The 41,962-nt window shown below is 63.9% G+C and carries 38 protein-coding genes, 2 pseudogenes and 2 riboswitches; of the genes and pseudogenes, 28 read left to right on the top strand and 12 right to left on the bottom strand.

All coding sequences use genetic code 11. From position 1 onward, the window contains the following. Positions 1-686 precede the first annotated feature (686 nt). Positions 687-2,456 (bottom strand): thiamine pyrophosphate-binding protein, encoded by a 1,770-nt coding sequence (locus N181_RS23370; RefSeq protein WP_037399880.1) that lies wholly within the window; start codon positions 2,454-2,456, stop codon positions 687-689. Between the two features lie 86 nt (positions 2,457-2,542). Beyond that, positions 2,543-3,586 carry a Bug family tripartite tricarboxylate transporter substrate binding protein gene (locus N181_RS23365; RefSeq protein ID WP_037399877.1) on the bottom strand — a complete coding sequence of 348 codons (1,044 nt, stop codon included), beginning with the start codon at positions 3,584-3,586 and terminating at the stop codon, positions 2,543-2,545. A gap of 232 nt (positions 3,587-3,818) precedes the next feature. Here N181_RS23365 and N181_RS23360 point away from each other — a divergent pair, with 232 nt between their 5' ends. Then, the gene (locus tag N181_RS23360; protein ID WP_037399874.1) at positions 3,819-4,322 is read left to right on the top strand and encodes a TIGR02444 family protein; all 504 of its coding nucleotides are present in this window, start codon (positions 3,819-3,821) and stop codon (positions 4,320-4,322) included. Between the two features lie 57 nt (positions 4,323-4,379). Here the strand turns inward: N181_RS23360 and N181_RS23355 are convergent, their stop codons facing one another. The 5 genes from N181_RS23355 to N181_RS35260 form a co-directional block, all read right to left on the bottom strand. Further along, the gene (locus N181_RS23355) at positions 4,380-4,964 is read right to left on the bottom strand and encodes a UbiX family flavin prenyltransferase (RefSeq protein ID WP_037399871.1); all 585 of its coding nucleotides are present in this window, start codon (positions 4,962-4,964) and stop codon (positions 4,380-4,382) included. 15 nt (positions 4,965-4,979) lie between these two features. Then, a complete protein-coding gene (locus N181_RS23350) occupies positions 4,980-5,666 on the bottom strand; it encodes a GntR family transcriptional regulator (RefSeq protein WP_037399868.1) in 687 nt (228 codons plus the stop codon). 111 nt (positions 5,667-5,777) lie between these two features. Further along, positions 5,778-8,066, bottom strand: a complete 2,289-nt coding sequence (locus N181_RS23345) for a xanthine dehydrogenase family protein molybdopterin-binding subunit (protein WP_060563911.1) — start codon at positions 8,064-8,066, stop codon at positions 5,778-5,780. Between the two features lie 112 nt (positions 8,067-8,178). After that, positions 8,179-9,204 (bottom strand): UbiD family decarboxylase, encoded by a 1,026-nt coding sequence (locus N181_RS35265; protein WP_280938366.1) that lies wholly within the window; start codon positions 9,202-9,204, stop codon positions 8,179-8,181. Continuing rightward, complete coding sequence (locus N181_RS35260; protein WP_280938365.1) at positions 9,201-9,809, bottom strand: UbiD family decarboxylase; 609 nt, start codon at positions 9,807-9,809, stop codon at positions 9,201-9,203. Before N181_RS35260 ends, N181_RS35265 begins: the two co-directional genes overlap by 4 nt. Before the next feature lie 251 nt (positions 9,810-10,060). Here N181_RS35260 and N181_RS23335 point away from each other — a divergent pair, with 251 nt between their 5' ends. The 7 genes from N181_RS23335 to N181_RS23305 all read left to right on the top strand — a co-directional run bounded on the left by N181_RS23335 (position 10,061) and on the right by N181_RS23305 (position 17,909). Then, a complete protein-coding gene (locus N181_RS23335; protein ID WP_037399860.1) occupies positions 10,061-12,493 on the top strand; it encodes a xanthine dehydrogenase family protein molybdopterin-binding subunit in 2,433 nt (810 codons plus the stop codon). Positions 12,494-12,503: 10 nt separating this feature from the next. Continuing rightward, a complete protein-coding gene (locus tag N181_RS23330) occupies positions 12,504-13,439 on the top strand; it encodes an ABC transporter substrate-binding protein (RefSeq protein WP_037399857.1) in 936 nt (311 codons plus the stop codon). Between the two features lie 21 nt (positions 13,440-13,460). Continuing rightward, on the top strand, positions 13,461-14,099 hold the full coding sequence (locus N181_RS23325; RefSeq protein WP_037399855.1) for an SRPBCC family protein: 639 nt from the start codon (positions 13,461-13,463) through the stop codon (positions 14,097-14,099). Between the two features lie 21 nt (positions 14,100-14,120). Further along, the gene (locus N181_RS23320; RefSeq protein ID WP_037399852.1) at positions 14,121-14,612 is read left to right on the top strand and encodes a (2Fe-2S)-binding protein; all 492 of its coding nucleotides are present in this window, start codon (positions 14,121-14,123) and stop codon (positions 14,610-14,612) included. A 10-nt stretch (positions 14,613-14,622) separates the two neighbouring features. Next, the gene (locus N181_RS23315) at positions 14,623-15,438 is read left to right on the top strand and encodes an FAD binding domain-containing protein (protein WP_037399849.1); all 816 of its coding nucleotides are present in this window, start codon (positions 14,623-14,625) and stop codon (positions 15,436-15,438) included. Between the two features lie 74 nt (positions 15,439-15,512). Beyond that, positions 15,513-16,892, top strand: coding sequence for a class II 3-deoxy-7-phosphoheptulonate synthase (locus N181_RS23310; protein ID WP_037434991.1), 1,380 nt, complete (start codon positions 15,513-15,515; stop codon positions 16,890-16,892). A 33-nt stretch (positions 16,893-16,925) separates the two neighbouring features. Beyond that, complete coding sequence (locus N181_RS23305; protein ID WP_050996899.1) at positions 16,926-17,909, top strand: XdhC family protein; 984 nt, start codon at positions 16,926-16,928, stop codon at positions 17,907-17,909. Positions 17,910-17,958: 49 nt separating this feature from the next. On the opposite strand, the gene N181_RS23300 is transcribed toward N181_RS23305, so the two are convergent. Next, positions 17,959-18,213, bottom strand: a complete 255-nt coding sequence (locus N181_RS23300; RefSeq protein WP_014332813.1) for a hypothetical protein — start codon at positions 18,211-18,213, stop codon at positions 17,959-17,961. A gap of 195 nt (positions 18,214-18,408) precedes the next feature. After that, positions 18,409-18,630: riboswitch (cobalamin riboswitch) on the top strand. 255 nt (positions 18,631-18,885) lie between these two features. On the opposite strand from N181_RS23300, the gene nrdH reads away from it, so the two are divergent. The 7 genes and pseudogenes from nrdH (at position 18,886) to N181_RS23265 (ending at position 24,081) form a co-directional block, all read left to right on the top strand. After that, a complete protein-coding gene (gene nrdH / locus N181_RS23295) occupies positions 18,886-19,104 on the top strand; it encodes a glutaredoxin-like protein NrdH (protein ID WP_037399820.1) in 219 nt (72 codons plus the stop codon). A 13-nt stretch (positions 19,105-19,117) separates the two neighbouring features. Beyond that, positions 19,118-19,546: a class Ib ribonucleoside-diphosphate reductase assembly flavoprotein NrdI gene (gene nrdI, locus N181_RS23290; RefSeq protein WP_080577725.1), complete on the top strand. Its 429-nt coding sequence runs from the start codon at positions 19,118-19,120 to the stop codon at positions 19,544-19,546. Positions 19,547-19,697: 151 nt separating this feature from the next. Further along, positions 19,698-19,929, top strand: a riboswitch (cobalamin riboswitch). A gap of 190 nt (positions 19,930-20,119) precedes the next feature. After that, a complete protein-coding gene (locus N181_RS23285) occupies positions 20,120-21,151 on the top strand; it encodes an ABC transporter substrate-binding protein (RefSeq protein ID WP_037434989.1) in 1,032 nt (343 codons plus the stop codon). Continuing rightward, positions 21,148-22,164, top strand: a pseudogene (locus N181_RS23280) (FecCD family ABC transporter permease); the annotation flags it as partial. The gene N181_RS23285 and the pseudogene N181_RS23280, both read left to right, overlap by 4 nt. Positions 22,165-22,172: 8 nt before the next feature. Next, a complete protein-coding gene (locus N181_RS23275; protein WP_060563908.1) occupies positions 22,173-22,973 on the top strand; it encodes an ABC transporter ATP-binding protein in 801 nt (266 codons plus the stop codon). Then, positions 22,970-23,425 (top strand): pseudoazurin, encoded by a 456-nt coding sequence (locus N181_RS23270; protein WP_037434985.1) that lies wholly within the window; start codon positions 22,970-22,972, stop codon positions 23,423-23,425. Before N181_RS23275 ends, N181_RS23270 begins: the two co-directional genes overlap by 4 nt. A 464-nt stretch (positions 23,426-23,889) precedes the next feature. After that, positions 23,890-24,081: a DUF6494 family protein gene (locus N181_RS23265; protein WP_037399808.1), complete on the top strand. Its 192-nt coding sequence runs from the start codon at positions 23,890-23,892 to the stop codon at positions 24,079-24,081. Between the two features lie 152 nt (positions 24,082-24,233). Here N181_RS23265 and N181_RS23260 read toward each other — a convergent pair whose 3' ends face one another. Then, a complete protein-coding gene (locus tag N181_RS23260; RefSeq protein WP_037399832.1) occupies positions 24,234-25,223 on the bottom strand; it encodes a quinone oxidoreductase family protein in 990 nt (329 codons plus the stop codon). A 96-nt stretch (positions 25,224-25,319) separates the two neighbouring features. On the opposite strand from N181_RS23260, the gene N181_RS23255 reads away from it, so the two are divergent. The 9 genes and pseudogenes from N181_RS23255 to N181_RS23215 form a co-directional block, all read left to right on the top strand. Next, a complete protein-coding gene (locus N181_RS23255) occupies positions 25,320-26,213 on the top strand; it encodes a LysR family transcriptional regulator (protein WP_037399829.1) in 894 nt (297 codons plus the stop codon). A 191-nt stretch (positions 26,214-26,404) separates the two neighbouring features. Continuing rightward, complete coding sequence (locus N181_RS23250; RefSeq protein ID WP_037399807.1) at positions 26,405-27,430, top strand: ABC transporter substrate-binding protein; 1,026 nt, start codon at positions 26,405-26,407, stop codon at positions 27,428-27,430. A 72-nt stretch (positions 27,431-27,502) separates the two neighbouring features. Further along, positions 27,503-29,008, top strand: coding sequence for a sugar ABC transporter ATP-binding protein (locus tag N181_RS23245; RefSeq protein WP_037399827.1), 1,506 nt, complete (start codon positions 27,503-27,505; stop codon positions 29,006-29,008). After that, a complete protein-coding gene (locus N181_RS23240; RefSeq protein WP_037399804.1) occupies positions 29,008-30,000 on the top strand; it encodes an ABC transporter permease in 993 nt (330 codons plus the stop codon). Before N181_RS23245 ends, N181_RS23240 begins: the two co-directional genes overlap by 1 nt. Beyond that, positions 29,997-30,953 (top strand): ABC transporter permease, encoded by a 957-nt coding sequence (locus tag N181_RS33795; RefSeq protein ID WP_037399801.1) that lies wholly within the window; start codon positions 29,997-29,999, stop codon positions 30,951-30,953. Before N181_RS23240 ends, N181_RS33795 begins: the two co-directional genes overlap by 4 nt. After that, positions 30,950-31,969, top strand: a complete 1,020-nt coding sequence (locus N181_RS23230) for a LacI family DNA-binding transcriptional regulator (RefSeq protein WP_037399798.1) — start codon at positions 30,950-30,952, stop codon at positions 31,967-31,969. Before N181_RS33795 ends, N181_RS23230 begins: the two co-directional genes overlap by 4 nt. A gap of 16 nt (positions 31,970-31,985) precedes the next feature. Beyond that, on the top strand, positions 31,986-33,230 hold the full coding sequence (locus N181_RS23225) for a Gfo/Idh/MocA family protein (RefSeq protein WP_037399796.1): 1,245 nt from the start codon (positions 31,986-31,988) through the stop codon (positions 33,228-33,230). 177 nt (positions 33,231-33,407) lie between these two features. Further along, positions 33,408-34,175 carry a 3-hydroxyacyl-CoA dehydrogenase gene (locus N181_RS23220; RefSeq protein ID WP_037399793.1) on the top strand — a complete coding sequence of 256 codons (768 nt, stop codon included), beginning with the start codon at positions 33,408-33,410 and terminating at the stop codon, positions 34,173-34,175. A 95-nt stretch (positions 34,176-34,270) separates the two neighbouring features. After that, a pseudogene (locus tag N181_RS23215) lies at positions 34,271-34,764 on the top strand (inositol monophosphatase family protein); the annotation flags it as partial. A gap of 30 nt (positions 34,765-34,794) precedes the next feature. Here N181_RS23215 and N181_RS23210 read toward each other — a convergent pair. Then, on the bottom strand, positions 34,795-36,624 hold the full coding sequence (locus N181_RS23210; protein WP_050984130.1) for a cation:proton antiporter domain-containing protein: 1,830 nt from the start codon (positions 36,622-36,624) through the stop codon (positions 34,795-34,797). A 492-nt stretch (positions 36,625-37,116) separates the two neighbouring features. On the opposite strand from N181_RS23210, the gene N181_RS23205 reads away from it, so the two are divergent. Together N181_RS23205 and N181_RS23200 are read left to right on the top strand one after the other, a co-directional pair. Then, positions 37,117-37,305, top strand: coding sequence for a DUF1059 domain-containing protein (locus tag N181_RS23205; protein ID WP_037399790.1), 189 nt, complete (start codon positions 37,117-37,119; stop codon positions 37,303-37,305). 39 nt (positions 37,306-37,344) lie between these two features. Beyond that, positions 37,345-37,956, top strand: coding sequence for a class I SAM-dependent methyltransferase (locus tag N181_RS23200; RefSeq protein WP_037399788.1), 612 nt, complete (start codon positions 37,345-37,347; stop codon positions 37,954-37,956). Positions 37,957-38,019: 63 nt separating this feature from the next. Here N181_RS23200 and N181_RS23195 read toward each other — a convergent pair whose 3' ends face one another. After that, entirely contained in the window at positions 38,020-39,792 is a 1,773-nt protein-coding gene (locus N181_RS23195; RefSeq protein ID WP_037434984.1) for an adenylate/guanylate cyclase domain-containing protein, read from the bottom strand. Positions 39,793-40,017: 225 nt separating this feature from the next. After that, on the bottom strand, positions 40,018-40,674 hold the full coding sequence (locus tag N181_RS23190; RefSeq protein WP_037434983.1) for an ArsR/SmtB family transcription factor: 657 nt from the start codon (positions 40,672-40,674) through the stop codon (positions 40,018-40,020). A gap of 210 nt (positions 40,675-40,884) precedes the next feature. Here N181_RS23190 and N181_RS23185 point away from each other — a divergent pair, with 210 nt between their 5' ends. Together N181_RS23185 and N181_RS23180 are read left to right on the top strand one after the other, a co-directional pair. Continuing rightward, on the top strand, positions 40,885-41,469 hold the full coding sequence (locus N181_RS23185; protein ID WP_234885983.1) for an MBL fold metallo-hydrolase: 585 nt from the start codon (positions 40,885-40,887) through the stop codon (positions 41,467-41,469). Between the two features lie 3 nt (positions 41,470-41,472). Then, on the top strand, positions 41,473-41,962 hold a 490-nt coding region (locus N181_RS23180; RefSeq protein ID WP_155621620.1), incomplete at its 3' end, for an MFS transporter.

Raw genomic sequence — 41,962 nt, 5'->3', positions numbered from 1 at the left:
GCCATCATGCTCTGGCTCAAATGATTAAATTGTCACTACAGCCTAGCTCCCAGTTCGGCAAGTTCTCGAAATCGCGTACCACACAATGGCAATAAGCCAGGCAACGAACAGCGCCGCCCCAATGAGAAATGTCAGGGCTATGTTAATGGAAAACCGCTGCATAGTCCGAAGTGCATTCGCATCGAATGGGCCAATCAGTGACGTCGCTGGAGGGCAAATGGCTCCATGATCCCAGCTCGCCCTGCATCCGCTTATGTAAGCCAGACCCTCAGCGATGAACGCGACAAGCAGCGGCGAGAAGGAGAAAGAGATAATCATGACAAGAGCTATCACATAAGGCTTCATGGAAGTCTCATCTCTTTCATCCGTAGTGGCTACGCTACGAACCGCTCATTTGGCGCAACCTTGGAAGACACTGACCTTTTCGGCTGCAGGCCAAAGTTGCCTTAGCAACTATGACAGGAATAGGCGAGTGAGCCCATTGCGGTCGCAAAGCCTCTACAGTTGTATCCTTTCCGTTCACCTATCAGGAATCGGTAACTTTCAGTGGGCCAGCCGAGCGACCACACAGGCGCGAAGTTGATACATGCCCGCATGGGCATGCTGCTGAAACGCTGGTCGCCGACCGGAAAAAAAACCCCGCTCGGATGAGCGGGGCCCAGTCGGGGGAAATTGTTTGGTGCGGTCTAAGCGAGCTCGACCATCGGGTCGCGGCAATATTCCGGCGGCACGCGGACATCGATGACCCAGGGTTTGCCGGACTTCACCTTCTCGATACCGCGCTCCAGCGCGCCGGAAAGCTCGGCGATATCGGTGATCGGCCCTTCACCATCGATTCCTTGGGCCTTGGCGAGCATCAGCAGATCCGGGACGGGATCCTGGAGGCGCTGGCCGACCCAGGCGTTTTCCGGCGGGCGGCCGCGCTCAACGGCGACCTGCGCCTGGTGGTGCTCGTCGTTGAAGTAGGAATTGTTGTTGGAGATCACGTAGAGCAACGGAATGCCCTGCGATGCGGCGCTCCACAGCGCCGTATTGCCCATGGTGAAGTCGCCGTCGCCAACGATCGCGATCGGCACGCGCGGAGACTTCATGTCGCGCAGCGCCAGTGCCGCACCGATGCCGATGCTCGGACCGGAACCCACGCCGCCGCCGCCATTGTGGCCGAGATAGTCGTGCGGATGTTCGAGTTCGTTGGCATTGGTCGGCCAGCCGAGCGGCCGGGATGTCAGGCACACGTCGCGATCGCGGGTTACCCGGTTGAACACCCTGGCAAGGTCCATGAGGCTGATCGGGCCGGAGGTTCGGGACGGTTCCGCGTCGAGGCGGCGGCGCTCATAGGTCCTTGGCGCGGGCAGGCGGGTTTCGAGCGCCTCCAGAAGCCGCGAGACGGCCGTTTCCGGCACGGTCGGAATGTTGACGTCGACCGCCGGCAGGCCCTGATAGTCCATGTTCCAGCCGCGATGGATGTTGAAGTCGTTCGACACGCTGATGATCAGCGCACTCGTGCCGCCGGCCGGGAAGACCTGGTTGATCGTGCCGGCGAGGTCGAGCCAATCGAGAGACAGCACGGCGTCGGCTTCGTTGAGGTGCTTGAGCAGGTTCTTGGAAAGCTTCCAACCGGTTTCGCCGACGAACAGCGGATGGGTGGTCGGGAAGCTCGTCGCGAGCTTCACATGCGTGAGCACCTTGGCTCCAAGAAGTTCCGCGAGCTTCACGCGTTCGGCCCAGCCTTGCTCGCTGCGCGAGGTGCGGCCGCTGAGGATAACCGGACGCTTGGCCTTGGCCAGGATCTCGATCGCCTCCTCCAGCTCGCGGCGCGGCGGCTCCGAATCGGCGGGGGCGCGGAAGCGGGAAATGTCGTGCAGCGCCGGGACCTTTTCGAGTTCCATTTCCTGCACGGTAACGTCGAGATTGACATAGGTCGGGCCGGATGGGCGGGCGGTCGCCAGCATCGTAGCGCGGCGGATCGATTCGACCGCGGCTTCCGGCGAGGCCGGCTCGTCGTCCCACTTGGTGAAGTCGCGCACCAGACCGCCCTGGTCGATCGTGCAGTGAATCCACTCGATCCACGGGCGGCGCTTGGTGGCGTCGAGCGGGCCGGTAGCGCCGATGACGACGACGGGAACGCGGTCGCACCAGGCATCGAATATGCCCATCGTGGCGTGCATCAGGCCGACATTCGAATGGACGGCAGCAGCAAGCGGCCTGTCGGTGATCTTTGCCCAGCCCTGGGCGATGCCGATCGCATGTTCCTCGTGCATGCACAGCAGGATCTTCGGCTTCTCGTTGCCGAGATAATTGACGAGGCTGTCATGCAGGTGGCGATAGCTCGCGCCCGGATTGAGGCAGATATAGGGAAAACCCTGTTCGCGGATCGCAGCAGCGATCAGGTCGCTGCCATAACGCGGGGCGCCGGTTTCAACCGGGACGAAACGCTTCGTACCCTGGTGGTCCATGATCGGAATCCTCGATTTTTCTGGAAGGAAAAACGCCCGGAGGCAAAGAAAAACGCGCGACGCAGGGGCGTCGCGCGGGTGTTTGATCAGTTGTCGAAACCGTCGTTGATCGCCTTCTTGAGCGTGGCGACCACTTCCGGCGGGGTCGAGATGATCCGGTTGGCGATCGCGTCGACCTCCTTGCCGCTGATCGGTGCGATCGGGATTGAGCGGGCCTTGGCATCGGCCAGGAACTCCGGATCCTTCATCAAATCGTCGAAGGCGGCGGAGAGGCCGGCGACGCGGTCCTGCGGTGTTTCCGGCGGGGTCATCAGGGCGCGGCCGATATCGCCGCCTGCACCGAAGAACTCGATCGCCTGCTTCTTGGCTGGATCGTTGGTGAGTTCGACGGCGGTCGGGGTGTCCGGCAGGTCAGCCAGGCGCTTTTCGGAGAATTGGACGACCGGGACGACGTCGCCGGCAGCGAGCTGCTGGGCATAGTTGACCGACCAGTTGGCCCAGACGGTGGTCGTCAGATCGGCCTCGCCGCGGAACACGGCGAGCGCGCTGGCGGTGGCGCTGTCATAGCCGCAGACCATGTTGAATTTCGAGCCGATCAGCGATTTCAGCACCGCGCCCGTCTGGGCGCTCGACGTCGTGCGGCCGGAACAGCTTACATTCGCTTCGGACTTCAGCGAATCTTCGATCGACTTCACCGGTGAATCCTTGCGCGCCATCATCACCGAGGTGACGTCCGCGGCACGGCCGATGAAGCGCATCTTGGAAACGTCCCAGCGGCTCTTTTTCGGCTCAAGGACCTGATCCTGTGCCAGCGATTCCGGCAGGAGGGCGACCATGGTGCCGTCCCGCGGCGCTTTTGCAAAGAAATGTGCCGCAGCGAGCGACCCGCCGCCACCCGGCATGCCCTGCACGATCACGGTCGGATTGCCGGGAATGTGCTTGCCAAAGTGCTGAGCAAGGAGCTGGGCATAGAGATCGTAGGAGCCACCCGGCGGATGGCCGATCAGGATAGTTACGGTCTTGCCGGCATAAAAATCGGAAACCGCGTCGGCCTGAGCCGCGGCCGCGCCGAAGATGCTGGCAAACGCCGTGGCCGCAACCGCGGTCAGCAGACGAATAGATTTGAGCATCGAGATTTACCTCCCTTGGGATTGCCTCCTGGCGATCGCCTTCGTTCTATCACATAATGTGACGGTACGACTGTATGACAAAGATCGCGGTTGCGCAACAGCAAAGCGTGCGCTTCGGCTCCCGGAAACAGACGCCCGCCGATTTTGTTTTAGGATCGCCTAATTTTATGCGGGGACCTTGCCCGTTTTGAGACCGGGCGGTAAGCGATGCCTGACGAGCCGGAGGCAGATCATGGCGGACCAAAGACAGGGACTATGGGATTTTGCCTTGCAGCTCTATGCGGCGCCGGGGGTCGGCGAAGCCTGCCTCACCCTGCAGGACGAATGCCGTGTCGATGTGCCGCTTCTGCTGTTCTCTGCCTGGCTTTCGAAGCAGTCCGTAGCGCTGACGTCGTCCGACCTCGCCCGCATCGACGGGATCGTCGCCGACTGGCGCAGCGAGGTGGTGCAGCCGTTGCGCGCCGTGCGTCGCCGGCTGAAGAGCGGGCCTTACCCGGCGCCGACCACGGTGACCGAGGCATTGCGAAACGGCGTGAAGGGTGTCGAGCTCAGTTCGGAAAAGATCGAACTGGCCGTGCTGGAGACGGAAGGCGAGGCGCTGATCGCGGCGGGCGCGTTCGCCGTCGATGCGACCGGAAACCTTGCGGTGGTGCTGCGGCATTTCCGTGCCGCGGATCCGGGCGCGAAGGCGGCGCAAGCGCTGGCCGTTATCGAAACGGCGCTTGCGGCGCTCTAGCACTTTGTATCTAGAGCATCTTCTGTTTTCAGCGATGTCGCCTGAACGCAAGATGATCTAGTGCTGTCCGGGAGAGCCCGGACCGTCCTTCCAGCGCTTCACCATCGGCAGGTGAATGTCGAAGAGGTCGAGCGCGCGTCCGACCGTCTGCGTGACCATGTCATCGAGCGTCTTCGGCTTCGAATAGAAGGCAGGGACCGGTGGCATGATGATCGCGCCGTTGCGGGTCGCCTGGTCCATCAAGGCGATATGGCCGGCATGCAGCGGCGTCTCTCGGAGGAGAAGAACGACGCGGCGGCGCTCCTTGAGGCAGACGTCGGCGGCGCGGACGATAAGCTCCTCATTGTAGCAGTTCGCGATGCCGCTCAGCGTCCGCACCGAGCAGGGCGCGACCAGCATGCCCGCGGTGCGGAACGAGCCAGAGGAAATCGCCGCGCCAATATCGCGATAATTGTAAAGCACATCGGCGAGCCCCTTGATCTCGTCGGCGCTCATGTCGATCTCGTCGGTTGCCGTGCGGAAGGCCGCCGGCGAGATGACCGCATGCGTTTCGACGTCCTCGACCTCCCGGAGAAGTTGCAGCGCCCGCACGCCATAGATGATGCCGGAAGCTCCGGTGATGGCAATGATGATGCGGCGCATGCGGCTATCCCGTGATTATGACGCGTCGAAGGCGTTGCTGGAGGCGGAGACCGCCGAATTGGCGACGTGCTTTTCGGCTGCGGCCTTGGCCGCCGTCTTGTCGCGGTTGACGATCGCGGCGACGATCGCGTCGATTTCGGCGATGCTCTGGCTGCGGCGCTCCTTGCGCACGACGGAGCTGCGCCGCAGCGGCGAGGTCAGAAGCGTCAGCTTCTTGAGGAGATCGAAGGCGATGGGATTGCGGGCCCCGGTGCAGATGCGATCGTAGAAATCCCGCTTGGTGGCGACGATCTCTTCGGCGTTGCCGCTGAGATAGGCCTTCTTCAGCACTTCGCTCTGGGCCTTCAGCGCTTTGACTTCGTTATCCGGAGCGTTTTCGATGAATTGCTCGACGATCAGCGGCTCCAGCACGCCGCGAATGCGGTAGATGTTTTCCGCATCGGCGCGGGTGACCGTCACCACTGTGAGGCCGCGATTGTTGAGATCGGTGAGGATGCCCTCCGCCTGGAGCTGGCGCAGCGCCTCGCGCAGCGACGTGCGGCTAACATTGAGCTTCTCGCACAGGTCCTTCTCCACCAGACGGGTCCCGGGCTCTAGCGCGCCGGTTTCGATAGCCCTCCTCAGCGAGTTCATGATCTTGTTCCGCAAGGGGGCGGGCTCGTGGATGAGCGGATTGAGCGACTCTGCAAGTAGATTGGCCATGTGTCTCCTCGTATGCCCCTGCATTTCAAACCAATGTGATCAGATGATTGTCATACAAACAAAACGGAGCGCCGTCACCTCTCGTTCGTCGATAAACCCGGTATATCGGTGTCACGCAGAAGGCTCCTTCACCGGTTGCGTCTTGAGGCAGCGCCAGATCCGATCGGGCGTCGCGGGCATATCCAGGTGCCTCACGCCAAAGGGCCGCAGCGCGTCGGAAACGGCGCTCATCACCGCCGACAGCGCCCCGACCGTGCCGGCTTCGCCGGCGCCCTTCACGCCGAGCGGGTTCTGTCTGGTCGGGACCGGATAGCCGACGACCTCGACACCCGGCATATCAGCGGCCCGCGGCATGGCGTAGTCCATGAAAGTCGCCGAGAGAAGCTGGCCGGAATGCGGATCATAGACGGCGTTCTCCATCAGCGCCTGACCGAGCCCCTGGGCCACGCCGCCGGTGATCTGCCCCTTGACCAGCGACGGATTGACCATGTGTCCGACGTCGTCGACCACCGAGTAGGCGACGAGTTCCACATGTCCGGTTTCGGGATCGACCTCCACCTCGCAGATATGGCAGCCATTCGGGAACGTGGCGCCTTCGTTGCTGACGAAGGTCTCGGCCGAGACGGGCCCGGCTTGCTCGGCCATGATCTGTGCAAAGGAGACGGCCCGGTTGCGGCCGTCGACACGGTATATCCCGTGCTCGAAGACGATCTCCGACCGATGCGCCTCCAGCCGCGCCGTGGCGTGCTCCTTCAGGCGCTCGATGATCGTGTCGGCGGCCGCCCATATGGCGCCGCCGGCGGCGGCGAGCGTCCGCGAGCCGAACGTGCCGGTGCCCCACGGCACCTCGTGCGTATCGCCGGTGACGATTTCCATGTCCTCAGTATCGAGGCCCAGCCGATCGGCGATGATCTGCCGGAAGGCGGTGCCGTGGCCTTGGCCGCTGTCCATCGAACCGACATGGATTCGGATCTTTCCGGCGGGTGAGATTTCGACGCGGGCGAACTCGGGATTCGGCCTGGCGACCGGACCGCCGGCGATCTCGATCGGATTGGCGATGCCGATGCCGCGCAGCTTTCCCCGTGCCCTGGCTTCGCTCCGGCGGGCCTCGAAGCCGGCCCAGTCGGCGATCTCGAGCGCCTTGTCGAGCACGCCGGGAAAGTCGCCGGAATCGTAGGTGAAGATGAAGCCGCTCGAATAGGGCATGGTGTCCTGCGGCACGAGGTTGCGGCGGCGAAGCTCCGCCCGATCCAGGCCGATCTCGTCGGCGGCAAGGTCGATCACCCGCTCGATGATATAGGTCGCTTCCGGCCGGCCGGCGCCCCGATAAGGCGCCGTCTGCTGGGTGTTGGTAAAGATGCCATCCACCTTGGCGTAAATCTTCGGCGTGCGGTAAACGCCGGCAATGCCGCCGAGATTGGCAACCGGCGGATGCGCTGTCGCCGGGCCGAGATAGGCGCCGAGATTGGCGCGCACATGCACGTCGAGCGCCAGGAACATTCCGTCGGCGTCGAGCGCCAGGGCGGCATCCGCCCACATGTCGCGGGCATGCGCGTCCGCCTGGAAGGCTTCGAGCCGATCCGCCGTCCAGCGCAGCGTGCGGCCGGTCTTTCGCGCCGCAAAGAGGAGCGCCGGATATTCGGGATAGCCGGCATTCTTCATGCCGAAGGAGCCGCCGCAATCAGACGCCACCACACGTACCTTGTCCGGTGCGACGCCGAGGACAGGCGCCACATCGCCGGATACCCGGTGCGGCGCCTGGGTGCCGAGTTCGAGCTGATATTGGTCGGCGGCGGGATCATAAGACGCGATCGCCCCGCGCGTTTCGATCGGGGCCGCAACGACGCGGGAAATCCTCAAGCGCTGCCGAACCACGGTGTGAGCAGTGGCGATCGAGGCATCGACGTCGGCCTTGTCGCCCTTCTCGTAGGTGAAACAGCGGTTGTCGGGAAAGTCGTCCCAGACGAGCGGCGCGTCGGGGAAAACGGCTTCCAGCGGATCGACCACCACCGGCCGCTCCTCGATCTCGACCAACACGGCTTCGGCGGCGTCAAGCGCGGCCGATTTCGTCTCCGCGACGACCATGGCGACCGGGTCGCCGACATAGCGCACGTGATCGATCGCCAGCGGATAGAAGAGCGGAACGCGCATCTCGCCACCATCCGGACCCGGGTGCCTGCCGCGCGGCTCTATCGGCGCGAGGCCGGCGGCCTTGAGATCCGGACCGGTGATGATGGCGAGGACCTCAGGCATTCCGGCCGCCGCGTCGCTATCGATGATGACGATCCGGCCCGAAGCCACCTGCGAGCGGACGAAGACCGCCACGGCCTCGCTCTTGGCGGCGAGGTCGTTCATATAGCGGCCGCGGCCGGTGATCAGCGCGTCATCCTCGAAACGCAATTGTGATTGGCCGATCTTCAGCTTCGTTCCTCCCAGGTCGCGTCGAATAAGTATGGATCGAACTTGAACAGGTGCGGCGCAGTCGGCTTGGACCGCCCGCGCCCGTTCGTTGTCAGTCCTTCTCGATGTCGCGGGTCGGCGTTTCCGGCTTCATGCCGCCCTTGCGGCGGGCAAGGGTGTTCTCGCCAGTCTTGCGCCAGTCGCCGTTGACCGCATCGTCGGCGAACTGCGTCCAGCGGTCGGTCCAGTCGCCGAGCGAATAGCCATGCCATGGCGGCTGCGGGGTGAGTCGGGGAAGCTGGAGATCCTCCCAGATCTGCCGTGCCCTGACCATGTAGGGCTCGGCCGGCAGGGCCAGCGGCGGCATCGGTGCCTTCAGCGTTGCGTCGATCAACAGCGTGCCTTCGGCGCTCTTCGAACCGGACTTCGGGCCGTGCCCGCCGGAGCGATACGGCGTGACATGCACGTCGTCGATCATGTTGGCGCGGTAGGCCAGCGACCAGAAGACCGCGTCCGCATTGCGGCTGTCGATATCGTCGGAAACGGCAATGACGATCTTGCCGCACTGGGCCTGCAGCGTCGCGGCTCCCTGCAGGCCGCGCCAGACTTCCGACTGCGGCGCCGAGCGGTCGAACTCCAGGAAGATCACCTTGCGGATATTGGTGAGCGGCTCGTGCATCACGACGCGCCTGAGACCCTTGACGTTCAGCACCTTCTTCAGGTGGTTCAGGAAAAGCGGCTCATAGGCGACGCGCTTCAGGACGCTCGATTCGCTCGGAGTCACCTGCGAGACGATCGAGACGAGCACCGGCTTTCTCTTGCGGGTGATCGCCGTCACCTGCATCGACATGTTGAAATCCTCGAGCGCCACATGACCGTGGCTTTCGCCGAAGGGGCCTTCCGGCTCCAGCAGGACCGGGTCGATCAGGCCTTCGATGACGATCTCGGCATCGGCCGGCACTTCAAGATCGATGGTCTTGCATTTGACGATGCGGATCGGCTCGCCGATCAGCCCGCCGGCGACGCCGAGCTCGTCCTGGTCGATCGGCAGCTTCTGCGGGCCGGTGAAGATCACCGCCGGCGCACAGCCGATGACGATGGCACAGGGCATCGGCTTGCCCATCTTCTGGTATTTCACCAGTGCTGGTAACCGCCGGCGCCGGAAAGGCGGCTCGCCATGCGCACGCCAAGACGGTCTTCCGCCTTCAACGCCGCCCGGTAGGTGCCCATGTTGCGGATGCCGTTTTCCGGGTCGCGGGTGACGCAGAGCGTCGCGGTGAAATAGGGCGCGCTGTCGAAACCGGGCGTCGAGATCGGCACGGGCAGTGAGCCGAGACCCTTGCCTTCCTGCTTCAGCTCGTCGCCGGTGACGACGACTTCCTGGCAGGGTGCCTCGGTGACGGTCACCGGATCGATCGGCTGCTCCATGGCCTTCACCCAGACGTCGCCGATCTCATCCTCCGAGACGCCGAGACCCGCCGCATAGATAGCCGGCGAGGCGGCCAGCACGCCGACGGCGACCGGGATGTCGTATGTCTCGCCCTTTGCCCCCTTCACTTCGGTGAAAAGAAAGCCGCGGCGCTGCTCGTCCGGCAGGCCGCCCTGGAACTGCCAGCGGGCGAGCGGGTGCAACTCGCTGTCCTTGTCGATCGGCACCTGAATCTTCGTGAGAAGACCAAGGGCCTCCAGCCGCTGCAGATGTTCCTGCAGATCGATCGGCGCCTTGCGCGCGAATGGTGTCATAGCGTGCCTCCAAAGCCACGTTCGGCCTCCGCCCCGGCGGGCCGAGAAGCCGACTTCCTTTTCAATCGAAAAGCATCGAGCCGGATCGGGCAATCGTCCTTTGTCAAAGGTCGATCTTTTTCGATTGCTTTATGTTCGCCATACTGTCATACATTAATACGAAGCGCAACAGCATGCGATACGGCCTGACGACAAGGTGATCGCATGTCGGCGGCCCGGTGGAACCGCCGTGATTCAGACGAAGAGGTGCCATGACTAGCTCGCTCAAGACCGCTGCAACCGAGGTGATTGTGCATCCGCTGAAGCTGCCGGGGTCCCCTTCGGCCGAGCTTTCTCCGGAAATGAAACTGGTCCGGGAGGCGCTGTTCAAGCATGTCGGCAAGCCCATTCCGCGCAAGGAAGACGGTCGGCTGATCACCGGCAAGGGCCGTTTTTCCGACGACTTCTCCTTGCCCGGCCAAACCTATGCGGCGATCGTCCGCTCGCCCTATCCGCATGCGCGCATCCTCGGCATCGACAAGACCGAGGCGCTGGCAAGCCCCGGCGTGCTGCTGGTGCTGACCGGTGAGGACGTGCTTGCCGATGGCCTCGCGGACATTCCGCACAATCCCGTGCCGTCGACCAATTTCGACATGAAATTGCGGGCGAAGGACGGCAGCAAGGCCTTCACCGGACCGCATTACCTGCTGCCCGCCGACAAGGCGCGGCATGTGGGCGAGGCGGTGGCGATCGTCGTCGCCGAGACTGCCGCCGAGGCTGCCGATGGAGCCGAGAAGGTTTTCGTGGACTGGCGGGAACTGCCTTATGTGACCGATACGGCCAAGGCGGCCGAGCCCGGCGCCCCGACCATCTGGGACGAGGTTCCGGACAATGTGTTCATCGACACGACCTTCGGCGACAGGGAAGGCACCGACGCGGCCTTCGCCCAGGCCGACCATGTGGTGAAGGCCGAGTTCCATATTCATCGCGTCACCGCCGTCACCATGGAGCCGCGCGCTTCCCTTGGCCACTACGATCCGGAGACGAAGCGCTACACGCTCTATGCCGGCAGCGGCGGCGCCGTGCGCCAGAAGAACGAGCTTTCCAAGGTGCTTGGCATCGAGCCGAAGGATATCCGCGTGCTGTCCTTTGACGTCGGCGGAAACTTCGGCGCCCGCAACCGCGTCTATGTCGAATTCGGCCTGGTGCTCTGGGCATCCCGCAAGCTCGGCCGGCCGGTGAAATACACCGCGACCCGCTCGGAAGCCTTTCTTACGGACTATCAGGGCCGTGACCTGGTGACCAAGGTGGAACTGGCGCTGCGCAAGGACGGCAAGTTCCTGGCCATGCGCGCCGACAACCTCTCGAATGTCGGCGGCCGCGCCGTGTCGCTCTCCCCGCTCAGCAAGGGTTCGGGCCTGATCACCGGCTCCTACGACATTCCCTATGCGACGTTGCGCGCCCGTGCCGTGTTCAGCAACACGATGTGCACCCAGGCCTATCGCAGTTCGGGCCGCCCAGAGGTGACCTACGCGATCGAGCGGATGGTCGAGCTTGCCGCGGACCAACTCGGCTTCGACAAGCTGGAACTGCGCCGCATGAACCTCATCCCGCCTTCGGCGATGCCTTATACCAATGCGGTCGGGTCGGTCTACGATAGCGGCGAATACGAAAAGAATATGGACCGCGCCCTGGAGATCTCCGAGTGGGCGAGCTTCGATGCCCGCAAGGCCGAGGCCGCCAAGCGCGGCAAGCTGCTCGGCCGCGGCTTTGCCAACTATGTCGAATCGTCGATCGGCACGCCGAAGGAACGCGCCGAGATCGAGATCAAGGACGACGGCAATATCGAGGTCGTCATCGGCACCCAGCCGAGCGGCCAGGGCCATGAGACGAGCTTTGCCCAGGTCGTCGCGGACATGATCCAGGTACCGGTCGAAAAGGTTTGGATCGTACTTGGCGACACCGACATCGTCAGCGTCGGCGGCGGTTCGCACTCGGGCCGATCGATGCGCCACGCCGGCACGGTCATGGCCATGGCATCGGCCGACCTGCTTGGCGAAGGCCGCAAGCGCGCCGCCGAACTGTTGGGCTCGGCGGCCGACCAGATCGACTTCGAGGGCGGCGTCTTCAAGCTGCGCAATACCAACCGGACGATCGACATTTTCGAGCTTGGCCGCCGCACGCGCACCACGCACGGCGCGCTGCGCGTCGTCAAGGACAACGAAATGCACACGCCGGTCTACCCGAACGGTGCTGCCGTCTGCGAAGTCGAAGTCGACCGCGACACTGGCCATGTGCAGATCGTTCGCTATGCGACGATCGACGACGTCGGCCGCTGCATCAATCCGCTGATCGTCCACGGCCAGACGCATGGCGGCATCGCCCAAGGCGTCGGCCAGGCGATGTGGGAACTCTGTGCCATCGACCCGACCAGCGGCCAGCCGCTCTCAGGCTCGCTGATGGACTACGGCATGCCGCGCTCCGACAACATGCCGAGCTTCAAGTGCGAGATCGCCGAGGTGATTTCGCCGACCAATCCGCTCGGCATCAAGGCGGGCGGCGAGGGCGGCACGACACCGGCGCTGGCGACCGTCGTCAATGCTGTGGTCGACGCGCTTTTGGAATTCGGCGTCAAGGACATCCAGATGCCGGTGACGCCGGCCAACGTCTGGCGCGCCATGAACAACGGACGCAAGGTGTCCTGAGGAGGATTTAATGAGTGACTTGAAGACCGTCCGCGTCATCGCCTTTCCGGGTGCGCCGAACCTGCCGACCTTCGCGGCGATCGAACAGGGCTTTTTCACTGACGAAGGCATCCAGGTTGAGCTGGCGCTGACCCCGAGCTCGGTGGCGCAGGCGGAGAAAACCGCCGCCGGCGAATTCGACATTGTCTTCACCGCCTATGACAACGTCGTGGCCTATGAAGAAGGCCAGGGTGCCACGGCTGCCGGAGTGAACCCGGACTATGTGGTGCTGATGGGCGCCACACAGCTCGAGCTCGCGATCGTCACCGCGCCCGACGTCAAGACCTACCAGGACCTGAAGGGCCGATCGATCGCCCTCGACGCGCTGACGACCGGTTTCGCCTTCGTGCTCTTCGAGATGATGGCGAAGAACGGCCTGAGGCGCGACGACGTCAGCTTCGCCGCGGTCGGAGCCACCCCGCAGCGCTGGCAGTCGGTCAAGGCCGGCGAACACGCCGCGACGCTGACCATCGAGCCGTTCACCAGTATCGCCAGGCGCGCCGGCTTCAACGTGCTCGACGTCTCGTCCAACCACTTCGACAGCTACCAGGGCGGCGTGGTCGCCGCCCGCCGGTGCTACGCGGCCGAGAATCCGGAAACAGTCGAGGCCTTCCTGCGCGGCTATTTCAAGGGGCTCGAATGGACGCTCGATGCGAAGCGCCGCGATGCGGCTGCCGAACTCCTCAAGTCGAGGATGCCTGACATCCAGCCGGCCGCCGTGCCCTCGATCATGGCAAGCCTGCTTTCGCCCCGCTCCGGCCTGACGCCCGGTTCGAAGATCCTGCCCGACGGCATGCGGACGGTGCTCGACCTGCGCTCCCGCTACGGCAAGGGGGGAAAGCGGCTGACCGACATCTCGAAATATCTCGACCTCTCGTTCTTCGAGGCGGTCACGGGCGCCAAGTGACGGCAAAGGGAGGATAGATCCATGGATATGAAGGGCGAATACCGCATCGCCGCACCCCGCGAGCATGTCTGGGCATTGATCAACGATTCGGCCGTGCTGAAAGATTGCATTCCCGGCTGCGACAGCCTCGAGGGCACGCCGGAAACCGGTTACGCGGCCCGCGTCACCACCAAGATCGGCCCGGTCAAGGCGACCTTCGCCGGCGAGGTGATGCTCTCCAACGTCCAGGCGCCCGAAAGCCTGACCATCTCGGGCGAGGGCAAGGGCGGCGTCGCCGGCTTCGCCAAGGGCGGCGCCGACGTGCAGCTCTTCGTCGACGGCTCGGAGACGGTGCTGACCTATATCGCCAAGGCGCAGGTCGGCGGTAAGCTCGCCCAGCTCGGCGCGCGGCTGATCGATTCTACCGCCAAAAAGCTGGCCGACGAATTCTTCGAAAAGCTGGCGACGCGCGCGGCCAACGAGGCGGCCGATGCAGGCGCGACGGTTGTCCCGCTTGCCCAGGCGAAGCCAGCGGAGCTGGCCCGAAGCGCGACCGTTGACGCCGCCGCTCCGGCTGCGGCGCAGGCAGTGCCCGCGGCGAAGCCATCAAGCCATTTTCCCTTCGTCGTCTTCGGCCTCGTGGCCGTGACCGTCGTCATCATCGCGGCGCTCGCCGTCTGATAGTTTGAAGAGGAGGGGCCGATGTCCCGTGTAACCATTACGATCAACGGCAGGGCGGAGACGCGGGAGGTGGAAGACCGCACGCTTCTCGTGCAGTTCATCCGGGAGCATGTCGGTCTCACCGGCACACATGTCGGCTGCGACACCACGCAGTGCGGCGCCTGCACCGTCCATCTCGATGGCAGGGCCGTGAAGAGCTGTACCGTGCTTGCCGCTGCCGCCGATGGCGCAGAGGTCACGACGATCGAGGGGCTTGCCGACGGTCAGACGCTGCACCCCGTCCAGCAGGCCTTCCACGAGCATCACGGACTGCAATGCGGCTACTGCACACCGGGCATGATAATGGCCTCGGTCGACATCATCCGCCGCCATGACGGCATGCTCGACGAGCATACCGTTCGCCACGAGCTCGAAGGCAATATCTGCCGCTGCACGGGCTACCACAACATCGTCAAGGCAGTGCTGGACGCGGCGGAAAAACATCGCGCGGCGCATGCCGTGGCGGCCGAATAAGGGGCAAGCCATGTACGCAACCACTTACCACAAGCCCAGGACGCTCGCCGAAGCCGTCGCGCTCTACGAGAGTTCGGACGAGCCGACCTACCTCTCCGGCGGCCACACGCTGATCCCGACGCTTAAAAACCGGCTTGCCGCTCCGCAGCACCTGATCGACCTGCGGGCCATTCCGGAACTCTCCGGCATCGCGGTGACGTCGGACACCGTCGTCATCGGTGCGGCGACCAAACACGCGGCCGTCGCGGCATCGAAGGAAGTGAAGGCGGCGATCCCGGCGCTGGCCGGGCTGGCCGGCTCGATCGGCGACGTGCAGGTGCGCCATATGGGCACGATCGGCGGTTCCACCGCCAACAACGACCCGGCCGCCGACTACCCGTCCGCGGTGCTGTCGCTCAATGCGATCCTGCACACCGACCGCCGGGAAATCCCGGCCGACGAATATTTCCAGGGCCTTTACACAACGGCGCTCGAGCCCGGCGAGATCCTCGTCCGCCTCGAGTTCAGGATCCCGGACATCGCCGGCTACGCGAAATTCCGCAATCCGGCCTCGCGCTACGCGATGGCGGCGGCGTTCGTCAGCAAGCACCGCGACGGGCATGTCCGCGTGGCGATCACCGGCGCCGGCAACGAGGGTGTCTTCCGCTGGACGGAGGCTGAGGAGCGGTTGACGGAAAACCTGACGGCGAAGGCCCTTGACGGTCTCGCCATCGACCCGTCGCGGATGATGGGCGACATGCATGCGCCGGCCGACTACCGCGCCCATCTCGTCACCGTCATGGCACGCCGCGCGGTCCAGAACCTCGGCGGCACGCATATTGTTTGAACGACCGGCCGGAATGGAATCGGCCCGCAGCACATTGAACAGGTTCTGTCGGTGACGGAACCGGGGAGCTAGAGATGGCACAGAATTGGACCCCGAGCAGTTGGCGGCAAAAGCCGATCGAGCAGGTACCGGACTATCCGGACAGGGCCGCCTTGGCGGCGACCGAAGCTAAGCTCGCGACCTTTCCGCCGCTCGTTTTCGCCGGCGAGGCGCGCCGCCTGAAGAAGCAGCTCGCCAGCGTGGCGGACGGAAACGCCTTCCTGCTGCAGGGCGGCGACTGCGCCGAAAGCTTCGTGGAACACGGCGCCGACAATATCCGCGACTTCTTCCGTGCCTTCCTGCAGATGGCTGTCGTGCTGACCTATGGAGCCCAGCTTCCGGTCGTCAAAGTGGGCCGCATCGCCGGCCAGTTCGCCAAGCCGCGCAGCAATTCGCACGAGACGCAGGACGGCCGGACGCTGCTCACCTATCGCGGCGACATTATCAACGGCACCGACTTCACCGAGGACGCCCGCACGCCCGGAGCGGAGCGGCAGCTCGATGCCTACCGCCAATCCGCTGCAACGCTCAACCTGCTGCGCTCCTTCGCGATGGGCGGCTATGCCAATCTCGAAAACGTCCACAAGTGGATGCTGGGTTTCGTGAAGGAAGGCCCACAGAGCGAGCGTTACCGCAAGCTTGCCGACCGCATCAGCGAGGCGATGGCCTTCATGCGGGCGATCGGCATCACCACGGAAAACAATCCGAGCCTGCGCGAGACCGACTTCTTCACCAGCCACGAAGCGTTGCTGCTCGGCTACGAAGAGGCCCTGACCCGCGTCGATTCGACCTCGGGAGACTGGTACGCGACCTCCAGCCACATGATCTGGATCGGCGACCGCACGCGCCAGCTCGATCATGCACATGTGGAATATTTCCGCGGCATCAAGAACCCAATCGGCCTCAAATGCGGTCCGTCGCTGCAGCCCGACAACCTTGTCGAACTGATCGACGCGCTGAACCCGATGAACGAAGCGGGCCGCCTGACGCTGATCTGCCGCTTCCGCTCCGACAAGATTGCCGACCGACTGCCGAGGCTGATCCGGGCTGTGGAACGGGAAGGTCGGAAGGTCGTGTGGTCCTGCGATCCGATGCACGGCAACACCATCACGCTCGGCGGCTACAAGACGCGACCATTCGAGCGGGTCCTGTCGGAAGTCGAAAGCTTCTTCCAGATTCATCGCGCCGAAGGCACCTATCCGGGCGGCATCCACGTGGAGATGACCGGCAAGGACGTCACCGAGTGCACCGGCGGCGCCCGCGCGGTGACGGCCGGCGACCTGCAGGATCGCTATCACACCCATTGCGATCCGCGCCTCAATGCTGATCAGGCGCTGGAACTTGCCTTCCTGCTCGCCGAGCGGATGAAGAGCGGCCGCGACGAGAAACCGACTGGCGCCTGGATGGCGATTTGAGCCTTTGAAACCGCCCGCCGGCGAGGACATCCGATGCTAAGCAAACCTGATGAGGAATTGCCGGTCCCGCACCACGCCGTCCTCACCGACGATGCGGAAGAGATTCTCGCCTTTGGCCGCGACGCGCTGCGCGACGGGCAGCGCGTCGCGCTGGTCACGCTTGTCGCGATCCGCGGCGGCGCGGCCCGTTCGCTCGGCGCGCACATGGCGGTGCGGGACGACGGCTTGTTCTGCGGCTTTGTCTCGGGCGGCTGCGTGGAGGCTGCCGTCGCGGCGGAAGCCCTTGAGGCGATCAGGGCCGGATGCGACCGCAGGCTCATCCTCGGCCAGGGTTCCAAGTTCTTCGACATCGTTCTTCCCTGCGGCGGCGCGATCACTCTCGCCATCCACGTGCTCCGGCGCAGCGATCCGCTCGAAGCCGTGCTTGCAGCGCTCGCCGCCCGCAAGCGGGCCGGCTTGCGCTACGACGCAGCGGCTCAGTCCCTGGAGTTCATAAGAGGAGCGACAGATCCGGGGTGGGACCAGGGGAGCTTCGTCGCCAGCTATCGCCCCGTCACGCGGGTCGTGCTCTGCGGACGGTCGATCGAACTGAAGACGACCATTAGCCTCGCCGGCGCCGTCGGCTACGACATCGTCGCTGTCGAGGGAGCGGCAGGGTTGCGGCCCGAGCAACTGGACGAGGATTCCGCCGTCGCCCTCCTGCACCATGACCTGGACAAGGAGATGGCTTCGCTCGAGATCGCGCTGGCAAGCCGGGCCTTCTACATCGGCGCGCTCGGCAGCGAGCGGACCCATCGGCGGCGCTGCGACGAACTCAGACGGCGCGGTTTCTCCGAGGCGTCGATCGCCCGCATCAAGGCGCCCATCGGCCTGTTTCCAAAAGCGCGCGATGCGGGGTCGCTCGCCTTGTCCGTCCTGGCGGACATCGCCGCCTGTCACACTGCCGCAAGACGAGTGGGGCGTTCAGCGGGCGGCGGGATCCAGGGCGGTGGCGTCGGCAACCGCTGCGCCTCTTGAAGAGACCGGGTTCCAAAAATCAGGAAACCCGTGATGCCTGTCCAGATCGTCAGGTCATCCGTCGCACGACCCACAGCGACCGGCCCGCATGCGCGATTCCGGACACCAGCCGAAGGCGAGGATCGTCCTTGAGCCGCTCGGCTTCAGTCGCCTCGAGAAGCAGCGCCTGCCGATCGGTCTCGTTCGCATTCGGCGTAATCCAGCAGCCCCGATCGTCGCAGCAGAGGCCGGCTTCCGGATGCTCCTGCAGGTATTCGATCGCATATCCGGCATCCACTTTTCGCGGTCCCGAGTCGACGGACATCTGCCCTTCCTCCTGCCTCAGAGATGGCTCAAAGACTATACTTGATTATCCACCATTCCGCTCGGACGTTCGTATCCCGGCTCAACCTGATGACGGGGGTCTACGACATCATTCGCCGCGTGTGCCGGATGTCGCCGAGATTGAGACGCTGCTTGATAAACCATCATAGCTGTTGACGAGAATTTAATCTCATCTACTATATCTTGTGTTCGAGGTTCTTTCGATTCGAAGATCGAAAGCTAAGACGGGAATCCGGTGCGCGGCATCCATGATGGGCGTGCAAGACCAGGGCTGCCCCCGCAACTGTGAGCGGCGAGCGTTCACCCGACGATGCCACTGGGGCCGAAAAGCCTCGGGAAGGCAGGGTGGACGCGGTGACCCGCAAGCCAGGAGACCTGCCTCTCAACAAGATCGTCCACGGGCGGGGTGTCCGGCAGGCGAGCGACGGAGCGCGGAATGATGCCGCACCGCCGTTTCCGCGAATACCCCGCCTTAACTGCTGCGGGGTGAAGTCCATGTCGATTCTGTTTCCAGCGTATCCGCGCGAGTAGCGGCGCGTCCGGCTGTCGGATGTCGGAGGCGGCTGCTTTTTTTGCTTCTCCCATTCTTCGCGCGGCCATCGGCGGATGGCCGAACGATTTCCCATGCCGATTGTGAAGACACGAGGAAACCATGTCGATTACCGTCTACAGCAAACCTGCCTGCGTCCAGTGCACCGCGACGACCCGCGCTCTCGATCGGCAGGGCATCGACTACACCATTGTCGACGTCTCGGAAGACGCGGACGCCTTTGCTCTGGTCCAAGACCTTGGCTACCGGCAGGTTCCGGTCGTCATTGCCGGGGAGCAGCATTGGGCGGGTTTCCGGCCCGATATGATCAGCGCGCTTTGATGAGAGGCGAGCGATGGGCGGGCTCGTCTACTTTTCCAGCCGGTCGGAAAACACCCATCGTTTCGTCGCAAACCTGGGCCTTCCCGCGCGCCGCATTCCCGTTCGTGCCGATCAGGTTCTGAGGGCCGAGGCGCCCTTCGTGCTGATCGTGCCGACCTATTGCGGCGGCGATGGCCGCGGCGCCGTTCCAAAACAGGTGATCCGCTTCCTGAACGTAGCGGAAAACCGGGCAAATCTCCGCGGCGTGATCGCCGCGGGCAACAGCAACTTCGGAGCGACCTTCGGGATCGCCGGCGACATCATCTCTTCGAAATGCCATGTGCCGTATCTCTCGGCGCTCTCGCCGAACGCTGACGAGAACCACGATTTCTTCTCGGGTTCCGGCTCGTCCTATGTCATCGGCAAGGCGGTCGCGACGGAGGATGAGGACTGGGATTTCTGAAGCCGCGGCCTACATCGCCGCGCGTCTTATCAGACGCGCAAAGGTCGCTGTAGCACTTTGATTTGCTGCATGTCTTTGTCCTTAAATCGCGGTCGATTCAAGGAGGCATGCAGTAGCAATGGAACCGGCCTTGACCAGATAAGATCAACTAATTAAGGAAGCCGATGACGGTTCCCCTACGACGAAGCGAAGGGGATTAATAGGGAACACGGTGCGGACGACCCAAGAGGGACCAAGACCGTGGCTGCCCCCGCAACTGTGAGCGGATTGCCGCCCATCCTGGTGATGCGAAAGCATCATGCCACTGCGAGCTCGATCGCGGGAAGGCAGATGGACGGCAGATATCCGCGAGCCAGGAGACCTGCCGTCATGCGTTCACTCCACCACGGGCGGGGATGCCCGGAATAGGACACGTCATGACCTCGCCTTGCGCCGACCTGCGCCTTGCTGCCTTCGGTCTTCCCCGTTTCTCGACGCCGTCGAGCTGTCGCTAGACGGGCTCATCCCGTCCGTCCGCGCCACGCCGGGCCGCATTTCCTTGCGGCTGCTTCATCGAATCCGGGGAATAAACTTATGAAAAGCATCTTTGCGAAATCAAATCGCGGCATCGTCTGCGCTGCCGCCGTTCTGCTGGCGGCTATTGGCGTCGAGGCTCAGGCCGAGACCAGCTATCCGTTGACGCTCACCAATTGCGGCCATCAGGTCACCTTTCAGAAGGCGCCCGAACGCGTCGTTTCGATCGGCCAGAGCAGCACGGAGATCCTGTATCTGCTCGGCCTCCAGGATCGCATGGTTGGGACCGCCGTCTGGATCGGTCCGGTCACCAAGGGCTACGAGGAAGCGAACGCCAAGGTCGAGCGGCTGGCCGACAACGACCCGAGCTTCGAAAGCGTCGTCGCCAAGAAGCCGGATCTCGTGACGGCGCAGTTCCAGTGGCATGTCGGTCCGGAAGGCATCGTCGCCACGCCCGAGCAGTTCGAGGTACTCGGCATTCCGGTCTACACGTCCCCGGCCGATTGCGTCGGCAAGGACAATACCGGCGGCGGCGATGGCGTTCGCCACACGGTCTTCACCATGGACCTGATCTACCAGGAAATTACCGAACTGGCCCAGATCTTCAACGTCCAGGAACGCGGCGAGAAGCTGGTCGCCGAGCTGAAGGCGCGCGAGGAAGCGGCGAAAAAGAAGATCGCCTCGGCAGACGGCAAGCTTTCCGCGGTGTTCTGGTTCTCGAGCGCCGAGCTCGACATCGATCCCTATGTCGCCGGCAAAAACGGCGCGCCGGGCTACATCATGCGGGCGCTGGGCATCAAGAATGTCGTCGACAGCGAAGAGGAATGGCCGACCGTCGGCTGGGAGACCATTGCCAAGTCCGGTCCGACGCTGATCGTCGCGGGCAAGATGGAGCGCCGCCGCTTCCCCGCCGACGACGTCGCCGTCAAGCACAAGTTCCTGGAGACCGACCCGGTCACTAGCCTGCTGCCCGCCGTGAAAGAGGGCCACGTCGTCGAGATGGACGCCCAGGCGATGAACCCGACCATCCGGACCATCGAAGGCATCGAGGTCCTTGCCGATGCCGTCGAGAAATCCGGCCTGAGCAAGTGATCGGCCTCACGCCATCCCTGTCCCGGACGAGCGCCAGCCTGCTGGCGCTCGTCGTGCTGCTCGTCGCGCTCTGGTTGGGCGCGGCGATCGGCGAAACGGCCATCCCCATGGGCGTCGTCGCCAAGACGGTCGCCAACCGGCTGTGGGATGCCGGCTACGGGCTCGACGCGCTCGACGAGGGGATCATCTGGAACTACCGGGTGAGCCGCGCCATCGTCGCCGCCTGCTGCGGTTCGGCCTTGGCGCTTTCCGGCGTCGTTCTGCAATCGCTGCTGCGCAATCCGCTGGCCGATCCCTATATCCTCGGGATCTCGGCGGGCGCATCGACGGGCGCGGTCGGCGTCGCCGTTCTCGGCATCGGTGCCGGCCTGTTGACGCTGCCGGTTGGTGCCTTCGTCGGCGCGCTCCTCGCCTTCGGGCTCGTCAGCCTGCTGGCGATGCGCGCGGGCAGGGGCCATGGCGCGATCATCCTGGCCGGCATCGCCGGCTCGCAGCTTTTCAACGCGCTCACCTCCTTCATCGTCACCAAGGCCGCCAATGCGGAGCAGGCCCGCGCCATCATGTTCTGGCTGCTCGGCAATCTTTCCGGCGTCCGCTGGCCGGATGTCTGGCTCGCAGTGCCAGTCGCGGTGGTCGGCCTCATCGTCTGTCTGTGGCATGCGCGGGCGCTCGACGCATTCACCTTCGGCACCGAATCCGCCGCCTCGCTCGGCATCCCGGTTCGACGGGTCTATGGCGTCCTGATCGGCGCAACGGCAATGATGACGGCGGCCATGGTCAGCATGGTCGGCTCGATCGGTTTCGTAGGCCTCGTCATCCCGCACGTCTCCCGGATGATCGTTGGCGTCCGGCACGGATTGTTGCTGCCTGCCTCCGCTTTGATCGGTGCGGTGTTCATGATTGCCGCCGACATCGGGTCGCGTGTCATCATAGCGGGGCAGGTGCTACCGATCGGTGTCGTCACCGCGCTCGTCGGCGCCCCCGCTTTCGCCGTCATCCTCAGCCAGCGCAGGACAGTTCGATGCTCGCCGCTTGCAATGTGTCGTGGTCGACGTGCGGGGTTTCGATCCTCCGGGATGTCTCGCTCGACGTCGTTGCGGGCGAGTTTCTCGGCATCGTGGGGCCGAACGGCTCCGGCAAGACCAGCCTGATGTCGCTGCTCGCCGGGCTTCGACGGCCGAGATCGGGCAGGGTGCTGCTGGACGGCGAAAGCGTCGACAAGCTGGGCCGCAAGGAAATCGCCAGGCGCATTGCACTGGTCGAGCAGCAGGCCGAAACGAGCGAGCGCATCTCGGCACGCCAGGCGGTGGAACTCGGCCGCACGCCGCATCTCGCGCCCTTTACGCCGTGGTCGGCCACCGATGACGACATCGTCGACGAGGCGATCCGCAATGTCGGCATGGCTGAACTCGCGGCGCGGCTGTGGCACACCCTGTCGGGCGGCGAGCGGCAGCGTCTGCATATTGCCCGTGCGCTGGCCCAGCAGCCGCAGATCCTCCTTCTCGACGAACCGACGAACCACCTCGATGTCGGTCATCAGATCGGCCTTCTGCATCTCGTGCGCCAGCAGGGGCTGACGGCGGTCGCCGCTCTTCACGACCTCAACCATGCCGCCATGTTCTGCGACCGCGTCGCCTTGATGAGCGGCGGTCGCATCGCTGCCCTCGGACGCCCGCACGAAGTACTCACCGGCGAGCGGATCCGCACCGTCTTCGGGGTCGACGTCGATGTAGAGCACGAAGTCGAGGGCCGCTGCCATATCCGCTACCGCGCGCCGGGTTCGCCGATTGCCGAAAGGCCGATGCTGAAGAGGATTTCATGATCAATCTTGCCAGGCTCCTGTTGACCGCCCTGATCGCACTCTCGACGCCGGCCTTGGCGAGCGCCGAGACGGTCGAGGTCAAGATGCTGAACCGGGGTGAAAAGGGCTCGATGGTTTTCGAGCCGGACTTCCTTGCGCTGCAGCCGGGCGACAGCGTCAAATTCATTGCCACCAACAAGAGCCACAACGCTGCGACCATCGACGGGATGGTTCCGGACGGGCATCCGGCGTTCAAGGGCAAGATTAACGAGGAGATCGTCGTCACCTTCGATCGATCCGGCTTCTACGGCATCAAGTGTTCGCCGCACTACGGCATGGGCATGGTCATGCTGATCAAGGTCGGGGACGTCGAACTGCCGCAAAGCTATCGCGCGATCGAGGTCCCCGCCCGTGCGAAACCGCGCTTCGAAGCACTCTTCGCCGCAGCCGCGGCGGAGGTAGCCGGGAAATAGCGGTCGCGACGGACACCCCTGCGGCTTTCGGGGCAACGGGTTCGCTACTGTGTGTTTCCCTGAATCGTAGCCGATTTAAAGATAAAAACATGCAGCAATTCAACGTGCCTCGTTAGCGCGTCTGAGAAAACGCACGGCGGTGTCGTTCAGCTGGAAGCCATGGCCCTTCAGGCCGGACCGGCCAGACCGATGGCCTTCCGAGTTGGCACAGCGGCACAATGCTGCGGTGTAACCCAGGGCACTATTGGATGATCGGAAGTGCTTTATCCTCCGACGTCAACGCGCAGTTTCCCTCCCACTGCGCAAGGATGATCGGTTGCACTCCTCCCCCAGAACCGATCTCATAGACCCCGATGCCTCCTCCGGGCTCGGGGTCTTTCTGTATGGCAGCGCGCGTCACCGTGCTACTTCCTTGGCTGCTAGCCTTCCCTTACAATCCCTTCCGGACACAGAGGAGTTCCGCCATGAGCGAAGACGCCTTCAACATGTCGATCCGCAAATTCCTGAAGGAAGTCGGCATCACCTCGCAGCGCAAGCTCGAGGAGACGGTGCGCGAAGGGCAGACCGGCGGCAAGAAGCTGAAGGTCCGCATGACGCTGACGGCGGAAGGCACCGGCCTCAACCACGTGGTGGACGGCGAGATCGAACTTCCATAAGCCCCGGCGAAGCGATCAAGCGACTCGTCCGACGCGACCGAAGCAAAAAGGACGGCCAGTCGACCGCTGGTACAGTCTGGGGACGAATCCTTGCCAACCAAGCCTTGAGCATCCCCCGAATGTGCGGATTCTCCGGGAGATTCTAATTCCCGTCAGGGAAGCAGCACCACCGAGCCCGTCGTGCGCCGCGCCTCCAGATCCTCGTGCGCCCTGCAGGCATCTCGCAGCGAGTATGTCGCGACACGTGACGCCCGTACCATCCCAGCCTCCATCGACGCGAAGAGGTTTTTCGCCGCCGCTTCGTACTCCGTGCGGTTTGCGGTGTAATGCGCGATCGACGGGCGGGTGACGTAGAGCGATCCCTTCGCCCCCAACGAGGCCACGTTCAGCGGCGGGATCGGGCCGGAGGTCTCGCCGAAGCTGACCAGCGTGCCGCGCGGGCGCAAGCAATCGAGCGATTTCGTGAAGGTCTCGGACCCGACCGAGTCATAGACGACATCCACGCCCTTGCCGCCGGTAAGCTCGGCGACGCGGGCCTGAAAATCCTCCTGCGTGTAGATGATGGCATGATCGCAGCCGTTGGCTCTCGCAATCTCGGCCTTCTCGGCCGAACTGACCGTGCCGATCACCGTCGCGCCGATCTGGTGCAGCCATTGGCAGGCGATCGACCCAACCCCGCCGGCCGCCGCATGGAAAAGCACGGTGTCGCCCCGCGCGACCGGCACGCAACGGTGGATAAGATATTCGACGGTCAGCCCCTTGAAGATCAGCGCCGCAACCTCGGTGCTGTCCAGCCTCTCGGGCAGCACGAGGGCGCGGGCGGCGGGCAGATTGCGGTGGGCGGCATAGGCTCCGGGCGGTCCGCCGACGTAGGCGACGCGCTGGCCGAGGACAAGGCCGGTGACGCCGTCGCCCAAGGCGGTGACCACGCCCACCCCTTCGACGCCAAGGCCGGTCGGTAACGCCAGCGGCGCGGCGAAGACGCCTCGGCGGTGATAGATATCGATATAGTTCACGCCAATGGCCAGATGGCGGATCTGGATCTCTTCCGTTGCCGGATCGGGCAGTGCCTGTGTCCGCCACCTCAGTACGGCCGGTGCGCCAAATTCGGAAAATCGGAAAGCTTCGGTTTCGGCTGTCATGGTCCTCTCTCGCAGGGTTTCGGCAAGGATCGCTTGCATTTTGGCCGTAGTCGAGAAACCTTTCCGCAATCCGATTTTCCGAAAATGGAAAGCAACATGGACTGGAACGACCTGAAGTTCTTCCTCGCCGTGGCCAATGCAGGATCTCTCACCGCGGCCTCCAGCCAACTGGGCGTGAGCCCCTCGACCGTGTCGCGCCGGATCGAGGCGCTGGAGGCGGGGTTAAGGGTCAAGCTCTTCCGCCCGCACCGCGACGGCTACGATCTGACGCCGGCCGGGCGAGAGCTACTGCCATCGGCGGAACGCGCCGAGGCGCAGATGCGCGTTTTCGAGCGCACCGCGCGCGAGAAGGACGGCAACCACCTCGCCGGACCGGTACGCCTCGACGTGCCGGAGCTTCTCGGGCAGGAGATCCTGCTGCCCGGGCTGGCGGGGTTTTTGCAGAGCCACCCGGATATCCGGATCGAGATGCATACGAGCGTGCGCCCGCTGCGGCTGGTGACGGAGCAGGCCGATATCGTCCTGCGCCTGGTTCGCCCCGAGCAGGGCAATTACCGCCAGCGCAAGCTCGGTCACGTCGCCTTCGGCATCTACGCCGCGCCGGGCTACGTCGCCCGTCAGGGCACCCCCGCCAGCCCTGCCGACCTCTACCGGCACCGCGTGATCGGCTGGACCGAGGACCTACGGTACCTCGTGATGGCAAACTGGCTGGAGGCACTGTGTCCCGGTCTTCAACCCGCCCTGCGCCTGTCTTCGCTGGGCGCGCAGATGGCGGCGGTGAAACACGGCCTCGGTCTTGCCGTGCTGCCCAGCTTCGCCGCCGAGCCCGCCGGGCTGGTCTCTTTGCTGCCGGAAGCGCCCCGGCTGATCCCGGAGCTTTGGATGTTGGTCCACGAACAAGCAGCCGCTCTGCCGCGCGTTCGACACGTCAAGGATGCCCTGACCACGGTGTTGTCGCCTTTCAAAACATGTTCTTCCGGCGACGGATAGGCGATTGCGCAGGCCGGCGTCGCCGGCGCCTTTCGCCGGCCTCGACATGAGACTTGCCTCCGCGATCGGAGCTGCGCACGGGATGACCCTGCGCTCCAGCATCGCAGAGTTCCGGTACAACTCTAAACTCACCATTGAAATCGATTACATTTTCTGGCTTCATAGCTCACGCAAGATTTTGGGAGGATCTTATGACGAAATTCATTGCTTTTGCGCTTGGCACGGTCGCGTCCATCGTTATCTCGGCCTCGGCGGTCAACGCGGAAACCTTCAAGATCGGCCTATCGAACGGCTGGGTCGGTAGCGAGTGGCGAACCCAGATGATCGACGAGGCGAAGGAAGCGGCGGCGAAATGGAAGGAGAAGGGCGTCGACGTCGAGGTTTCGGTGCAGAGCGCCAATGTCGATGTGCCCGGGCAGATCGCCCATATCCGCAACTTCATCGCGGAAGGCGTCAATGCCATCATCGTCAACCCGAACAGCCCGACGGCCTTCGACCCGATCTTCGCGCAGGCGAAGGAGGCGGGCATTCTGGTGATTGCAACGGATGCGGAAGTGTCCTCGCCCGATGCGGTCTATGTCGGTATCGACCAGACCGCCTGGGGTGCGGCGGGCGCCAAGTGGCTCGCCGAGACACTCGACGGCAAGGGCAAGGTGGTGGCGATCAACGGCGTTGCCGGTCACCCGGCCAACGAGATGCGTGTTGCCGGCTACAAATCGGTCTTTAAGGATTTTCCGGATATCCAGATCGTCAATGAAGTGAACGCCAACTGGGACCAGGCCCAGGGACAGCAGTCGATGCAGAACATTCTCGCCACCTATCCGGACATCAACGGCGTGGTGGTCCAGGACGGCATGGCAGCGGGCGCCTGGAAGTCGATCATGGATGCCGGCAAGAAGGACCAGATCGCCGCGACCGGCGAGATCCGCAAGGACTTCATCGACCTCTGGATCAAGGACAAGCTGAACTCCGGCGCGACCGTGAACCCGCCCGGCGTCATGGCAAGTGCTCTCAACGTCGCCGTGCTGATGCTGCAGGGCAAGGAGTTGAAGGAACCGGCCAAGGCCGGCCAATACGGCAACGCGCTCTACCTGCCGATCCCGTTCATCGACGGCAAGAACGTCGAAGAGGCGGCAAAGCAGCTCGAAGGCAAGCCCGGTTACTATTCCTATACGAGCTCGCTTTCGATCACAGACGCGGAAGCGCTCTTCAAGTGAGCCCGTCGGAGCGACGTGCGCCGGCCGATCTTGGTCGGCGCGCGCTACCCGAAGCGTAACGGACGCGGTTCCATGTCGAAATTGAAACTGAACGGCGTGAGCAAGGCTTACGGCGCGACCTTGGCGCTCCGCCGCGGCGACCTCGAAGTGATGGCCGGTGAGGTCCATGTGCTGATGGGCTCGAACGGTTCTGGCAAGAGCACGCTCTGCAAGATCATTGCAGGCAGCGTACGGCCGGACGACGGCCGGATCCTCATCGACGACACGCCGGTGACGATCACCGGGCCGCGCTCTGCTCGCGCCCAGGGGATCGGCATCTTCTACCAGGAACTCAGCCTCGCCGCCCATCGCACCGTCGAGGAAAATATCTGCCTTGCCGCGCTGCCGGCCAAGGCCCGTCTCTTCGTCGACCGGACGGCGCTGAAGGAACGGGCGGCGCGCTATATCGCGCTGTTCGACGGCGTATCCGGCGATGGTTTTTCGGCCGATGCGCTGGTCGGCAATCTCAGGCCCGACCAGCGCCAGCTGGTCGAGATCATGAAGGCGCTGGCAAGCGAGGCGCCGCTTCTCATCTTCGACGAGCCGACCTCGGCGCTCGACCGCGCCCAGGTCGAGCGCTTCTTCGAGATCCTTCGCGATCTGAAACGGCGCGGCCGCGGCATCATCTTCATTTCGCATCGCATGGACGAGATCAAGGCGATCGGCGATCGCGTTACGATCATCCGCGACGGCGAGACGATCACGACGCTCAATCTCGGCGAGACCGATGCCGGCACGGTTATCCGGCTCATGGTCGGCGGCGCCGGCGACATGCCGGCTTCACAATCCTCCGCGCCGGCGGTTGTCGACGCGAAGGACGGGGCGGCGCTGACGGTCCGCAACCTTTCCGGTGCGGGTTTCCGCAATGTCAGCTTCGAGGTGGCGCGCGGCGAAATTCTCGGCTTCGGCGGGCTGCATGGCCAGGGCCAGTCGGCGCTGCTCCGGGCGATCTTCGGCGCCGGCTCGATCGCAACGGGCGAAATCCGGATCGGCAGCGACCGGTTCGATGCGGCCAGTCCCCGCGATGCCATTCGGCGCGGTTGCGCCTATGTCTCCGGCGACCGCGGCCGCGACGGCGTCATCAGCGGCCGGCCGATCATCGAAAACGTAACGCCGATCCACTATCTGCGCGACCGGCTGATGATCGCCAGGCCGTCGAAGCTCAGCGACCGGGTCGCGCCGGCGCTTGAAAGCATGCATACGAAGTTCGCGAGCCTCTTCCACCCGATCAATTCGCTCTCCGGCGGCAACCAGCAGAAGGTGATCATCGCCCGTTGGCTGATCGACCGCCCGGACGTGTTGTTGCTCGACGATCCGACCAAGGGCATCGACCTCTCGGCGAAGGCCGACCTCTTCGCGCTGATCCGGCAACTGGCGGCCGAGGGCCTCGGCATCATTCTCTACTCCTCGGAAGATGCCGAGTTGCTCGGCAACGCCAACCGCATCCTGGTCTTCAACGGCGGCTCGGTCAGCCGGGAGCTCACCGGTCCGGAGCGCACCCGCTATAATCTTTATCAAGCCGCTTACGAGGCCGCGTGATGACAGAGATCGCAACCAGCCCGACCTATCGGCGCACTGGCGGCATCCGCAGGCTGCTTGAGCGCTACCCCTTCCTGCCGGCGCTCGCCATCGTCCTGGTGCTGCTTTCCCTCAACGGAGTCTTTTCGCCGAACAGCCTCAGCTACCGCTCGCTGACCGGGCTGCTCAGCACCTACATGGCGCTGATCCTGCTGGCGATCGCCCAGACCTATGTCGTCTATGCCGGCGACATCGATCTGTCGGCGGGCTCGATCCTGTCGCTCGTCAATGTCGCGATCGTCGTGCTGATGGAGCGCTGGGGCGGCGGTGCCGGCGCCGTGCTGCTGGCGCTCGCCCTCGGCCTGCTGCTGGGCCTTGCCTGCGGTCTCGTGAACGGGCTGGTCGTCGCGGCGCTGCGGCTGCAGGCGATCGTCGCCACCTTCGCGACCAGCATCTTCTTCACCGGCCTGGCGCTCTACATTCTGCCTGTCGCTGGAACCCCCGCGCCGACGATCTTCTGGCGCACCTATGGCGGCCGGCTGCTTGGGCTCCCCTTCGTCTTCTATATCCTGGGCGGACTGGTCTTGCTCCTGCTGGTGCTCGGCCGCACCCGTCTCACCACGCAATTGCTCGCCGTCGGCGACGACCAGCAGGCGGCCTACCAGACGGGCCTGCCGGTGGTGTCGATCAGAGTCCGGGGCTACCTGCTCTGCGGCCTGTTCTCGGCACTGGCCGCCTTCTGCATCACCGGCGACACGGCAAGCGGCGATCCGCTCGTCGGCGGCAAGATGACCCTCTTCAGCGTCGCCGCGGTGGTGCTCGGCGGCAGCGCGCTCTCGGGCGGCTGGGGAACAGTGGTCGGCTCTCTCCTCGGCGCCTTGACGATCGGCCTCATCAGTTCTGTGGTCTTCTTCATGGGGACGCCGTCCGAGTGGCAGAATTTCGTGCAGGGGCTGGCGATCCTCGTGGTCCTGATGGCCGGCGTGCTTGCCGGCCGGAGGGCGCGTCCATGAGCAGCGTGCTCTCGTTCCTTCGCCAGCCGATCGTCGTCGCGCTCGTCTTCATCGTCCTCCTCCTCTATCTTGGCGAACTCTTGTCCCCGGGCTTCGCCAGTGCTGCGCAGATCCTGCGGCTGATGATCGTCGCCTCGCTGCTCGGCATCGTCGCGGCCGGCCAGAATGTCGTCATTCTCGGCGGGCGGGAGGGCATCGATCTCTCGGTCGGCGGCGTCGTCTCGCTGTCGGCGATCATCGCCGGCAATGTCATGCAAGGTGCCGACATCGGTATTGTGCCGGCGATCGCCGCCTGCCTCGTGGCCGGCGCCTTCTTCGGCCTCCTGAACGGTCTCGGCGTCACGCTGCTGCGCATCCCGCCGCTGGTCATGACGCTCGGCATGCTCGGCGTGCTGCAGGGCCTCCTCGTCGTCATCCGCATGGGCATTCCCTCCGGCCAGGCGGCCCCGGCCCTGTCGCGCTTCGTCACCCAGCCGCTTTTCTTTGGAGTGCCGGGGATCATCTGGCTCTGGGCGGTGATCGGCATCGTCATGGCCTTGATGCTCAGCCGCACGGTCTTCGGGCACCGCATCTATGCGATCGGCTCGAACGAGCACGCGGCCTATATGGCGGGCGTGCCGGTCAGACTGATGCGCATCGCGCTCTTCATGATCTCCGGCATGTTCGCGGCGATCGCCGGCCTTTGCCTGCTCGGCTATTCCGGCTCGTCCTTCGCCAATGTCGGCGAGCAATATACGCTGACCTCGATCATCGCGGTGGTCTTCGGCGGCACCTCGCTCGCCGGTGGCAAGGGCGGCTATACCGGCACCATGGCCGGCGCCTTCCTGCTGGTCATCCTGCAGGGGATACTCACCACAGTGAACATCGACGAATCCGGCCGCCAGATGGTATTCGGAGCGACGCTGCTCATCCTCATGATGTTCTATGGCCGGGGTCGGGCGATGCGCGCATGAGAGACCGGCCGAAGATCAAGGATATTGCCGAGAAGGCCGGCGTGTCGGTCGCCACCGTCTCTCGGGCGCTTTCAGACTCGGCGCTGGTGACGGCGGAGACGCGTCAGCGCATCCATGATCTGGCGCGCGAGCTCAACTACCGCCCAAATGTCAGCGCCCGTAACCTGAGGACCCGCAAGTCGATGGCGGTGCTGCTCGTCGTGCGCGATGTCGGCAATCCCTTCTATCTCGACATCCTGAAGGGAGTGGAGGCGACGGCGCGGGAAGCCGGCTACTCGGTGCTGATGGGCAATACCGAGAACGATCCGGCCCGCGAGATCGAGTATTTCAACATGTTGCGCGACGGCCACGCCGACGGCATGGTCCTGATGACCGGCAAGCTGCCGCCAGAGGGCGGCAATCGCGCCGGCAGCTGGAACCATCTGCCGGTGGTGGTGGCGCTCGAAATGATCGAAGGTTCGGGCCTGCCGCATGTGCAGGTCGACAATGTCGGGGCGGCGCGCGCGGCGGTGGAGCATCTGATCGGCCTAGGGCATAGGCGGATCGCCCATATCAGCGGCCCCGTCCCCGAGCCGATGAGCGTTTACCGCCGGGAGGGCTACCGGCTCGCCATGCGCGCAGCCGGCCTGGAAGTCCCGGCAAGTTACGAGGTGCGCGGCAACTTTCTGCTCGAAAGCGGACAGGAATGCTGCCGGGAACTTCTTGCCCTGCCGGAGCCGCCGACGGCGCTCTTCGTCGCCAATGACGAGATGGCCTATGGCGCCGCCCATGAGCTGAGGCGGATGGGGCGCGACGTCCCTGGCGAGGTCTCGGTCGTCGGGTTCGACGATCTCTATCTGAGCAAGGCCTTCTATCCGCCGCTGACGACCGTCAGCCAGCCGCGCGCCGAAATCGGTCGCACGGCGATGGGGCTCCTGCTCAGCATCTTGTCTGGCGGCAGCGTCAGCGGAGGCGAACCGATCGTGCTGCCGACGGCACTCAACATTCGCGGCAGCACGGCGCCGCCTCGCAATTGAACGGAGGACGGAAGGAATGACGACATTGCCGAGAGAGACCCTGCGCGTCGGATTTGTCGGAACGGGCTTCATCGCCCGCTTCCATCTGCAGTCCATGATTGGCGTGCGCAATGTGGAGGTAACCGGCGTCTATAGCCGCAAGGCGGAAAACCGCGAGCGCTTTGCAGAAGCAGTGAAGGAACTCGAACTCGGGACCTGCCGCCCCCATGGCAGCCTCGACCACCTTCTCTCGGCCGGTGATGTCGACGCAATCTGGATCCTCTCGCCGAACTACACACGGCTGGAGGTCATGCGGACGCTGCATGCGGAGATCAAGGCGGGGCGCAGCCAGGTCTTCGCGGTCGCCTGCGAGAAGCCGCTGGCGCGCACCGTCGCCGAAGCCCGCGAGATGCTGCATCTCGCCGAAGACGCCGGCCTCAACCACGGCTATCTGGAAAACCAGGTCTTCTGCACGCCGGTAGTGCGCGGCAAGGAGATTATCTGGCGCCGCGCCGCTTCGACGACAGGCCGGCCTTATCTGGCGCGCGCCGCGGAAGAGCATTCCGGCCCGCATGAGCCGTGGTTCTGGCAGGGCGACAAGCAGGGCGGCGGCGTGCTTTCCGACATGATGTGCCACAGCGTCGAGGTGGCGCGCCATCTGCTGACGGCGCCCGGCGCACCGCGAAATTCCCTGAGGGTCAAGGCGGTGAACGGCACGGTGGCGACCCTCAAATGGACCCGCCCGGCCTATGCCGACCAGTTGCGCCGGCGATATGGAAGCGATGTCGACTACCGCAATCGCCCCTCGGAGGATTTCGCCCGCGCCACGGTGACGCTGGAGGACGAGGAGGGCAGCGAACTGATGATCGAGGCGACCACCTCCTGGGCTTATGTCGGCGCCGGTTTACGGATCCAGCTCGAGCTTCTCGGGCCGGAATATGCGCTCGAATACAATTCGCTCGGCACCGGGCTGAAGATCTTCCTGTCGCGGGCGGTAAAGGGCTCCGAGGGCGAGGATCTGATCGAAAAACAGAATGCCGAACAGGGGCTGATGCCGGTTCTCGAGGACGAGGCTGGTGTCTATGGCTACACGGACGAGAACCGGCACATGGTCGAGTGCTTTCGCAAGGGCGTGAAACCGCTCGAGACCTTCGAGGACGGGCTCGCCGTGGTCGAGATCCTGATGGGGCTCTACCGCTCCGCCGAAATCGGCGCGACGCTCAATTTCCCGGCGCCGGAACTCGAGAATTACGTGCCGCTGGTGGCGCGCACGGGGGCGTGAGGGGCTTCTGCCGGCTGGAGGGTAATCGAGAAGGGCGCGCGCGACGCGTCGGTCTCTATTGGCTATCGCTTCAGTCGGCGGGGAGGAATCGACGCCGCGCGACGGCGGGATCGGATATACGACGGAGGAAAAGATGATCGAACAGAATTCGGCCGCACGGCCTGCTGGAGCGCGGCCATGCTGATCCTGGATAAGGTGTTTCTGGTCACCGGCGGCGGATCCGGGCTCGGCGCGGCCGTGGCCCGGATGTTCGTCGCGGAAGGCGCCCATGTGGTCATCGCCGACGTCAATATCGAGGCGGGGGCGGCAATCGCTGCGGAGCTTGGTGACCGTGCCCGCTTCGTGCGGACGGATGTGACGAGCGAGCCCGACGGTGCCGCAGCGGTGCAGGCGGCGCTCGAAAGCTTCGGGCATCTGCACGGGCTGGTGAACTGCGCCGGCATCGCGCCCGGCGAAAAGGTGCTCGGGCGCGACGGCCCGCACCGGCTCGACAGCTTTAGCCGCGCAATCGGCATCAATCTCATCGGCACATTCAACATGATCCGGCTTTCCGCCGCGGCGATCGCCCGGGAGGATCCGGACCAGGAAGGTGGCCGCGGCGTGATCGTCAACACCGCCTCGGTCGCCGCCTTCGACGGACAGATCGGCCAAGCGGCTTACGCGGCATCGAAGGGCGGCGTCGTTGCGATGACCCTGCCGATCGCGCGCGAACTCGCCCGCTCCGGCATTCGCGTCGTCTCGATCGCGCCCGGCATCTTCGAAACGCCGATGATGGCCGGCATGCCGCAGGAGGTGCAGGATTCGCTCGGCAAGAGCGTGCCCTTCCCGCCGCGCCTCGGCCGGCCGGGCGAATATGCCGCGCTGGTGCGGCATATCTGCGAGAACGACATGCTGAACGGCGAGGTCATCCGCCTCGACGGGGCGCTGAGGATGGGCGCGCGGTAGGCGTGCCCTGCGGACCGGCCTCGAGCAGTCCGGCCAGAAAGCAGGCGGCATGGCGCACCGATCAGGCACGCTCCGGTGCGGGCGTGCTCGACCGTATGTCGACGTGGTGTGTGTCGATCGCGGTGCTGCATGGCGGCGTGCCGGTGATCGGGTGATCCATGCGCCCTGCGATGGCGAAGTCTATGCTTCGGACCCTGGCAAGGGCGCGAGCCTCAACGGAAGGAAGTTGAGCCTCGATCCGTCTCGTACCATCAGGAACGCCATCACCGGCATTGGCTGCAATACCTATGTCGAGCCGGAGCGGGTTGGCCAGATCATCGCCATGCTGCTCGGCATGGGCGGCAACTTTATCCGCAATGGCTCCGGCGCATTGATGCTCGCCTATGTCGCGGCCGGTCGTCTGGCCGGTTATTACGAGCCGCATATGTATGCTTGGGACTGCATGGCTGGTTACTGCCTCGTCAAGGAAGCCGGCGGCGACTACCTGTCCTTCCCGACCGAGGGCGAAGCCTTGTTGAAGGGCCACCCAGTGCTGGCCAGCAATCCGACGGCGTATGCCGATCCGTTGGCGGCAATTGAACCTCGTTGACTCCCTGGCGATGGGGGCGCGGCGTTTGCATTAACGGTCCTTAGTGCGCGCATGCCCATCGGAGCCTGAGCGAGGCTTGCGGCTTTCCGCCTGCGGAGCGCGGATGGCATGCCGTCCTCTTCCGGATCCATCCGGGGGCTGCAGCATCTTGCGAAATTCATCCCGTTTCTCATGAATGGATGCAATCACCCGGCCCATAGGAATGCCGATGTCGACGAGCACGGCCTGCGAGAGCTGGAGGCTGGCTTCGATGGTTTCTGGCACTGCATCCGTGACGTTCAGCTCGTATAATTCAGTTGCGTGCACCGCATCCCGGGCGCGGGCGACAATGGTAAGATCTGGCCGCTCCGATCGCGCGGCCCGTACGATCGATTCTACCGCGTCCGCATTGTCCAACGTGACGACGAGCGCACGGGCGCTCTGGATTCCACAACGCCGAAGCAACGCGATTTGGGTGGCATCACCATAAAAGATGGTGTGACCGCGAGCTCGCTCCCTGGCGACTAGCGTGGGGTCGGCGTCGATCGCCAGGAAGAGCAGTTCGTGCCGCATGAGCATCTCGGCGACCAATTGTCCGACGCGCCCGTATCCGACCACGATCACGCGCTCAAGGCCGTCATCCTGCTCGGGCGTCAATCCGGCGAACCTCGTGTCATCCATGCGGGTAGACGCTGCGCTGCGGTCTAGCATCCGGATCAGTAGGGGGATGCCAATCATCGTCAAGGTAGCCGCGACCGTGGCGGTGGCGCCCGCTGCACCAGAGACGACGCCGCCCGCCACAGCCGCACCAATAAGGATCAATGCAAACTCGCCGCCGGGCCCCAACACAACCGCTAACTCGCCGGCACCCCGGCTGGGCAGGCCCATGAGGCGCGCGATGAGGAACAGGATACCGGCCTTGATGGCAAAAAAGCCGATCGCGATCCCCGCTGTGGGAACCGGGTTGGCAATGATCGCTGAAAGATCCAGACGGGCTCCTACCGACACAAAGAAGAGGCCAAGCAGAAGTCCCTGGAAGGGCTGGATCGTCACCTCGATCTGGCGGCGATACTCGGTTTCAGCTAAGAGCAGGCCCGCGAGGAAGGCGCCCAAAGCCATGGATTGACCGCTGAGCGCCGTGACAAGGCCGGAGCCTATCACGACCAGTAGGCATGCCGCGACGAACAACTCACCGCTCTTTGTTGCCGCGACCAGCTTGAACAAGGGACGTAGAATGAGACGCCCCAGTCCGGCCATTGCGATCAACGCGATTACCGCAGGAGCAAGCGCGTACAACAAGCCGGTGCCGAGTCCCGTCCCTCCATGCCCCGCCAACATCGTCACCATGAACAGGAGCGGCGCCACAGCCAGGTCCTGGAAGAGCAGCACGGCGAAACTTGCGCGTCCAACCGTGGTGTTCAGCAGTTTGCGCTCTACAAGCGACGGCAGAATGATCGCCGTCGAGGACATGGCGAGCGCACTGCCGAGCACCACCGCTGAAGCCGGGGTTTGATCCAGCAAGTTCGCCACACTCGCGAGGACTGCTGTCGAGGCGAGAAGCTGCAGTCCCCCCAATCCGAAGACGAGCTTGCGCATCAGCAGTAGGCGCTTCCACGACAGCTCGAGCGCGATCATGAAGAGGAGGAACGCTACTCCGAATTCTGCCAGATGCGCGATCTCTTCAACATCCGTTATGGATACTGCAGAGAGCCACGGTAGATCTCGAGCGAGAGCTCCGAGTCCGAAGGGGCCAAGCATGATGCCTGCGGCTAGAAATCCAAAGACCGGGCTCAATCTCAGCCGCCCAAACAGAGGCACGATCACTCCGGCTGTCGCCAGAAACAGCAGAAGCTCCTTGTAATTTTCTGGTCCTGGCGTCATCGACTGCGCTCAAATTTCACCCGGGCGCAAAAGCCCACATCCCATTTTTTGTTCAGAGCTGATGCGCAACACCGCTGGCAGGATAGCACTTCCTCACCTCTGACCGGTCGTACTGATTTCAGGTGATAGTGTCTCCGCTGCGATGATGGGTACCGGGCCGCCGATTCAAATCCCATCGAGGCGAAGGATGGAGCACCTGTGATAGCGGTATCTGCACGCGTATCGGTTGCGGTTCACTCGGTACGTTGTCAACGGGCAGGGCAAATGCAGCAGACAAGGACGTTCAATATTCGAAAATGCTGCGACTCCTCCTCCATTTCTTAAATGCTGCATCGCGGTCAGCGATCGGGGTTTGGCCGAACAGACACCCGCTCGCATTAAGTTAGCAAGACCGAACATGCCGAGGTGTCGAGCAGCAGCAGTCACTCGATACATTCGGCTCTGCTGCCGATACGTGGCGTGCTACTGTGATGGCAGCGTGGAGGTGAAGCTATGGCCTACTCATACCGCTGCAAGGATTATCCTGGAATGGAAGCCTGCTCGGCGTCGTTCACGGCCGAGACAGAAGCGGAGCTGTGGAAACACATTGAACTGCACGGGGCGACCGCTCATCGGGAGGAGCCTGAGAAGTGGTCCTCGGAGGATCGGCAGCAAATCAAAAACTTAATTCGCGAAACGTAGGACGGCCACGCACCCTAGCGTCACCCTGAGGAGCCGCGTGTGGGAATTTACCGCGATGTGATCCTGCCGAAGCTCTGCGATCTTTCCATGCGAAACGAGCGCCTTCATCCCTATCGCACGCGCGTGATCGGCGCTGCGGAAGGCCGCGTCCTGGAGATAGGCAGCGGGTCGGGCCTGAACCTTCCCTTTTACCGTGCGGACGTCCGGGAAATACTGGCGCTGGAACCTGACCCGGCCCTCCTCGCGATGGCCCGACGCGTCCCGCATTCGGAGATGCCGATCAACTTTATCGAAGCGTCCGCCGAAGCCATTCCGCTTGATGACAATAGCGTCGACACGGTCGTGACGACCTGGACCCTGTGCACGATCCCCGGAGCTGCGACGGCGCTCGCGGAAATGCGACGGGTACTCAGGCCTGAGGGCAAGCTGCTGTTCGTCGAGCATGGGCTCTCGCCTGATCATGGCGTGCGCCGGTGGCAGGATAACCTCACGCCGATCTGGAGACGTATAGGTGGCGGCTGTCATCTAAACCGCCCGATCAGACTCATGATAGAAGGCGCGGGCTTCCGGATCGATCGGATTGAGACGGGCTACATGCGGGGGCCAAAGCCGATGACCTTCATGTACGAAGGCAGCGCACGGCCAAAATAACGACGTGTCTTACAGTGCCCCGCAGCAGCCGGCGTCCTCCCACGCTGGAGCGGCGAGAATGCACTATTGCGCAGCCATGCCGCTTGCTGCTGGCGGGCCTTCGTCGGCTCCCGCTTTGACGAGCCCTTCACGGATGTGCTGCGCATCGGCCTCCTGGGCGTAGTGCAAGGTGGCGAGGAAGGAGACAATGCTGAAATCAGGAGCGAGCGCTTTAACCTTCTTCATATGCGCAGCAGAAGCGATTTCATCGCCCAGCCAGCCGTAGCAGGCGGCGACGAAAGCATGCTGGACGTGGTCCATCGCCGAAAGATGCATGAATGCCTCGATCGCTTCGGCGTATTGCCGCGCCGCGAAATGCGCTTTTCCGAGATGGCTCCAGAACCGCTCCGGGTGATGGGGATTGAGCCGCATCGCCTTGCGAATCCATTCGCCCCCTTCCTCCGGGCGACCGAGCCACGTCAGCAGCTCGCCCTGCTGGACCACCACCAGGTCGTAATTCGGATTGAGCGATAGGGCGCGCTCCTGATGATAGCGTGCCGTCGTCAACTCGTTGTTGTTGACGTTGACGGCGGCGAGGATGCGATGGACGTCGGCGTCGTTGTCATCGAGCGCCAGCGCCCGTTCAAGCTCGGCAACGATTTCGGCCCAGACCGCGTCCTTGTCCTCGCACCAGCCGTACACCCAGGCCTGCCCGAGTATGCAGGCCCGCCAAGCATGGGCATGCGCGTAGCCGGGGTCGAGCGCGAGCGCCCTGTCTATCAGGGCCTGCGCCTGCTTGTTGTCCGCGACGGTGGAGCGATGGTGCAGCACCTTGGCGGTGAGGGCGCACTCGTAGGCGGCCATGTTCGTCGGCGTCGTTCGGGCGAGCTGGTCTCGCTGGGCCGCTTCAAGCCGCCCCGGAAGAGTGGCTGAGATCGCCGCCGTCACCTCGTCCTGGATGGCGAAGATGTCGTCGAGTCTTCGGTCGTATTTATCGGCCCAGATGTGGGCATCGTTGACCGCGTCGATGAGCTGGACCGTCACGCGTACCCTGTCGCCGATCTTGCGCACGCTGCCTTCTACCAGATACTGGGCCCCAAGCTTCTCCGCGACTTCGCGCACATTCACGGGCTGGTTCTTGTAGACGAAGCTGGAGTTGCGCGAGATGACGAAGAGCTCGTGGCGGCGGGAGAGCTCGGTGATGATATCCTCGGTCAAGCCGTCGGTGAAGAACTCCTGCTCGGGATCCCCGCTCATGTTGTCGAACGGCAGCACGACGATCGATGGCTTGGAAACCGCCCTTTTTGCGTCCTTCTCCTCCGGCGCGGCCGGCAGGACGGAGCCTTCGAGTCCAATACGATAAAGATGCACCGGACGGCTGATGTTTTTCAGCATCTTGTCGCCAAGGTCTTCAATGGAGACTTCGAGGCGATCGGCAATCTGCGTCGCTACCGCAGCCGTGACGCAGATGCCGCCCACATCGGCCAGTTGCTCGATGCGGGCGGCGATGTTGACACCATCGCCGAAGATGTCGTCGTCGTCGAAAATGATATCGCCGACATTAATGCCGATCCTGAACTCGATCCGCCGATCCTGGGGCACATCGAAATTGCGCCGCTTCATGCGATGCTGGATTTCCACGGCGCATTTCACGGCGTCGGTGACGCTCTGGAATTCAACCAGCATGCCGTCACCCGTCGTCTTGATGATCCTGCCGTCGTTCTTTGCGATGGCGGGATCGATCAATTCTATGCGGTGCGTTCTGAGGCGGGCGATCGTGCCTACTTCGTCGGCCTCCATAAGCCGACTATAGCCTGCCATATCGCTCGCCAGAATTGCGGCTAATCTCTGTTTCATCGAGTCGCCACCGGACTTGCAGATCAGCGGTCTGGAGGACTCTAACGCAGCACAGTGCGATCGCCTATCTTAAATTAGCTCCTTCTTTCGAAAGACACTGGGGCGCACGGTGCGAAGGGGGCAATCACCGCCGCTGTGGGCGCTGGTGTCCCTCGGGGGCGGCTTGAACGTCCTCAACATCGGGGGCACGACGCTCCAGACTACGTCCTTGCCTTTCATGCTTGTTTAGGTCGCGAAAGGCAAACCGGCCGCCTTCCATTGCGGGAAGCCGTCTTTGAGTCGATGAACGCTAAAGCCCTGATGCCGCAGGATCGCCTCTGCTTCGAAGGAGAAGACGCAATAAGGACCACGGCAGTACGCGACTATCTCCCGATCCTCGGGAAGGTCCGCGAGTCTCTGCTTCAGTTGTTCGATTGGAATGTTGACCGCGCCGGGAATGTGGCCGAGCAGAAACTCGTCTTCCGGCCGCACGTCGAGCACCGTCACCGTCCCGTCCTTGAGTTTGGAAAGCAATTCCTCGCGCGATACGGCATCGAGCGTCTGTGGCGAATGGAAATAGTCCGCGACGATGTGCCTGACCTCGGCGACGTTCCGCTCTCCGACGGCTCCGACCGCGGCCATTAGAGCGACGACCTCGGTCTCGCCCGCGAGGCTGTAGAAGACGTGTTTCTCGCGCCGCTGCGAGGTGACGAGATGGGATCGCCGCAACACCTGCAGGTGGCGCGAGGTGTTGGCGAAGCTCAGCCCGGTCAATGCGACGAGCTCTTCTACGGTGCGGGTCCCTTGGGCGAGGTGCTCCAGCAGCTCGATGCGGTGCGCATGGGCAAGGCCCTGAGCGATCTCGGCGAGGCGGGCAAAGATCGCCTTCTTCGCACTTGACACCTTTCCCCTCCCAATTCAATCATTCGCGCTATTAGTTGAATGACTGCTATCACGACAACGGGAGGCTCGCAAGATCATGATCGTCAGGCAGTTCCTTCACACCGATCCGGTCGGGATTTCGGCGGGGGGGGGGGGGGGCGAGCCTCCGGGGCCGTCATCGATCCGGCCGGAGAGGTGGAACCATATCCACGCGCAGCCGAACAAACGGGAATGCGCATCCTCTATATCATCGGCACCCACGTTCACGCCGATCACGTCTCCTTCGGGGGCGTGCTCGCCGACGTCGCGGGAACCGTGCTGTCGGCGAAGTCAAATGTCAGCCTGCCCTTCAAGCCCGTCCACGACGGCGACGAACTGGAACTCGGCAACGTCGTTCTCAAGGTCCTGTACACGCCCGGCCACGCTCCTGAACACATCCGCCTTCTGGTGACCGACCTCGCACGGCCGCAGCAGCCGTGGTTCGTGGTGACGGGACACACGCTGATCGTCGGCGATCTGAGCCGCACGGAGCTCGCAGTCAGCGCCGAGGAAGGGACGAAGAACCTGTTCCGCAGCATCGAAAGGCTCAAAGCCCTAGCCGACTATCTGGTAATCATGCCGGGCGCCTATGCCCGGTCGGTGTGCGGACGGAGCCTGAGCAGCAAGCCGTCGTCGACGACCGGCTTTGAGAAACAGTTCAACAAGGCCTTCAGGATCGAGACCGAGGAGGAATTCGTGGTCTTCATGACGAAGGACATCCCTCTCGCTTGGCCGCGGGCCACTCAACTCCGGGCGATCCATTCCGGCGCGGCCTGACCAATGCCGGCAACTTCGCTTCAGGAGCCGTCGTCGGTCCGGCTCGGTCTCAAGGAGAACTGGCAGCAATTCTCCTTGCTGCTTCTCATCAACGCTTTCGTCGGCGGCATGGTCGGCATCGAGCGCACCGTCGTGCCGCTAATCGGCGCAAACGAGTTCCACGTCAAATCGACGATACTGATCACCTCCTTCGTCATCAGCTTCGGGGTGGTCAAGGCGCTGGCAAATCTCGTCTCGGGCCAGTTGGCGGATAGATTGGGCCGCAAGCGGGTCCTGGTGGCGGGCTGGCTGATCGGCCTTCCGGTGCCCTTCATGATCATCCTCGCTCCCAGTTGGGAGTGGGTGATCGCCGCCAACGTGCTGCTCGGCCTGAGCCAAGGCTTCGCCTGGTCAATGACCGTGGTCATGAAGGTGGACCTCGTGGGACCGAAGGGGCGCGGCTTTGCGGTCGGCCTGAACGAGTTCGCGGGCTACGTGGCCGTGGGCCTCACCG

Origin of the sequence: Sinorhizobium fredii USDA 205 (genome assembly GCF_001461695.1) — a bacterium.
GTDB lineage: Bacteria > Pseudomonadota > Alphaproteobacteria > Rhizobiales > Rhizobiaceae > Sinorhizobium > Sinorhizobium fredii.
The sequence above is the reverse complement of the archived record's forward strand: the minus strand, read 5'-3'. Positions and strand labels throughout refer to the sequence as shown.

Coding starts and splice junctions, on each gene's coding strand:
- N181_RS23370 (WP_037399880.1), bottom strand. CDS start 2,456: ATGGACCACCAGGGTACGAAGCGTTTCGTCCCGGTTGAAACCGGCGCC.
- N181_RS23365 (WP_037399877.1), bottom strand. CDS start 3,586: ATGCTCAAATCTATTCGTCTGCTGACCGCGGTTGCGGCCACGGCGTTT.
- N181_RS23360 (WP_037399874.1), top strand. CDS start 3,819: ATGGCGGACCAAAGACAGGGACTATGGGATTTTGCCTTGCAGCTCTAT.
- N181_RS23355 (WP_037399871.1), bottom strand. CDS start 4,964: ATGCGCCGCATCATCATTGCCATCACCGGAGCTTCCGGCATCATCTAT.
- N181_RS23350 (WP_037399868.1), bottom strand. CDS start 5,666: ATGGCCAATCTACTTGCAGAGTCGCTCAATCCGCTCATCCACGAGCCC.
- N181_RS35260 (WP_280938365.1), bottom strand. CDS start 9,809: ATGACACCATTCGCGCGCAAGGCGCCGATCGATCTGCAGGAACATCTG.
- N181_RS23335 (WP_037399860.1), top strand. CDS start 10,061: ATGACTAGCTCGCTCAAGACCGCTGCAACCGAGGTGATTGTGCATCCG.
- N181_RS23330 (WP_037399857.1), top strand. CDS start 12,504: ATGAGTGACTTGAAGACCGTCCGCGTCATCGCCTTTCCGGGTGCGCCG.
- N181_RS23325 (WP_037399855.1), top strand. CDS start 13,461: ATGGATATGAAGGGCGAATACCGCATCGCCGCACCCCGCGAGCATGTC.
- N181_RS23320 (WP_037399852.1), top strand. CDS start 14,121: ATGTCCCGTGTAACCATTACGATCAACGGCAGGGCGGAGACGCGGGAG.
- N181_RS23315 (WP_037399849.1), top strand. CDS start 14,623: ATGTACGCAACCACTTACCACAAGCCCAGGACGCTCGCCGAAGCCGTC.
- N181_RS23310 (WP_037434991.1), top strand. CDS start 15,513: ATGGCACAGAATTGGACCCCGAGCAGTTGGCGGCAAAAGCCGATCGAG.
- N181_RS23305 (WP_050996899.1), top strand. CDS start 16,926: ATGCTAAGCAAACCTGATGAGGAATTGCCGGTCCCGCACCACGCCGTC.
- N181_RS23300 (WP_014332813.1), bottom strand. CDS start 18,213: ATGTCCGTCGACTCGGGACCGCGAAAAGTGGATGCCGGATATGCGATC.
- nrdH (WP_037399820.1), top strand. CDS start 18,886: ATGTCGATTACCGTCTACAGCAAACCTGCCTGCGTCCAGTGCACCGCG.
- nrdI (WP_080577725.1), top strand. CDS start 19,118: ATGGGCGGGCTCGTCTACTTTTCCAGCCGGTCGGAAAACACCCATCGT.
- N181_RS23285 (WP_037434989.1), top strand. CDS start 20,120: ATGAAAAGCATCTTTGCGAAATCAAATCGCGGCATCGTCTGCGCTGCC.
- N181_RS23275 (WP_060563908.1), top strand. CDS start 22,173: ATGCTCGCCGCTTGCAATGTGTCGTGGTCGACGTGCGGGGTTTCGATC.
- N181_RS23270 (WP_037434985.1), top strand. CDS start 22,970: ATGATCAATCTTGCCAGGCTCCTGTTGACCGCCCTGATCGCACTCTCG.
- N181_RS23265 (WP_037399808.1), top strand. CDS start 23,890: ATGAGCGAAGACGCCTTCAACATGTCGATCCGCAAATTCCTGAAGGAA.
- N181_RS23260 (WP_037399832.1), bottom strand. CDS start 25,223: ATGACAGCCGAAACCGAAGCTTTCCGATTTTCCGAATTTGGCGCACCG.
- N181_RS23255 (WP_037399829.1), top strand. CDS start 25,320: ATGGACTGGAACGACCTGAAGTTCTTCCTCGCCGTGGCCAATGCAGGA.
- N181_RS23250 (WP_037399807.1), top strand. CDS start 26,405: ATGACGAAATTCATTGCTTTTGCGCTTGGCACGGTCGCGTCCATCGTT.
- N181_RS23245 (WP_037399827.1), top strand. CDS start 27,503: ATGTCGAAATTGAAACTGAACGGCGTGAGCAAGGCTTACGGCGCGACC.
- N181_RS23240 (WP_037399804.1), top strand. CDS start 29,008: ATGACAGAGATCGCAACCAGCCCGACCTATCGGCGCACTGGCGGCATC.
- N181_RS33795 (WP_037399801.1), top strand. CDS start 29,997: ATGAGCAGCGTGCTCTCGTTCCTTCGCCAGCCGATCGTCGTCGCGCTC.
- N181_RS23230 (WP_037399798.1), top strand. CDS start 30,950: ATGAGAGACCGGCCGAAGATCAAGGATATTGCCGAGAAGGCCGGCGTG.
- N181_RS23225 (WP_037399796.1), top strand. CDS start 31,986: ATGACGACATTGCCGAGAGAGACCCTGCGCGTCGGATTTGTCGGAACG.
- N181_RS23220 (WP_037399793.1), top strand. CDS start 33,408: ATGCTGATCCTGGATAAGGTGTTTCTGGTCACCGGCGGCGGATCCGGG.
- N181_RS23210 (WP_050984130.1), bottom strand. CDS start 36,624: ATGACGCCAGGACCAGAAAATTACAAGGAGCTTCTGCTGTTTCTGGCG.
- N181_RS23205 (WP_037399790.1), top strand. CDS start 37,117: ATGGCCTACTCATACCGCTGCAAGGATTATCCTGGAATGGAAGCCTGC.
- N181_RS23195 (WP_037434984.1), bottom strand. CDS start 39,792: ATGAAACAGAGATTAGCCGCAATTCTGGCGAGCGATATGGCAGGCTAT.
- N181_RS23185 (WP_234885983.1), top strand. CDS start 40,885: ATGCGCATCCTCTATATCATCGGCACCCACGTTCACGCCGATCACGTC.